Here is a 57,671-nt window from a genome sequence, read left to right as displayed (position 1 = left end):
TCTTCGCTGAAACTGCTTACCATTTTGGTGGGCAGTGCATTGTAATATTTCTTTCTTATATATTCCTATTCTGCACTTACCCAAATGATTTCCCTTATGCAACTAAAATACGAAGGGTAACTTCATGTGCTACATTTTTTTCTCTTTATTTCCTCCACCTAAGGCGATGAATTAATTTCAATACTCTGAACTATCAGAGCAAAGTTTTCATATCGATTTTAATCATCATGTAGAGGAAATAAACATGACGATGACGCCTTATATTTTAAATCTCATAATTGCAATGTGTCTTGGTGCTTTGATAGGCGCTGAACGTCAATGGCGACAAAGAATGGCAGGGTTAAGAACAAATGCTTTAGTTGCAACGGGTGCGGCTGTTTTTATTTTAAGTTCAATAGAAACTTCACCAGATAGTCCTGGCCGTATCGCAGCTCAAGTTGTTTCGGGGATTGGATTTCTTGGTGCTGGTGTGATCATGCGTGAAGGAATGAATATACGTGGGCTTAATACAGCTGCAACGCTTTGGTGTTCAGCAGGAATTGGCGTGTTATGTGGCTTAGGTTTATATCAATTAGCAACCATAGCCACACTTCTTATTCTTTGTGCGAATATTTTATTACGGGAAGCGGCTCAGCGGATAAACGCTCAGCCACAACATCAAGCGATAGACATTGAACAACGTTACTCAATACGAATTATTTGTCATGAAGAAGATGAGGTTTTAGTTAGAACCCTCATTTTACAAGCAATAAATGGACTACATGTTCGATTACAGTCTTTAAGTAGTGCTGATACATTGATGCCTAGCCAGTTGGAAGTTTGTGCTGAATTACTTGCAACACCTGTTGAGCAAAAAGAGATAGAGGCGATTGTTTGTAGAGTAAGTTTAGAGAAGAGTGTCAGTGCAATTAATTGGAAGATAGCGGCAGAGCATCCTGCTTAACGGATCTTTTGAAAATAATACCTTTCTAATCAAAGCTCCTTGTATTGAATATAGGGAGCTTTTTTGTCATCGAGATATTAACTAGATATCAACTTACAAAGTTATTCCAAAAAAGAATATGAGTATTGATAAAAGTTATAAAGAATATAACGTTGTAGTTTGTAAGTAATAGTTCTGTCATATTTCAAGCTGTTGTGTGGGTGATTACGCTTATTCGTATCAGTTACATACTTTTGTATGCTCTTAGTAAAGCATTCACTTTTGACTATCCAAACCTAAAATTATTCACATCATCAACATAATACTTAATTTAAGAACTAACTCCTCTGATGAGAATAATGAGAACTTAGTCATATATTACGTATTATTACTAGTATATATAGAAATAAAGTATTTTGTTTATGTAATTATTATTTCTGTAACTATTACTTTATGGAATAAAAAATGGAAAAATGTATTCAAAAAGAGCTAATTAAAATACGCAATAGGGTGGAATATATTCATTTTCGTTTTAATAAAAACAAACATTTTTACCTAAATTGATTAATACACAATTATTTGTATTGTGGTTAACCCGTATATAATGAGTTATGAATGAAAAATGTTGAACTGCGTTAGAGTATATTTGGCGTGATTTCTCATCTTTATTAATCTTACGTTTTAGATCAATTTGATTTATCTCTGTTTATTTTGTTTTTAATAAACAGGAAAAACTAAAATCAAGTAAGCGATTGCTACCCATGGTTTACTTATTAAATGAGGTACTTAGGAGTATTGTAGGACAAAAAGTCGTTATTAAGGGGCTTAGTGCAGTATAGAATCTTGGGTTGAAATCAATGTTTTCCATTGATTATATTGGATTTTTTTTTAATACCTAAATTATACTCTCAAATTATTTCAATGTATTTGGTGAAAATTTTATCAATATTTTCTATCGCATTTAATTTAAGTTTGATTTTTTGAGTAATGTTTTTAATTTAATCAAATTAGACCCTCAAAAAATGGAGAAGAATTCAGGAAAATGGTGAGTTTAGACCGCTACAGTAAAGCTGATGAATTGCTGTGGTATGTTGTTTGTAATCACTAATCAATAATGAATGAAAATCTTTTGAAAGATTGTAGGATTTTTTGTAAAAGCCATGTAGAAAAAATGATACCAATAAGTAATTTTATAATAAGCGTAGAAAAACCACACCACTCCTTTCATTCGATAAAATAATAATTTCAGAATTATATTGTTTATAACTTTGTCAAGGATGTAAATCTTACTTATTACAGAAGGAGAATTATCTTAGTATGAAATAGATGTGTCATTGGTATTTACTGTGAAAATATATATAAAGGATAATTGTGCCACTGACCTTTTTCGATTTACCAAAAAAGATAAAACCAAGTATAAGAGGAACGCTAATTTAAAAAATTGCCGGTATAAAAGGGGAGCAATCATTTCATGTTTGCTTACTAAAAAACGATGTAACTCATTTCAATAGAGCTGAAAGCAATACACAAAGTATTTGCATTCACAGCATGAATAATCTCAATTATTACTTTTGAAAAATACGGTTACAATATTTTTCAAAAGCTTCCCTTTCCAAAAATTTAGAACACTTTTGGGGTATAGAATACTAAGCATTGTTATTGGTTTTTAAGATTAATCTAATAAATGAGATATGGGTCTTGATTATTTAGATACATCAATATTTTTATTAAGCTTTGATAGAGAGGAAAAGTCTTTTGAAACTCGAAATTACTCATAAAAAGGGTAATAAAATGAGTCAAATTAGTGGTTAGAATAGAAGAATATTTAGAGATATATTTTATCGTTTTAAGTAAAGATATATCGATATTTAAATCTTTATACTCTTCTAAACCCATCAACATCAACTTTTGTTAAGTAATGGTGTTGTTACGTGTCAGCACTTTTTGTTCTGTAATGTCTTGAGACTTGTGCTAACTAGGTTGAAAAAAAGAAGCTAACCGAATGATAAGAGGAAAAGTGAAACAATACTCATCATTTGTAAGAGCAAAACAAATTGCTATTAAGAGCTGTTTTGGGGGTAAAAAGTAACATTTGATATTTTTTATTTCTAGGTAATGCCAATAGAATAATCAATAAGATGTTATTTTGATCATATTTGTTTTTTTGTCTTTACATTGAAAAAGCTGATGTGTACAAGTGTTAACCTTGGGTTGTCATATTTGTCATTACAGCCATTTATTGTACAGAGGTAATGCTGATAACAGGAAAAACAGAATTTATATTTTGTCTTATTATTTTATGAATTAATTACTTTGTATTGGATAATTTGAGGTCTTTTTTTTATGGAATTGAAATTTATATTTCAAAAAAATGTCTTTTTTTATAATAAAAGAGGTGAGATTATATAAAACATGATTAATGGATCTGTTTTTTTCTTTATGTTTTTTTACTGATTTTTATATTTTTAATTAATTGTAGATTATTTAATTAATATATATATCTATACAGTAAAAATAAGACACTTTTAATTTTATTTTTCATTTTAATAAAATATGGCTTTATTTTATAAAAAGATGATTGTTTTTTTAAATTTAACTTAAGTTAAATATTATATTATTTTTATATTCAATTTTAAATTGATAATTAAATTGCAGGTGTTTTTTATTTAATTAAATAAAAAACATTTTTTTGATTTTATATTAAACTCGTGGCATTTTTAAATTCTCATTGTTCATAATATATACTGCTATTCATAAATAAAACTTATTTGTATGTGGATATTATTTCTCTGTGACTAATTTACAGCCAATAAAACTCTTATTAAGAGTTCTGTAATTTAAGTGTTAAATAGTACTTAATAAGTATTAGTTAAATTGTATTATTACAATTGAAACTTTAATAACGTGGAAATAAATATTCAATGATTTAAGGGTGAAGATGCATAACTAAGAATTTAATTTTATATGACTTATCGTTCTGCCTAATAAATCAACTGCAATATCATGTTGATTTTAAAGAATAATTTCAATTGTGAAATAATAAAAAAATTTAGGATAACTATAAATAATTAGAATAGGTTATTTTTCAAACAAATTGTAAATAAAAAGTGATCATTTCTGAAGGTTTACGTAAATGATGAAAAAAATAATATCTATAGAAATATTTATTAAAATTGGGAAGCCTGTTTAGATAAAGATGAGGAGGAGATATATCAATATATGTTACTGTGATCAAAAAAATCTTCAATTGTGGATTTGTCAAATTTTTATGCTGTATTTTTAGGTTTATAAGTTTAATAGATCGTATAAAATAAAAAATTATCATTAATATTTTAATTTGGGTAGATTAGCTTATTAATTTACACCTAGTTTTATTACTTTTATCACTTGAATAGTTAATGAACTAATTCCATAATAATGATTATCTTTTTGTGATGTGACTCACATAGTATTTAAATTAGACTACTTTATCCGTTGAATAACTTAATCGTTAAGGAGTAAAGTTGTCGCGTTAGGATTATTCTTAACGAGCTATATTGGCGAGCATTTAAAGTTTACTTTTAATTTAAATGTTTTTTTCGCTACTTTTGAAAATGACCGTAACTAAGTAATACAAGGTAGTGTTACTACGTGTCATGTTCATAAAATGGGGCCTGGAAATTTAATATTACATTTATATTAATTTCCTCGGGATCTTTCATTAGGAAGATCCTCTTTGTTCAATATAATCGGACGGGATGTAAAGAGATGAGTACGGTTGAATTGCTTAAGCATATTTATGACATAAATTTATCGTATTTGCTTTTGGCGCAAAGGTTAATTAACCAAGAAAAGGCTTCCGCAATGTTTCGGCTTGGGATTAGTGACGCTATGGCGGATGCACTGGCAGAGCTTACATTGCCTCAATTGGTTAAGTTGGCTGAAACAAACCAACTAATCTGTAATTTCCGGTTTGAAGACAGCGAAACAATAGAACAACTCACTAAAGAATCTAGAGTGGATGATTTGCAACAAATCCATACTGGCATTCTTCTTTCTTCTAACTTGTTTCGTCAGTTATCGGAACAAGATACTACTGCGACAAAGAAACGGGCATAACAATGAGTGAGAAAAGTATCGTCCGAGAAGCGAAGGATATTCGCTTAGCAATGGAATTAATCACCTTGGGTGCCCGCTTACAAATGCTTGAAAGTGAAACTCAATTAAGTCGGGGGCGTTTAATTAAATTATACAAAGAATTAAGAGGGAGCCCCCCTCCAAAAGGAATGCTGCCATTTTCAACGGATTGGTTTATGACATGGGAACAAAATATCCATTCCTCAATGTTTTATAACGCATATCGCTTTTTATTAAAAAATGGCGGTTGTGTTGGCGTTGAGGCTGTTGTTAAAGCTTATCGTTTATACTTAGAGCAATGTCCGCCTGTTAAAGATCAAGAACCTATTTTAGCACTAACAAGAGCATGGACATTAGTACGCTTTGTTGAAAGTGGCATGTTGCAACTTTCCGTTTGTACCAAATGTAATGGTTCATTTATTACACACGCACACCAGCCAGCTAGCAATTATGTTTGTAGTCTTTGCCAGCCACCTTCTCGCGCAATAAAAAAACGTAAACTTTCCGCCAATCCTGCCGATATTAACTTACAACTGTTGGATGGTCTTGAACAGTTTGCAATGTGATTCGAGATTGAAAGTTAAATATCAGGTTATAGAGCTTAGTTATCTATAACCTGAGCCGTTTCCTCTCCCCCTCCTATCTCTTGCTGCTATGTTCGCCATTCTCTCTATAACGAAATTAGCTAAAGGGATATCGCGTGTTAGTACTCTTAGGATATATCGTGGTTATGAGCGCCGTCATCGGGGGATATCTTCTCGTCGGTGGTAGTTTAGGCGCCTTGTACCAGCCAGCCGAATTTATAATCATCTTTGGTGCCGGTATCGGTGCTTTTATTGTGGGTAATAATGGTAGAGCAATTGTATCGACAATGAAGATCCTACCGAAATTACTTCGTAGTACAAATTACAATAAAGCGATGTACATGGATTTAATGGCACTCATGTTTCGTTTATTGTCAAAAGCTCGTCAAAACGGGATGTTGGCATTAGAGAGAGATATCGAAAATCCACAACAAAGTGACATTTTTTCCCAATATCCTCGCATTATGAAAGATGTATATATGCTCAGTTTTATTACTGACTATATGCGCCTGATGGTGACAGGGAATATGAATCCTTATGAAATTGAATCTCTGATGGATGAAGAGATTGCAACTTTTGAGGAAGAAAGCGAAGTGCCTGCAACAGGTTTATCGGCGATGGGGGATTCATTACCTGCGTTCGGTATTGTTGCTGCGGTTATGGGTGTTGTTAATGCGTTAGGTGCTGCGGATAGACCTGCTGGCGAAATGGGCGTATTAATTGGACACGCAATGGTTGGTACTTTCTTAGGTATTTTATTAGCTTATGGCTTTATTTCACCATTAGCTTCTAGACTCAGACAGCGCTCTAGTCAGCAAATGAAAATGATGGAGTGCATCAAAACAACATTGTTATCTAGCATGAATGGATATGCGCCACAGATAGCTGTTGAATTTGGACGTAAAACCCTCTTTCTGGCAGACAGACCTTCTTTTATTGAGTTGGAAGAACATGTACGTCAGGTACGGACACCAATGCAGGCAAATCCTGATGCAATGAAAGAAGAGTAATTATGAAGAGTAATTCACAAATCATTCGAGTTAAAAAGCGAGGAAGAAAGCAACATAACGCTCATGGCGGTGCATGGAAGATAGCTTATGCTGACTTTATGACTGCAATGATGGCTTTCTTTCTGGTGATGTGGTTACTTTCAATCTCTAGCCCGCAAGAATTAACTCGTGTAGCAGAATACTTTCGTACGCCATTAAAAGTTGCTATTGAAAAAGGGCGATTTAGTGGGGATGCAACCAATCCTATTCCTGGAGGCGGGCGTGATCCTGTTTATAACGAAGGTGATATTTTGCCAAAAGGCCAGGAAGATAAACAGCTCAATGAAAAACAACAATTCCGCCGATTAAAAGAGAATTTAGAACAAGTCATTTTAAATGATCCTAGATTAAAAGATCTGAAGCCTCATTTATTAATCGACATGATGGATGAAGGTTTACGCATCCAAATTATCGATAAAGCCAATCGACCTATGTTTAGAGTCGGTAGTGCTACCGTTGAACCTTATATGAAGGATATTTTGACGGCAATTGCACCTATTTTAAATGACACGCCATACAAAATTAGTTTATCGGGTCATACCGATGATATTCCTTATGCAAGTGGCGCTTTTAAATACAGTAACTGGGAACTATCAACGGATCGCGCGAATGCCTCTCGTCGAGAGTTAATTGGTGCTGGCTTAGGTGAATGGAAAGTGTTGCGTGTTGTGGGTATGGCATCAACAGTTCATTTAGTTAAAGAGGATGGTTTTGCACCTGCTAACCGACGGATCAGTATTCTGGTCTTAACGAAGCAAGCAGAACAAAAAATTGTACAAGAAAATGAGCGGGTTGCACCGACAGTAACTGAGGCTTCAGAAATTGAACCTCTACTTTCAGGGCAAGAAACCCCACAAGAAAAAGCAGAAAATACACAGACGGGTTCGTCTGTGTATTCTGCATCTGAGCTTCCCGAATCAAAAAAGGAAAATGTTGAAACAGGAGTTTCTGGGGAAAGTTTGCCATCACAATCGACAAATATTACTACAAAGCAGGGAACAGCCCCCTAATTTGTTGGTAATCGCGTAAAGGTGAATGAGTAACGATGGATATTACTGAGTTTTATCAAACATTTTTTGATGAAGCAGATGAGTTGTTAGCTGATATGGAACAGCATTTGCTGTTACTTGATCCTGCAAATCCAGATCAAGAACAGATGAATGCGATTTTCCGTAGTGCGCACTCCATAAAAGGAGGAGCTGCAACATTTGGCTTCGTTAAACTTCAACAGACCACTCATGTGCTTGAAAACTTGCTCGACAGTGCAAGACGTCATGAGATGGCGCTCACCGACGACATTATTAACCTGTTTCTGGAAGCGAAAGATATTATGCAACAGCAATTGGATGCACATAAAAACTCACAAGAACCTGATGAGGAAACATTTAACTATATTTGTGAGAAGTTGCGTCAGCTGGCTCTCGATGTAAAAGAAGAACAATCCGCTCCTCAAGTTGAGGTTGGTGCTGGATCTGAAGCTTCAGACTCACAAGTGACAATGACTGAAACTTCTGTTTTGTCATCTGACTCTGAAAGTATGCAAAGTGAAGCCACAGAAACCATGGTCGAAGTAACATCGACAATGGCGGCTGATGGACATTATTACCATCATATTATTTTGTCTGATCTTAAAGAGACAGATATTGATTTAATGCTTGATGAATTAAAACACCTTGGTGAAGTTAGCCAAGTTGAAAAACAGCATCATGGTCTTGAAGCAATATTAAAAACCACTGCAACAGAAGAAGATATCAGCGCTGTACTTTGTTTTGTGATTGAACCTGAACAAATCTCGTTTAAAAAAGTGGCTGTTGCAGAAAAAACACCAAAAGAAAACACAGTTACAGAAGAAAGTACAACATCTGTTGATGATGTTCATGTTGAAAGCCAAGTAGAACAAACTACATCTGCACAAAAACCAGTTGCTGGAAAAGTGACGCCATCGGCAGAACCCGCTAAAGCACCAGTGGCATCGGCTACATCAGCGAAAAGACCTGTTGCGGCAGCTGCACCAAAAACAGAATCAAGCAGTATTCGTGTTGCAGTTGAAAAAGTTGACCAATTAATCAACTTAGTTGGTGAACTGGTTATCACACAGTCAATGTTGGCACAGCACAGTGGTAGCCTTGAGCCTGCAATATATAGTGATTTACTAAGTTGTATTGCTCAGTTACAGCGTAATTCTCGTGATTTGCAAGAATCTGTTATGTCAATTCGTATGATGCCGATGGAATATGTTTTCAGTCGTTTCCCTCGAGTTGTGCGTGATGTTGCAGGTAAAATGAATAAAAAAGTTGAGCTAAACATGATTGGTAGCTCAACAGAACTGGATAAAAGCTTAATTGAAAAAATTATCGATCCTTTAACTCACTTAGTTCGTAACAGTCTTGATCATGGTATTGAAATGCCAGCCGATCGTGTTGCAGCGGGTAAACCGGAAGCGGGGCAATTAACCCTGTCTGCGGAACATCAAGGCGGTAATATTTGTATTGAAGTGACTGATGATGGTGCTGGATTAAACCGTGAACGTATTTTGAAAAAAGCGATTTCCTCTGGGCTTGCAGTTTCTGAAAATATGAGCAACGAAGAAATTGCTATGCTGATTTTTGCACCTGGTTTCTCTACTGCAGAAGTCGTCACGGATGTTTCTGGTCGTGGTGTGGGTATGGATGTTGTAAAACGAAATATCCAAGAGATGGGCGGTCAAATTCAAATCAGTTTTGAAGTGGGTAAAGGAACGCGCATTCGTATTTTACTTCCACTGACATTAGCAATTTTAGATGGTATGTCTGTTAAAGTTCATGACGAAGTCTTTATTTTACCATTAGGAACGGTAGTCAGTTCTTTACAACCAGAAGAAGATGATATTTATCCATTGGCTGGTGATGAGAAATTATTGCAGGTCAGAGGAGAATATTTACCACTGATTGAACTGCATCGTACTTTTAATATTGAAGGTGCTCAAACCGATATTACCCAAGCAATTGCGGTAATTGTTCAAAGCGCCGGACGTCGTTATGCTTTATTGGTAGATCAATTAGTTGGTCAGCATCAAGTTGTTGTTAAAAATATAGAAAGCAATTACCGAAAAGTACCTGGAATATCTGCTGCAACAATTATGGGCGATGGTAGTGTGGCTTTAATTCTTGATGTACCAGAATTGCAACGTTTAAGTCATACACAAATGACAAATAAGAAAAAGAATACAACTGCAAGCGCAGTCATTTAATAGTGAGGATAAAATAAGATTATGGCTTCGGAACATTTCGAGAAATTATCCGGTGAAACTGTTGGACAAGGATTTCTAATTTTTACGCTGGGCGATGAAGAATATGGAATTGATATTTTAAAAGTCCAAGAAATTCGTGGATATGATCAAGTTACACGTATTGCTAATTCACCTAGCTTTATTAAAGGTGTAACTAATTTACGGGGCGTTATTGTTCCGATAGTTGATCTGCGTATTAAATTTTCACAAGAAAGTGTAACTTATAATGACAATACTGTTGTTATTGTGGTTAACTTATTAAATCGAATTGTGGGAATTGTTGTTGATGGCGTTTCTGATGTTCTTACGCTAAAGCCAGAGCAAATCTGCCCTGCGCCAGAGTTTGCAGTCACAATGTCTACTGAGTATTTAACAGGTTTAGGTACTTTAGATGAAAGAATGCTTATTCTTGTTGATATTGAAAAATTACTCAACAGTGAAGAAATGGAATTAGTCGATAGCGCAACAATTCAAGCTAAATAAGTTTTTATTTTTTAAAAAATAATCTAAATACTGTTCCGGTAATTTTGCCGGAATAGCTATTTCTATCTTTTTTATTTTATTAGCGAGTGCTAAAGCATCAAATTAACTTTAAGTAAAATTAAAAGATAAAAAAGAACTAATAATTTTAGTTAAGTTCTATTTTATTATTTATTAACTTATAAGTAGCTATCACCTAGCTGTAATATTTTTCTACTGACGGAAATAACTTTAAAGTTTTTTATACTTATAATTTTAATTAAAAACAGTATTACCACCGCTTTCTAATGGGGCAAAAGCGTGACTAAGACGAAATGAAACCTATAAAGTTTCTCTTAAGTCTGCCGATAACTTGCTCATTACCGTTTATTATAAAAAGGGAAACTATGTTTAGCCGAATGAAAATAGTGACTGGATTATTATCCATTCTTCTGTTGTTTGGTGTTTTGCAATTTATCTCAGGGGGCGTTTTTTACTCAAATATCGTTGAGACAAGAAGCGACCTTAATAAAACACTGACAATACAAGATCAACGTGAGCGCCTAGATGAAAGCTGGGCTAACTTACTGCAAGCTCGTAATAACATTAACCGCGCCGCGATTAGTTTTTTATTACAAGATAAAAATCTTAATGTAGATGATTCTCTATCTGTTGACTATCTAACGGGTCTTGCTCGTAAAAATATGTCTCGTGCAGATGAGAAATTTAAAGAATTTGAACAGAATATTACTGCTTATCAAGTTCACTCAGAAGATAATGTTCGTAGCCTAAAAGGGCGTTTTATCGAATATTACTCTGCATTAAATCAACTGGAAATTTTACTTCAAGATAAAAACTTAAAAGATTTTTTTGAGCAACCAACTACGGGTTATCAAGACGCTTTTTATAAAGAATATCTTGCATATGTCATGCGTAATGAGAAATTTAACGAAGAGTTAAATGTGGCACTAGAGGCCTCTCACCAACGTACTGTCATTACTATGGTTGTATTAGCCATTATCGTGATCTCGGCATTAATTCTATGCTGGTTTGCATTACGTAATGCCTTAATTAGACCATTAAATTCACTTCTATTAAGTATCAAAACCTTCTCTGAAGGTGATTTACGTCCAAATATCGAAGTGAATGGTCGCAATGAAATGAGCTTGTTAGCAAATGGGTTAAAGCATATGCAACAAGAACTTATTCAAACCGTTCGTGGTGTCTATCAAAGTACGGAAAACATTTATAACAGCACAAGTGAGATTGCTGCTGGAAATAATGATTTATCTGCTCGTACAGAAGAGCAAGTGGCTTCGTTAGAAGAAACTGCTGCAAGTATGGAACAGTTAACGGCGACCGTAAAACAGAACGCAGACAATGCTCGTCAAGCAAGTAACCTTGCTAATGACGCCTCAGATATTGCCCGCCAAGGCGGAAAAGTTGTTGCTAATGTGGTGCAAACGATGCACGACATAGCCGGAAGTTCTCAGAAAATCACCGATATCACAGCCGTTATCGATGGCATTGCATTCCAGACCAATATTTTGGCACTGAATGCGGCTGTTGAAGCAGCAAGAGCCGGTGAGCATGGTCGCGGATTTGCGGTAGTTGCCGGTGAAGTTCGTAACCTTGCACAGAGAAGTGCAGAAGCTGCTAAAGAAATAAAAACACTGATTGAAGATTCTGTAAGTCGTACTGAAACGGGTTCTGTACTCGTTGAAAGTGCGGGTGAAACGATGACACGTATCGTAGATTCAGTAACGCGTGTTACTGACATCATGGGCGAAATCGCTTCTGCATCAGATGAGCAAAGCCGAGGTATTTCACAAGTTGGCCTTGCAGTTTCTGAAATGGATCGCGTCACTCAGCAAAACGCCTCTTTAGTAGAACAATCTGCAGCCGCTGCTGCTGGTCTTGAAGATCAAGCAGTTGCATTAACCCGCTTAGTTTCAATCTTCAAATTACCGGGTCAGGAAGAAAAAACGCTAGAAAGAAAGGAATCGGATGCAACCCCTGTAGTTAAAGCCGCTGCTCCACTTATAAAACCAGGAACCTCAGAAAAGAAAAAGAGCAGCAGTGTTGAAGATCCCGCTAACTGGGAAACTTTCTAACAACAACAAGTGGCTGACAAGCGGTGGCTTTTAACCACCGCTTTAAACGAGGTGAAGGCATGTTTAGGTTTCGCAAATTAAAGATATCCACCAGTCTCTATTTATTGCTGATGATGTTTTGCGTTATGCAGGTGATTTCTAGTGGTATTTCGCTAGGGATCGTTCATTTGAATAACGAACAGATCACCAGAGTAGATATAGATACATCTAAGCGAGATGAATTAGGATTAAGTTGGGCATCTTTAATACAAACACGTAATGCAATTAATCGTGTAGCTATTGCAGTGAAAACTGAACAGTCAACGGATTATATTCAATCTATTGAATCAATTGCACTTTCACGTTTGGAAACGGCGAATACACATTTTCAAAATTTCCTTGCTGATATCAATAAAGAGGCAATCCCAACAGAAGAAAAAGAAATCGTTGAAGCAGTAAAAAACGATTACCACGTTTTATACGGTGCCTTAACTGAATTACATAGCATGTTAAAAAACGATAACTTCCAAGGTTTTTTAGATCAACCAACAGAACGTTATCAAACTGCAATGGAAAATTCATTTAACACCTATATGAATTATGTTCAGACAGAAATTACTGAATCTATAGAGCAAGGACATCGATCTTATACTATTGCTATCTTGATGTTTATCGGTGCAATAGCGATGGTTATTGTTGTATCAATCGCTGCTCATCGCTGGCTAAATTTTAATATCATTAAACCTTTTGCAAGTTTAAGCCGTTATTTTAATGATGTTGCTACCGGTAAATTAAATCGTGAAATTCTTGTCTTCACCGATGATGAAATAGGGGATGTATTTAGACGACTACGAGATATGCGTGGTGAGCTCGCGCGTTCTATTCGTATCGTTCGTGATAACAGCCATGCTATGTATTCTGGCATTCAAGAAATTTCCAAAGGAAATACGGATTTATCCTCAAGAACTGAACAACAAGCTGCTTCGTTAGAAGAAACTGCGGCAAGTATGGAAGAGTTAACAGCAACGGTAAAACAAAATGCTGATAACGCCTTGCAAGCGAGCAAGCTAGCAGAGTCTGCTTCTGAAACAGCCATACGTGGTGGAAAAATCACGCATAGTGTTGTTGAAACCATGGATGCGATTACACAAAGTTCTCAAAAGATAGGGGCTATTATCAGTGTGATTGATGGTATTGCGTTCCAAACCAATATATTAGCACTTAACGCAGCGGTTGAAGCTGCGCGCGCAGGTGAACAAGGGCGTGGATTCTCTGTTGTTGCTGGAGAAGTTCGTAACCTTGCTCAACGTAGTGCTGATGCTGCAAAAGAGATCAAATTATTGATTGATGAATCTGTTTTACGAGTCTCTCAAGGTTCTCAACTCGTTAATAATGCAGGGCAGACAATGGAGGAACTCGTCACATCAGTAAATAAAGTCACTGAGTTAATGGCAGAAATCGCCTCAGCTTCTGATGAACAAAGTCGAGGTATTCACCAAGTCGCTGATGCAGTCAGTCAGATGGATCAGGTGACACAGCAAAACGCTGCTTTGGTGGAGCAATCAGCATCTGCTGCCGCAGCATTGGAAGATCAGGCTAATAATCTTGTTGATGCTGTATCGGCATTCGAGTTGCCTGACACGGATGAGAGTAATTCCTCTTCATCCCTAGAAGGTAATGGGTTGAAAAAAGCAGATAAAAAATCATTTTTTAAAAAGACCCATTAAAAACAATGAAACGTAATGTTACTGAAGTCTTATCAGATATCGCTGCTCAACCGTTGGATATTTTTACCCAACGGTTCATGTTGTCCGATGATCAGTTCCAATCTATATGCCAATTGATTTATCAAAAGGCAGGTATTGTGCTGACTAACAACAAAAGGGAGATGGTTTATAACCGTCTCACTAGGAGGTTACGTGAATTACGGATGAATAACTTTGGTGACTATCTTGCGTTTCTTAAAAGTGATATACGCAACCCTGAATGGCAAGAGTTTGTAAATGCTTTAACAACCAATCTCACTGCATTTTTCAGGGAAGCGCATCATTTTCCTATTTTGGCAAAACATGCCAGAAAAAGAGCAGGAGGCGTCTACCGAGTATGGTGTGCAGCAGCATCTACTGGAGAAGAACCTTATTCAATTGCGATGACTTTACGCGATGTTTTTGGGAATAACCCTTATAAAACCAAAATTATTGCCAGCGATATCGATACTAATGTGTTGGATAAAGCACGAAAAGGTGTTTACCGACAGGAAGAGCTTAAAACTTTAAATGATGAATATTTGAAAAAATATTTTCTCAAAGGTGTCGGCGATTTTGAAGGATACGTGAAAATTAGACAGCAAATTAGCGAGATGGTCTCTTTTCAGTATTTGAATTTACTCGACAAGCAATGGGATCTAGAAGGCAGTTTTGATGCGATTTTTTGTCGTAATGTCATGATTTATTTTGACAAAGCGACACAACAAACCTTACTTAACCGCTTTACCTCATTACTTAAGCCAGACGGAATGCTGTTTGTTGGACATTCTGAGAATGTAAGCCAGCTTAGCAAGGATTTCTACTTGCATGGGCATACCGTTTACGGGCTGACACCAGCAAGGAGAGGTTATGAATAAAATAACGGTACTCTGTGTTGATGATTCGGCGTTAATGCGTCAAATCATGCGAGAAATCATCAACAGTCATAGCGATATGGAAGTTGTTGATTGTGCACCAGATCCTATAGTGGCTCGTGACTTAATAAAAAAGTACAACCCACAGGTATTAACGTTAGACGTTGAAATGCCACGTATGGATGGTATTGATTTCTTGGAAAAACTGATGCGATTAAGACCAATGCCTGTCGTTATGGTCTCATCATTGACAGCAAAAGGTTCAGAAGTGACGTTAAAAGCGTTAGAACTGGGTGCGGTTGATTTTGTGACTAAACCACAGCTTGGTTTGCGTGAAGGTATGATGGCTTATAGTGAACTGATTGCTGAGAAAATTCGAGCCGCAGCACTGGCACGGATTAATCGCCGAGAAGTACAAGCAACGCCTTCTAAATCATTGTCATTTACACCGATGATTTCGAGTGAAAAGTTGATTGCTGTAGGTGCATCGACTGGTGGCACAGAGGCTATTCGTAATTTTCTAGAACCATTACCTATTACCAGCCCTGCGATATTAATTACGCAACATATGCCCGCAGGGTTTACACACTCATTTGCAGAACGATTAAATCGTTTATGCCAAATTAGTGTAAAAGAAGCAGAAGACGGCGAACGTGTATTACCTGGGCATGCTTATATTGCGCCAGGTGATTATCACATGGAGCTTCGTCGTAATGGTGCTAACTACCAGATCCACATTAATAAAGAGCCAGCAGTAAACCGTCATCGTCCTTCTGTCGATGTGCTATTTAGGTCAGTCGCAAAATATGCGGGACGTAATGCTATCGGTGTGATTTTAACCGGAATGGGCAGTGACGGTGCTGCAGGTTTATTAGAAATGCGTCGTGCTGGTAGTTATACCTTTGCACAAGATGAAGCGAGTTGTGTCGTCTTTGGTATGCCTCGCGCTGCGGTTGAATTAGGCGCAGTAGACGAAGTGAAAAGCATAAGCGCAATGAGTAAAGCGGTGCTGATGAAAATCAGCAGCACACAATCATTGCGTATCTGATTAAGTTCAGTTTAAAAAGCAACACAGTAATTTGCCGATATATTTTGAAGGAGTTTTCAATGGCAAGTAAGGATCTGAAATTTTTAGTGGTTGATGATTTTTCAACAATGCGCCGCATAGTTCGTAATTTGCTAAAGGAATTAGGATTTACGAATGTAGAAGAAGCAGAAGATGGTGCTGACGCGTTAGCTAAATTACGCAATTCGGCAATTGATTTTGTGATCACAGACTGGAACATGCCAAACATGGATGGTCTAGAGCTTCTTAAAAATATTCGTAGTGACGCGGGACTTGCAGCAACACCAGTGTTAATGGTGACCGCTGAAGCTAAAAAAGAAAATATCATTGCAGCAGCGCAAGCTGGTGCAAGTGGATATGTTGTTAAACCTTTTACAGCAGCAATTCTTGAAGAAAAACTAAATAAAATTTTTGAAAAACTGGGCATCTAAGGAGTCGCAATGAGTGGGAATCCAATTATGCCGAAAGATAATATTGAAATGACATCTGATATTATCAGCCGGATCGGACAATTGACGCGGATGTTACGCGACAGTTTGCGAGAATTAGGATTGGATAAAGCAATAGCCGAAGCAGCAGAAGCCATCCCTGACGCTAGGGAACGACTGGACTATGTTGCTCAAATGACCGCTCAGGCAGCTGAGCGTACATTGAACTGTGTTGAAGCTGCGCAGCCTAAACAGGATGCGTTAAGTTCCGATGCGACTAAGCTTACTGAACGTTGGGACCAATGGTTTGAACAGCCAGAAGAGCTGAAAGATGTACGCTCTCTTGTAACCGATACCCGCAATTATTTGCGGGATATCCCTGAGAGTACGGCTTTTACTAACAGTCAGTTATTGGAAATTATGATGGCACAGGATTTCCAAGATCTGACCGGCCAGGTAATTAAACGCATGATGAGTGTCGTTCAAGAAATTGAAAAACAACTCGTGATGGTATTAATGGAAAACCTGCCACCAGAGCAACTTGAAAAGTCTAATGTGAAGAAAGAGACCGACTCTTTATTAAATGGTCCACAGGTTAATAAAAACAACGCTGGCGTGATCAAAAATCAAGATCAAGTTGATGATTTACTAGAAAGTTTAGGTTTCTAACCTTCTAATGAGTTTTAGGGCGATAAGGACGTTGAGATATGCAGGACGCATTCGCTCTATGCTCAGCTCTTTTAGGATTGTGTATTTTATGGATAAAAAATCACGTAATAATGCTTTAATAGCACACGCTATTGAAGAAAATGTAAGCCGCTTTTTTTAAGCGGCTTTTGAAGTTGTTGAAATAAACATCAAAAGTAAAATTGCTCAATTTTGCTGTGAATTTTGCTGATTTCCTTATAATCAGCGTCAATATTGTCTATATCTTCATTTTTATCATTCGGTTGTTTTTTAAATGCATACTGTCATAGCCCAAAAAGCCCTGTAAATTTGCGATTGTTCAGCCCATCAATTTCCTCTGAATTTGTCATGCTTAGAGTCATTTCATTCATGCTTTTAATCTCAATATCTAAATCGGACAGACTGTGGCTGAAGATAGCGATCTCGAAAAAACAGAGGACCCCACACCCCATAAACGGGAAAAAGCCAAAAAGGATGGACAAATTGTCCGTTCTAAAGAGCTATCGTCCGTATTAATGATCTTGGGTGGTGTGAGTTTGCTGTGGATGAGTGGTGGGTTTATCACTCGTGGGCTACATGCCATGTTAACAGAAGGGTTTACGTTTAATCATCACCTTATTGGTAATGAGAATTTGCTGATCCCTCGATTTGGTAGCTTGATTAAACAAGCCGTGTTTGCGCTATCACCGGTGTTTTTGGGTTTAGTGCTTGTGGCAATTGGTGGCTCTGCTTTATTAGGCGGGATTAACTTTAGTAGTAAATCCATTAAGTTTGATCCGAAAAAATGGAACCCTATTTCTGGGTTAAAGCGCATTTTTTCAATGAATGCGTTAGCCGAGTTATTTAAAGCGATACTGAAATCAACTTTTGTGGGGATCGCAGCAACCGTTTTTTTATGGCACAACTGGAACGATATTCTTCATCTGATCACGCTTCCACCACTGAGTGCACTAGCGAATGCGATGCAACTACTGATTTTTGCCGTCTATATCACGGTTTTTATGCTGATCCCGATGGTGGCATTCGACATTATTTTCCAAATTCGTAGCCATTTGAAAAAGCTACGCATGACGCGCCAAGAAATTAAAGATGAATTTAAACAGCAAGAGGGTGATCCGCAACTTAAAGCGCGTATCCGTCAGCAACAACATGCAATGTCTCGCCGCCGAATGATGGCGGATGTACCGAAAGCTGACGTTATTGTTACGAACCCAACACATTATGCTGTTGCACTGCAATATAACGACAAAATGACTGCTCCTAAAGTTTTAGCAAAAGGTGCAGGGGCTATTGCGTTAAAAATTAAAGAGATTGGTGCAGAAAATCGAATTCCGCTTCTAGAAGCGCCACCGCTTGCTAGGGCGTTATATCGTCACAGTGAAATAGGCCATGCAATACCTTCAACCCTCTATGCTGCGGTTGCAGAGGTACTTGCATGGGTTTATCAACTGAAACGATGGAAAACCGAAGGTGGTTTAAAACCTAAACAACCTATGAACTTGCCAGTGCCTCCCGCACTGGACTTTGCTGGAGAAGATAATCGTCATGGCTAATTTGGCCTCATTACTCCGCTTGCCGGGAAATTGGAAAAGTTCTCAGTGGCAGATACTGGCAGGGCCAGTGCTTATCTTGTTGATACTGTCAATGATGGTATTGCCATTGCCACCTTTTCTATTGGATTTATTATTTACCTTTAATATCGCACTCTCCATCATGGTGCTGTTGGTTGCAATGTTCACTCGACGTACTTTGGACTTTGCGGCTTTCCCTACTATTTTGCTGTTTACCACGTTGTTACGTTTATCATTAAACGTTGCTTCAACACGTATCATCTTAATGGAAGGACACACAGGGCCAGAAGCGGCAGGGCGCGTTGTTGAGGCCTTTGGCCATTTCCTTGTTGGCGGTAACTTTGCTATCGGTATTGTGGTCTTTATCATCCTTATTTTGATTAACTTTATGGTTATCACCAAGGGTGCGGGACGTATTGCTGAAGTAGGTGCGCGTTTCGTGTTAGATGGAATGCCGGGTAAACAGATGGCAATCGATGCTGACCTGAATGCAGGTATTATCAACGAAGACGAAGCTAAAAAACGCCGTAAAGAAGTTTCATTGGAATCCGACTTTTACGGTTCAATGGATGGTGCGAGTAAGTTCGTTCGTGGTGATGCCATTGCTGGCTTAATGATCCTGGTGATTAACGTGGTGGGTGGTCTTATCGTTGGTGTCGCTCAACACGGAATGGCATTAAACGATGCAGCAACAACTTATACCCTTTTAACCATTGGTGATGGTCTGGTTGCGCAAATTCCTGCATTGATTATCTCAACAGCAGCGGGTGTTATCGTTACTCGTGTTGCAACAGACGAAGACGTTGGGCAACAGATGGTTACCCAACTGTTTGACAATCCTCGTGTTCTACTGTTAACCGCAGGTGTACTTGGTCTGTTAGGTTTAGTGCCGGGAATGCCTAACTTTGTTTTTCTTTTCTTCACCGCAGCATTAGGTGGATTAGGTTGGTATATCTTACGCCGCAACGCCAATCCTGAAGTGCAACAACAAAAAGAGATGGAAGAAGTTGAAAAACAAAACCGTGTTGTTGAAGCTTCATGGGAAGATGTACAACTTGAAGATCCATTAGCTATGGAAGTCGGGTATCGCTTAATTCCAATGGTAGATAACCGCCAAAATGGTGAGTTATTAGGCCGAATTAGTGGTATTCGTAAAAAGTTTGCTCAGGAAACGGGATATCTTCCTCCAGTTGTTCATATTCGAGACAATATGGAATTAAGACCTTCTTCTTATCGCATTCTCATGAAAGGGGTTGAAATTGGTCACGGTGAAGCGCATCCAGGTCGTTGGTTAGCAATCAATCCGGGTAATGCGGTTGGCTCTTTAGAGGGCGATATTACTCAAGAGCCTGCATTTGGTTTACCCGCAGTTTGGATTGATGACAGCTTAAGAGAGCAAGCGCAGGTTCAAGGCTATACCGTTGTGGCTGCAAGTACTGTTATTGCAACGCACTTTAACCATGTATTAGCGAAATACGCATCAGAATTATTTGGTCGTCAAGAAGCACAAATGTTGTTTGATCGGGTGAGTAAAGAGCTCCCTAAAATGACAGAAAATATGATCCCAGATATGCTTTCGCTTACTGTGTTGCACAAAGTATTGCAAAACTTGTTGTCTGAACAAGTGCCTATTCGTGATATGAGAACTATATTAGAAGCTTTAGCAGAGCACGCGCCAGAGCAGAAAGATCCAGCTGAATTAACAGCCGTTGTTCGTGTTGCACTTCGCCGTGCGATCACACAACACTGGTTTGGCGATCAAGATGAAATTCAAGTCATTGGTTTAGATGCAAGTTTAGAGCGTATTCTTGTTCAAGCAATGCAAAGTGGCGGTGGTTTAGAGCCGGGGCTGGCTGAGAATATTGAACAACAAGCAGCAGATGCAGTACGTCACCAAGAGATGTCTGGAGGTGCTCCAGTATTGTTAGTGAATCATACATTACGTTCATTACTGTCACGTTTCTTGCGTCGTAGCCTGCCACAATTAGCCGTATTGTCGAATATGGAAGTTAGTGAAGGTCGTCGCATTCGTATGACGTCGATGATTGGTGGACAACCTCATTAATCATTCATCACTGATAAACTGTTATTAAATCCAAGGCCACTTTATTAGGTGGCCTTTTTTATATTTATAAAACAGAAAGATGTGATGGGGTAGAGAGTCGGAGTTGCATTAGCTTTTTACTCACAACAAAGAGAGAAGTCAGTGCATCAAGAAATAGATAGCTTAGTGATATCTATTTTAATGTGCGGTAATCAAGGTTTAAATAAGAGATGTGCCACAAGAAGATGAGATAAATAACAGCACTGTGTGATCGATTGGCGGCTTTAAAGTCAGAGGTGTTTTATCCGCAATGCAAAACGCCATCAATATTGATGGCGTATCGTGTGAATTCTGATAATTATCGAGAAAACCTAAACTTGAATTTTACGCCCAGCTAGTGTTGATCGCTGTGCTTGCCCATCAGAACCATAAAGGGTTGGGCTGTGGTTCTTCTGCAAAAAACGGATAGCATCACTATTACGAGCGATATGTTGATCGAGCAGTAATCCGTTATGTTGATTCAGATATTTTAACTCCGCCGTAATGTCTATTATCTGTGTCCATAAATCAGATAAGAACGGCAACCCTGTATAAGGTTTTTCTACACCGGCTTGTAGGCTTAGCGTATGACGCTGTTGGTCTGTATGACCTAAAGCCGACAAGACAAAATTCTTCTGTTCAGTTACTTCGTGCAGGGCATTGATATCAATATTACCTGCGCATAATAACTGTTGTTCAGCACGTAAAATACCCGCAATGGTATTAAGCTGCGATAATTGAAGATCTAAAGTCTGGCGGAGTTCTTCCATCATAATCATTAAAATATTATTGAGTTATGCTTTCAGCAGCTTCACGGAAAAGAGCGTCCGCAATTTTACCGCTGTCCATGGTTAATGTTCCGTTGGCAATTGCTTCTTTTAAGCGAGCAACTTTCTCAACGTCAATGTCTTTATTTCCAGGTTGAACAAGTTTTTTCTGAGCTTCACTTAGCTTTACAGAAGTATCGCCTGTTGCAGTTTTTTGTTCAGTCGTTCCCGATTTACGTGAGCCTTGAGTGACTTCACCTGGGTTACGTTGTGCAATTGCGTTAATCGGAAGCAGTGGATTCGCGCGTTCAATACTCATAGGGAAATCCTTTGTTAGGCATCAATTAATAGTCAGATGAAGCCATTGTAAAACAACCTATGTGTTTTCGCCTATCATCTTGTTTCTTTATATCGGCTATAGAATCAAAAACTTTAATCTTAGTCTTCATACTCGTCATACTTCAAGCCGTAGCGGTGTTGACCGCATTCACTCACACTAGTCACACTACTCGTCATACTTCAAGCTGTAGTGTTGTTGGCTACACTCACTCGCACTAGTCACATACTTATGTATGCTCCTAGCGATTCGTTCATTTGTCGCCTAGCTACAACTTGAATTATTTAGAGTATCTATATGCGATGTTTTAAATTATTGTCTAACTACAGCTTTAATTATTTAGAGTGAAAAATGTAGCGCAAGAGAGTTTACCTCGGCTTGCCATAACTGAAACGGGTAACAAGCAATTCAATATAGGCTTATTCTGCTTATCAGCTTAAAGCGGGATACGTACAGAGCCGTTTTCCAGTGCTTCACCGGTGACGATTTGGCCTGATTTAACTCTTACTCGAATAGTTTCATTGGCGACAGCATTGTTTACGGCTTTACCTTCATAACGGATCTGAAAGTGAGGGCCTTGCGCAAATACAGTGACTGTTTGTCCTGCCAAAATAGCCCAAGGGCGACGAACCATTGTGGAAGTTAAAGGTTTTCCTGCGGATATTTGTCGCATTGCGATCGCATTTTTAATTAATGCCGGATCACGTAATACATCATAAGGTAATTTTTCTAATTCACCCGTTGCCATGCTAACGGCAGAAGTTTCAATAATGTCATCACGATTAATGTCTTTTTTCGCGATTAAATATTTACCATTAACGCTAACATCAATTTGAATAAAACGACGTTGTTTATCACACTGAATTGGGATTGAAAGACGTCCCCAATTACGGGCACCAGCATGACGTTGGATCTCTTGTGTTTGGCAGACAGGCCATTTATCTTCTGGTGTTAAAACTGTCACAGTCACTTTATCGCCTTGTTGATGAAGTGCGACAAAGAAATCTTGTAGTTCTTCAGGGAGTGATTTCGCGACACTTACATTCACCATAAAGAAAAAAGAAAATAGACCGATAAGAGTTCTAACTAACATAATTTGTATCACCTTACAGAGTTGATGCTAATTGTGCGTTTGCCATTATTTAGCAATAACAGTGTACATCGACTTTGCACGCCTTAAACGCATAAATAGCAATCCAATTTACGCCTATTCCTCCAATCATCTTTTTTTTGAGCGTTTATTCTGTCAACTGAAATTGTTTTATCAGCTGAGGTAAGTGGCTTAGCCACCAAGGATAGAAGATGCTCGATAAATTAGAAAATACGTTTCATTTTCAACAAGAAGCGCTATCAATACGCAATAAACGCCAAGAAATTCTCGCTGCGAATATCGCTAACGCAGATACCCCAGGGTTTCAGGCTCGTGATATTGACTTTGCTTCTGAATTGAAAAAAACCATTGAAAATGGACGCTCAGGTACTCATGGCATGCAATTGGCTATGACATCTGAACGCCATATCCCGATCAAACCCGGTTATCGCTTAGAAGCGGACTTACTCTATCGCGTGCCTCATCAAACTGCGATGGATGGTAATACCGTGGATATGGACATGGAACGTAGTAATTTTGCTGACAATAGCCTTAAGTATCAGGCTGATGTGACATTTATTAACTCGCAAGTTAAAAGCATGATGGCTGTATTGCAACAGTAGGGTAAAGAGCATGTCTTTATTTAGTATTTTCGATATTTCAAGTTCAGCACTTTCAGCGCAATCACAGCGTTTAAATGTGAGTGCCAGCAATATGGCAAACGCTGACAGTGTTGCGGGTCCAGATGGCGACCCTTATCGTGCAAAACAGGTTGTTTTTCAGGTAAACGCACCTGCTGGTCAAGAAATTGGTGGTGTTCGTGTCACTGAAGTGGTGGATGATCCTGCGCCATTTCGTATGGAATATCAGCCGGGGCATCCCTTTGCCGATGAAAAAGGGTATGTACGTATGCCAAATGTTGATGTTGTGGGTGAAATGATTAACACCATCTCTGCATCAAGAAGCTACCAAGCTAACGTTGAAGTCATGAACACGGCAAAATCACTGATGCAAAAAACACTGATGATAGGTCAATAGGGAGAATAAATTGTGGGTATTTCCTCCTCAATGATTGAACCTTATGATAATACCATTATCGGGGATGCTCCTTCTTCATACCATACGAAAAAAAGTGGTAGTGATGATATTAAAGGGAATTTCCTGACACTTCTCATCACCCAGATGAAAAATCAAGATCCAACAAACCCAATGCAAAATAATGAGTTAACTTCCCAATTAGCTCAGATTTCAACCGTTGAAGGCATTGAAACACTGAATAAAACAGTGAATAACATTGTTGGGCAGATTGACCAAAGCCAGGCGTTAAAAGCCTCTTCACTGGTGGGACGAGGTGTTATGGTCTCTGGGAATAAAATTGTTGTCTTTCAGCCAACCGACGGTAAAGGTGAGACTGAAAAACCCGGTGATGGGGATGAGACCATTCCAACACCTGACACTCAAAATGAAAAAACACGTCAGCAAATGGGAACGTATAAAGCAGATGGTACGGACCAAAATACGCCTGACAGTGAACACCTTTTTTCAACACCTTTTGGTTTTGAATTACTCAGTCCAACCGATTCTCTTACGATAAACATCACTAATGCGAGTGGTGTGACCGTTCGTACAATCAATATGGACAAAAAGATGCTACCGGATGTTTATAACTTCTCTTGGGATTGTACTGATGAAGATGACAATCCTGTTCCACCGGGAAGTTATAAATTTACCGTTAACGCCACGCTTAATGATGCTCAGGTCCCTGTTAAGACACTGAATTATGCGCTGGTGAATAGTGTGTCCATGGTCGATGGTGGTGCCCGCCTTGATGTTGGCTTAGGTAATACCGTTTCATTGGATGAAATTCGTCAGGTTCTTTAACTAACACATATTCAACTTGGAGGGCGCATGTCCTTTTCACAAGCAGTAAGTGGTTTAAACGCAGCAGCCGCTAACTTAGATACTATCGGTAACAATATTTCTAACTCCGCAACCTACGGTTTTAAAGGTGCAAACGTTTCTTTTGCTGACGTTTTCGCCGGTTCAGGTGCAGGTCTGGGTGTTAAAGTTGCGGGTATTAGCCAAAACTTTAAAGATGGTAGTATCACAACCACTAACCGTCCAACAGACGTGGCGATTTCTGGCGGTGGTTTTTTCCGCATTGAAGACCAAAACGGCGGTGTTTTCTATTCACGTAACGGTGAATTTGGTAAAAATAAAGACGGTTTCCTGACCAATATGCAAGGTATGCGTGTAACAGGTTACCCAGTACAAGTTGTTGATGGTAAAAATGTTGTTCAAAAAGGGGCGACACCAACACCTATCGTTATTCCTACCGATATGATGAATGCCAGTGCAACAGACAAAATCAATATGGCGGTTAACCTGAATTCAGGTGAAGAGAAACCTGCTAAAACGCCATTTGATTCTAAAGATGGTGATACTTATAACTTCAGTACTAACGTTACCACTTACGATAGCCTAGGTAATGAACATAACCTGAACTTATTCTTTGTAAAAACTAATGACAATGAATGGAAAGTTTATGGGCAAGATACGTCAACTAAAACAGCAGGTGGTGCGCCAACACCTCATCAAGATTTAGGCACTTTAAAATATACCAATGCAGGGGTGCTAGATAGTTATACAAAGACCGATATGAATATTGCCTCTTTGAATGGCTCTGCTGCGGGTACTATCGAATTGGATTTCACTGGTAGCACTCAGCAAAAAGTCTCTGAATCCAGCGTATCTAAATTAGCTCAAAACGGTTACCAAGCGGGGGAATTCACCAACTTCCGTATTGAGCAAGATGGTTCAATCATGGCGACTTACTCAAACCAACAAAGCCAAGTTGTTGGTCAAATCGCATTAGCTAACTTTGCAAACGCAGGTGGCTTAAGCTCACAAGGCGACAACATGTGGTCTGAAACTAACGGTTCAGGTTCACCAATCGTCGGTGTTGCAGGCTCTGGTGTTTTCGGCAAATTAACCAATAACGCATTAGAAGCGTCTAACGTGGATATGAGCCAAGAGTTAGTTAACATGATCGTTGCTCAACGTAACTATCAATCAAACGCACAAACCATCAAGACTCAGGATCAGATCCTGCAGACTCTGGTTAGCTTGCGCTAATAACGTCGGAAATAATCTGTTATGGATCATGTGATTTATACCGCGATGGGCGGCGCCAGACATTCGATGGAAAATCAAGCTGTCGTGGCGAACAACTTAGCAAACGCATCAACGCCGGGATTCAAAGCGCAGCTTAGTGCAATGCGAGCCGTACCTGTCAATGGCGATACCTTACCGACTCGTACATTAACGGTAGCATCAACGCCAGGTAGCGATCAGAGTCAAGGAACGATGAACTATACCGGCCGATCAATGGACGTTGCTTTAAGTGATAACGGCTATTTAGCGGTTCAACTTGAAGATGGTACTGAAGCCTATACCCGAAACGGGAATATCCAACGTAACGCTGACGGTATGTTGATGGTACAAGGTCGTTTGTTAATGGGCGATAACGGTGCAATTGAAGTACCTGCTCAAGCAAATGTCAGTATTGCCAATAACGGTATTGTGACTGCGCATGTGCCTACTGATCCACCAAAAATGCTGGGTCAAATTGGTCGTCTGAAAATGGTAAAACCAGAGCAAAACGATTTAGTTCGTGGCGATGATGGTTTATTCCATTTATCTCAGCAAGGAACAGTGCGTGCGGGTGAGCAATTACCTGCGGATGATAGCGTCAAGGTGTTAGCTGGTGTGTTAGAAGGCAGTAATGTTAATCCAGCAGAAGCTATGGTCGATATGATAGCAAACGCAAGACGTTTCGAAATGCAAATGAAGGTTATTCATAGCGCTGACGATAATGCGCAACGAGCTAACCAATTGCTATCACTGAGTTAAATAGTGTAAGGGGAAAACCATGATCCGTTCTTTATGGATTGCTAAAACTGGGTTGGATGCACAACAGACAAACATGGATGTGATTTCCAACAACCTCGCAAACGTCAGCACCAATGGTTTTAAACGCCAACGTGCGGTTTTCGAAGATTTACTGTATCAAACCATTCGCCAGCCTGGTGCGATGACGTCTGAACAGACAAATGCACCTTCAGGCTTACAAATTGGTACGGGTGTTCGTCCGGTTGCGACTGAGCGTTTACATAGTCAAGGTAATTTGGCTCAAACTAATGGTACTCGTGATGTTGCTATTAAAGGACAGGGTTTTTTCCATGTCCAGTTACCTGATGGTACAGACGCTTATACCCGTGATGGCTCTTTTCAAATGGATCAAAATGGGCAATTAGTCACCACCAGTGGTTTCCAAGTTGTGCCCGCAATTATTCTTCCTGAAACTGCGAAAAAGGTCATGATTGGTCGTGATGGTACAGTCAGTGTTGAGATTGAAGGCTCCCCTGCGCCACAACAAGTGGGCCAATTGACACTAACTACCTTTATTAATGACAGCGGATTAGAAAGTGTCGGTGAAAACTTGTACTTAGAAACCGCAAGTTCTGGTGCACCTACTGAAAATGCCCCAGGTATCAACGGCGCAGGCTTGTTGTATCAGGGATATGTTGAAACCTCTAACGTTAACGTAGCTGAAGAGCTGGTCAATATGATCCAGACTCAACGTGCTTATGAAATTAACAGTAAAGCGATTTCAACATCTGATCAGATGCTACAGAAACTAACGCAACTCTAATTTCGTTTGTTCATTAGCCTGACAGGGTTTCCTGTCAGGCGTATTACTAAAAGAGTATCGAAGATGGATACAAAGGTCATTACTGACAATTCTGGGGCAAGAAAGCTTAGTGTCAGATGGCGTCGTCATCAACGTTTAGGTACCGCCCTGTTGGTACTGACACTGTCGGGATGCGCATATATACCCAAAAAACCGTTAGTGGAAGGCAACACAACGGCGGTTCCAACGGCACCGACTGCACCGGCACCCAATGGCTCTATTTTTCAGGCAACTCAGCCTGTTTATTTTGGCTATCAACCTTTATTTGAAGATAGACGTCCTCGAAATATAGGCGATACGCTGACTATTACATTGCAAGAGAATGTCAGTGCAAGCAAAAACTCATCTGCAAATGCCAGCCGTAATGGTAAAGCGGGATTCCTTGCTGCGATTACGCCAGGATTCTTGGAAGGGGTGTTTGGTAATAAACGTACAGATATGAGTATGGAAGGAAATAGTGACTTTGGCGGTAAAGGTGGCGCAAATGCAAACAATACCTTTAAAGGCACCATTACAGTTACCGTCGATCAGCTTCTTGCCAATGGAAACCTGCATGTTATTGGCGAAAAGCAAATTGCTATCAATCAAGGTACTGAATTTATCCGTTTCTCAGGTGTTGTGAACCCAAGAACTATCAGTGGTACTAATACCGTAAATTCAACCCAAGTTGCTGATGCGCGTATTGAATATATCGGAGACGGTTATATCAATGAGGCACAGTCTATGGGATGGCTACAACGCTTCTTCTTAAATGTATCACCTTTTTAATGAGTAGGGTCCAGATGAAAAAAATAGCGATGAGCCTTTTCTTTATCGTGATGACATGTGTCGGTTTTTCCGCTCATGCCGAACGGATCAGAGATCTCACCTCTGTTGAAGGGGTAAGAGAAAATGCGCTGATTGGTTATGGTTTGGTTGTGGGATTAGATGGAACGGGTGACCAAACAATGCAAACCCCGTTTACCACGCAAAGTCTGAATAACATGCTCTCACAATTGGGGATCACAGTACCACCCGGCACCAATATGCAATTGAAAAACGTTGCTGCGGTAATGGTAACTGCAAAATTACCGCCTTTTGGTCGTACAGGGCAATCCATCGATGTTGTTGTTTCATCCTTAGGTAATGCAAAAAGCTTACGTGGTGGTACGTTGCTGATGACACCGCTAAAAGGTGTTGATAATCAGGTTTATGCTTTAGCACAAGGTAATATTATTGTCGGAGGAGCAGGTGCATCTGCAGGTGGTAGTAGCGTTAAAGTTAACCAGTTAGCGGGTGGACGCATTAGCAGCGGCGCTATCATTGAACGTGAACTGCCTTCGCAATTTGGTCAAACAGGTCTGCTGAACTTACAACTGAATGAAGAAAACTTCACGTTGGCACAACACATCTCTGACACTGTTAATAAATTACGGGGTGTGGGTACTGCTATTCCTTTAGATGCACGTACAGTTCAATTACGTGTTCCTATTGGTAAAAGTGAACAAGTACGTTTCTTGGCTGAAGTACAGAATCTTGAAATTAAACGTGTTGTTGCAGATGCAAAAGTGATCATCAATGCAAGAACGGGTTCTGTTGTGATGAATCGTGATGTGACATTAGGAAGCTGTGCGATTGCTCAAGGTAATCTTTCCGTTACGGTTGATAGCCAAGTGAATGTAAGCCAACCTAATACTCCGTTCGCGGGCGGTAGCACTGTTGTAACGCGTAATACCAGTGTGAATATGAGTGAACAAGGTGGCTCATTACAGAAAGTGAATGCAAGCGCAAGCTTAAACGAAGTGATCCGCACATTAAATGCACTTGGTGCAACACCAACAGATTTAATGTCAATTTTGCAAGCAATGGAAAGCGCGGGTTGCTTACGTGCGAGATTGGAGATTATCTGATGAAAGATTTATCTCTGCTTTCTTCAATGCCAGCGATGTCAGCGCCAGCATATGATAGTAATGCATTGAATAAACTTAAATATCAGGTTGGACAAAATGCTGATCAGCAAGGGCTGCGCCAAGTGGCGCAGCAACTTGAAGGTGTTTTCGTTCAAATGATGTTAAAAAGCATGCGTGATGCTATTCCTCAAGAAAGCATGTTCAACTCAGAAAGTACCAAGATGTACACCTCTCTTTATGATCAACAAATCGCTCAAGACTTATCACAAAAAGGCTTGGGCTTTGCTGACATGATAGAAAAACAACTTTCTGCCAAAGTCACGATGGAGCCTAGCGAAATGGCGGGTAAAACACCGATGCCATTAGATGGTAGTGATATTTTTCAATCCATGCCAACACAAGCCTTGGGGCAAATTTATCGTGCTATGCAGCCTTATCAAAATGTCGTTGAAAGCACGATTGGTAAGCTTAAGGGCTTATCTGAAAGTAGTGCTTCTTTTGCATCAAAACTGTTAGGGCCTGCGAAACAAGCCACAGAAGGTACAGGTGTACACCATCTTTTAGTTGTTGCTCAAGCTGCGCTTGAATCCGGTTGGGGTAAGCGTGAAATTCTAACCGGTGACGGCAAACCAAGTTATAACCTGTTTGGTATCAAAGCAGGAAGTAGCTGGAAAGGGCCTGTCACGAATATCATGACAACGGAAGTGATTGATGGTAACTCGATTAAAATGCGTGATAATTTCCGTGTTTATGGCTCCTATGTTGAAGCTATTCAAGATTACCTCAGACTTATCACTGAAAGCCCTCGTTACGCCAAAGTACCTCAAGCTCAAACCCCTGAACAAGCGGCTTACCGTATTCAAGAAGCGGGTTATGCCACCGATCCGGGTTATGCGAAAAAACTGGTTTCAATTATTGGTCAATTAAAAGGAAGTGGTGAGCAAGTTGCTAAAACTTATACTCACGATTTAAGCGACCTATTTTAATCATTTTCCCCTCAAGTTTAGAGGGGAAGAACCGATAATAAAGACCAGAGCATTCATATCAATTGCCCAGTTATGCTCCGTACATACGGGAGATGACTAAACGTAAAAGGATAGACAAATGTCCAATAGTTTAATTAATACAGCGATGAGCGGACTTAATGCGGCACAAGCTGCGATGAGCACTATCAGTAATAACATCGCTAATCAGAAAGTTAGTTGGTATAACCGTCAAATGACAGTATTTAATGAAAACGGGGGTACGATGACCGGTAATGGCTATATCGGTAATGGCGTAAACGTCAGTCGTATTCATCGTGAGTACAATGAATTCCTGGCTGGTCAATTGAATCGTGCCGTGACTAAGCAAAGCGCCCTAAATAGCTATACTAAAAACATCTCACAAATTAATGATTTGTTAGCAGATAAAGGGAATGATGTTTCGAGTGCAATTGACGAATTCTTTACTAGCTTACCAAACGTAACCAATAATGCAGAAGATAATCCTGCACGTACGACAGTTATTGGTAAAGCAGAAGCCATGGTTAATATGTTTGCAAAAGCAGACCAATCATTGCGTGATCTGGAAAAAGATATCAATAGTCAGGTGACGAATACCTCTAAAAATATCAATGAATATACAAAGCAGATTGCCAAATTAAATAACGAAATTAGTCGTTCTAAAGGCTTTAATGGCGCTGATCCGAATGACTTATTAGACCAACGTGATCGTTTAGTTCAAGAATTGAATACATTAGTGGATGTTCAAGTTACACAACAAGACGGTGGTTTTGTTAACGTGACATTTGCTAATGGTTTACCGTTAGTTTCTGGTACACGCGCTTATGAAGTGTCCGCTATTCCATCAAACAAAAACAGTGAACGCCTTGTTATTGGTTATAGCAATGGTATTGATGAAGTTCGTGAAGTGGATGCAAAACGGATTAAAGGCGGTGAACTTGGTGGTGCATATCGTAGCCGTGAAGAAGTATTAGATCCAAGCCGTAACCAATTAAATCAATTAGCATTAGTGTTGGGTGATCAATTTAATAAACAACACGAGCAAGGTTTTGATTTAAATGGCGACAAAGGTGAGAAATTCTTCGACCTTGGTGGTGCTCATGTCATGCCTAACGGTAAAAATAAAGGTGATGCTAATTTTACTGTTGAATATGCAGATACGAAACAAGTTAAAGCAGCCGAATATACAGTTAAGTATGAAAGTGGCAAATGGAACGTCACGGTAGAACCGGGCAACCGTAAATTTGAAGCAACTCCTGATGCTACAACCGGTGAATTGAAATTCGAAGGCATGAGCATCAAGGTCAATGGTACAGCACAAGAAGGTGATTCCATTGTTGTTCAATCTGTAGGTAATGTGATTGCTGGTATGGGTGTTGCAATTACCGATCCAAGTAAGATTGCGGCAGCAGGCTCTAAAGATACTGGCCCAAGTGATAACGAAAACATGAAAAAACTGTTTGAGTTACCTGATGAAAAAATTATTGATGGTAAAACAACAATTGCTGGTGGGTATGGCTCATTGATCAGTATGGTGGGTAATAAAGTCAATACAGCACAAGTTGATTTTGATGCACAGACCTCAATCACCAAAAGTATTCAGTCTCAGCAACAATCTGTTTCTGGTGTGAACTTGGATGAAGAATACGGTGAAATGTATCGTATCCAAGAATATTACATGGCAAATGCTAAAGTTATTCAAACAGCAAATACCATGTTTGATGCGATTATGCAGGTTTTATAAGCCTCATGAATTAAGGAATAAATTGTGCGCTTAAGTTCAAATCAAATATTTTCCCAGCGAATGGATAATATCACCAGTTCGCAAAGCAAATGGATGACTGAAGGAAATAAAATCTCCAGTGGTCGTCGTGTTGAAAAACCATCAGATGATCCAATGGCGGCTTCTCAAGCCGTTATGGTTAAGCAATCTGAATCACGTAACCAGCAATATGCAACAGCGCGTGGGTTTGCAAAAAACAGTATGTCTTTGCAAATGAGTTTAGCCAGTCAAATGGTTAATATTACAACTAAAATTCAAGAAACGCTGGTTGCTGCGGGTAATGATGCAACATTAAGCGATGAAGACCGCTCATCTCTTGCTGATCAATTACAAGGTTTAAAAGATCAGCTAGTGGGGATTGGTAATACAAAAGATGGTGTGGGTCGCTATATTTTTGCCGGTTTCCAATCAGATAAACCGCCTTTTGTGGCTGATGCAACAGGCAAAATCACCTACCAAGGTGGTGATAAACAAATTACCCAAAAAGTAGATAGCAATATTGAAATGGTCACTAACTTCACTGGGATTGAAACATTACAATCTTCAGGAAGTAAAGGAACAGCACCAGATATTTTTGAAGCATTAGATGGTGCTATTACTGCATTACGTGAACCTTTAACAGGTAAACCACAAGCTGATCGCGATGCAGCATTAGAAAAAATTGATGCTGCAAACCGCGTTAACCGTGCAACGTTAAATAATATTTCAAGTGTAGAAGCTAAATTAGGTTTACAACTTCAAGAGCTTGATAACTTAGATGATTTAGGTGCGGATACTTCTTTAAGAAATGCAAAGCGTTTAAGTGAACTGCGTGACTTAGATTGGACACAAGCGATTTCAGATTATTACCAAGAAGAGTCTGTATTACAGGCTTCTTATAAGGTCTTTAACGACATGAAAGATATGTCGATGTTCAAAATGTATCGCTAATTATTTAGTATCGTTTTAAGATATTTTGATATCACCCCTGGTATTTATTTATCAGGGGATTTTTTTATTTATTAAAAGCAATAAACTATATTTTCTTTTTTAGTGCTAAGAATAAGATTTTGTCTTGAGTCGAAGAAGCTTTGAAACCATGATGAAGGTAGAAATGTTTTGCGTTTTCAGTTAAAGCATGAACCATAATCGCTCTAACACCAATGTTTTCAGCTACATGATGACAACGCAAAACTGCATCTCTTAACAAATCGGCACCAAGACCTTTTCCATGAAAAGTTTTATCAACAGCAAGTCTAGCTAAAATGATCACGGGTATTGGGTCTGGCATATTGCGACGAATATGACTCATTGCTTCAGTATGGTTAACACTACCTGTTGCTAAAGAATAGTACCCAACAACACGTTTTTTATTTTTTTCACAGACCACAAATGTACGGGATGCACCTAAAAATTGGTTTTTTAAACCTCTTTGTTTTATCCAGTTATCTAATACATTTTCACTACTATAAAAATCAGCCACTTCATGTGAGTTTGATAACGGCTCAGGTGCTGTTACTTTTCCCATAATGGTTTTCTCATTAATAACTTTTCAAGAGCAGGGTCAATATCAACCGGCGCATCAATAATTTCTATAAATTCCGCATATTGAGCATCATTTAAATTAAAGGTTCTACGGTCTAAAATGACGTCTTCAGCAGCTTGGCATGCTGTCTCAAGAATAAAGTCAGTACGAGATTTATGGAGAATTTCAGCAGCAGTATCAATAAGTGCGCGTTGTGATTCTTTAGCGCGAATATTGAGTTGTACATCAGCTTTCATATCACGCCTCCTTGTATAGCAATTGATATACATTGATTGTAGAATAAACAAACAATATTAGCTACAAAAAAACCGATAAATTTTAATTCGAGGACTGCGATTAAAAATCAGTCGATTTAAATCTCAAGAAACCAGCTGTTGTAATATTAAAGTGATGCGATTAAACGTATCGCTAAAGACGCGCTCTGTAAATACAGGTAATGCAGGCATAATCATAGATAATGCTAACATACCGATAGTCAGCGTAAGAGGGAAACCAACCACAAAGACAGAAAGCTGTGGTGTCATACGGTTTAGAATACCTAATGAAAGGTTAAGTACTAAAAGTAGGGTGATTAATGGCATGGCTAGCATCATACCGTTAATAAAGATTGTGCCACCACTTTGAACTAAGGTAAGAATACCTAAAGAGTTAAAAGTCTGATTTCCAATAGGAACAACATAGAACGTATCAACTAATATAGACAATAGCCATAAATGACCATCAAAGACCATAAATAACAGCATTGTTAGCATATTAAAAATACGTGCCAGAATAGGCATATTAGGGCCACCTGATGGATCGACGAAGGTGGCGAATGAAAGCCCCATCTGTAAACCAATCACTTCGCCGGCATGACGAACAGACGCGAACGCCAACTGCATCGATAACCCTAGAATTGTGCCAATCAAAATTTGTTGCAACAGCACCCAAAAAGCAATAAGCGAGAATAAAGGCACATTACTTTGTGGTAAGCCCGGTGCAACTAATGCAGTAATCAAAAAGGCGAGTGCAATGCGAAATTTTTTAGGTGTTTGTTTTTCACTAAATAACGGTGCAGTGCTAAAAAGGGCGAGTATACGCACAAATGGCCAGAAAAAATCACTAATGTAGCCGTTAAGCATTTCACTGGTCAGGGTTATCATTGCTATTAACCAATCATCCCAGGAATGCTAGTAAATAAGTTATGCATATAATCGACAAGTAGACTTAACATCCAAGGACCAGCAACTAAAATCGCCGCTAATACAGCAAGAATTTTTGGGATAAACGATAATGTCATTTCGTTTATCTGTGTTGCAGCTTGGAGCATACTGATCACAAGACCCGTCACCAGAGCGGACAATAAAAGAGGGCCTGCTAGTGATAAAGCGATTTTCATCGCTTCAGTACCTAGTGCTAAGACGGATTCTGGTGTCATGGGGTTACCTCTGCGCTAATTGAAAAAGCTTTGTGCAAGCGAGCCTAATATTAATTGCCAACCATCGACTAAAACAAAAAGCATAAGTTTAAATGGCAATGAAACTGTGGCAGGTGGCACCATCATCATACCTAGCGCCATCAACACACTGGCAACAACTAAGTCGATAATAAGAAAAGGAATAAAAATCATAAAACCGATTTGAAAGGCGGTTTTTAGCTCACTCGTAATATAAGCGGGAACCAAAATACGCATCGGTACACTTTCGCGAGTTTCAAATGCAGGTGCGTCGGCAAGGCGAGCAAACAGAGCTAAGTCAGTTTCACGAGTTTGTTGCATCATAAACTGGCGCAAAGGTTTAGAGCCATTCTCTAAGGCTTGCTCAAAGGTAATCTGATCTTCAGTAAATGGCATATAGGCATCTTGATAAATTTTATCAAAAACGGGTGCCATAATGAAAAAGGTCATAAATAATGCCAAGCCAAGAACGACTTGGTTTGGTGGTGCAGAAGGTGTACCTAAAGCATTACGTAATAATCCAAGGACAATAATAATGCGGGTAAAACTGGTCATCATCAGCAAAACAGCAGGAATAAAACCTAAAGCTGTAATGAAGATTAATGTTTGAACTGGCAATGACCAACTTTGGCCACCACCCGGTAAAGGCTGTGTAATAACACCCGGAAATTGGGCAAACGCACTGCTAGGTAACAAGATTAAAACCAGCACACTAGCGAAGAGACGCCAACGCTTTAATGCGTTAAAAAAAGTGACACACTGATGCATTATGAGTTGCCTTTATCTCGCTTTAGCGTTTTTTGTAATATTTGAGTAAACAATGGCGATGTTGGTGATGAGGTGGCTTCCTGCGAGGCTTTATCAGGGACGGGTAATTTATGCAACAGATTTACCTGTGATGCGGTTACCCCTAATACAAGCCATTCCTGTTCAATTTCAACTACCACCACTCGTTCTTTCGCACCTAACGAACAACTTGCTTTGACGCTCAATTGTGCTGTTGTTCCTTTAAATGAACCACGGGTAAAGCCAAAACGGCGAAATAACCACATAGCAACAATAATAAGAACAATGATGCCCGCAAGTGCCGTGCTAACTTGAGCAAGGCTTTGACCTACAGGCAACGGTTGTGTAGGTGTTTGAACAGTTTGTATTGTAGCGGGTGCGGTAGTATTTACCGCACCTTGGCTGGAAAAGGAAGGAAGCTGTTCCATAGATTAACGGCTCAGACGACGCATACGTTCTGATGGTGTAATGATATCGGTAATGCGAATACCGTATTTATCAGAAACAACCACAACTTCACCTTGAGCGATTAAATAACCATTAATAAGAATATCAAGAGGCTCACCAGCTAAACCATCCAGTGAAACGACAGAACCTTGTGACAGGCTCAGTAATTTTTTAATGGTCATTTTGGTGCGGCCTAACTCTACTGTTAATTTGACTGGAATATCCATAATCAAATTGATGTCAGAGAGATGATTCAGTGCATCGTCTTCAGGTAAAAGATGTTCAAATAGATCGGAACTATTATCCTGGCTTTTCCCAGTTTGCTGTTCCATCGCATCAGCCCACATATCCTCAGCCGATTGTGAATTATCAGTTGGGCGATTTGCATCACTCATTGGTTTGTTCCTCATCCAGAGCGTTTAAAACAGGGTTAATTAGGTGTTCAACACGAAGGGCATATTGCCCATTTACTGTACCGTATTGGCTTGTTAATACGGGCACACCATCAACATGTGCAATTAATCTTTCTGGTTTATCAATCGGGATAACATCCCCTTCTTTAAGTGTTAACACTTTTGATAAACGCAGTGGGATGTCAGTAAAGTTTGCGACCAGTTCAAGCTCTGAATGCTGAACTTGGTTGACTAAACTATCTAACCAAACCCCATCTTCTTGACGAACATTTTCAATTGGTGGATTGATCAGTCGTTCACGTAATGGCTCAATCATGGCAAATGGGATACAAATACTAAATTCCCCAACCATTGAGCCAATTTCTACCTGAAAAGGTGTCGTAACGACAATGTCATTCGGTGATGAGGTGATATTGGTAAATTTCACCTGCATTTCAGAACGAACATATTCCACCTGAATTTTGAATATGGAATCCCAAGCATCACGGTAGGCATCAAGTGCCAGTTTCAACATTTTGTTGATGATCCGCTGCTCTGTGTTGGTAAATTCACGTCCTTCCACAGGGATTGGAAAACGGCCATCACCACCAAACAGGTTATCTACCGCGATATAAACCAGATTGGGTTCAAAGGTAAATAATGCTGTTCCTCGTAACGGTTTTAAATGCACCAGGTTAAGGTTCGTTGGTACAGGTAAGTTACGAGCAAAGTCGTGATAAGGGTGAATTTTAACGCCACCAACAGTAATGTCAGGACTCCGACGGAGCATGTTAAACAGCCCCATACGGAATTGACGTGCAAAGCGTTCGTTAATAATTTCTAACGACTGTAAACGTTCTCGAACCACACGACGTTGCGTGTTGGGGTCATAAGGCTGAATATCCGGTTCATTCGGATCCTTCGCTATCGCAGGTTCCCTGTTCGCGCTTTTTTTGGCGTCGTCACCTGATGTGTCATCATTCAGCAGAGCATCAATCTCTGCCTGTGAAAGGATATTATCGCTCATAATGATTATCGCAGAATAAACGTGGTAAACAGTACATCGGAGAGGATCTGTTCAGATTCTCCCGGTACGAGAGTCGGTCTCAGCGTTTCTTTTACATCCGTCATTAGCTGGAGTTTTCCATTGTCTGTCGCGAGCTTATTAGCCTGTTGACGAGAAAGCAGTAATAACAAGCGGCTACGAACCTCTGGTAAATAATCATGTAGACGCTTACGAGTGTCTTCATTATGCAATCTTAATGTGATCCCTATGTAGAGCACTCTGTCTAAGTGTTCTTCGTCATCAATTAGATTTACCGTAAAGGGTTCTAATGACATAAAAACGGGTGCTGGTATAACTTTTTGCTGACTTGTGCCCGCTGAACCTGATTTAGCATGCTTCAATGCCCACCAACTATATCCACCGAATGCCGCTGCAATAATGGCGATCACCAATAAAACGATGATCAGAATTAAGCTATAGCTTTTACGTTCATTGCTGTAATTAGACATGGACAGTTAAATTCCTGTTTTGTAGTGGATACGTGTTCACTGTTGTGGACTTCCATATCCATCTAAATCAACCTTAATTATCCCGCTATTTCTGTTTTTTAATTGCAGAAACAGATAGGGAAAAAACCATTAACTCTTACGTTTATTGACATAGTGTGTTCTCCCAATACATTTGTATTAGGCGAAAATATCAACACCACCACGAGCAGATGCTAATTCTTGAGGCGTAAGGGTTATCTTTTGTAGTGCCGTTTCAGAGGCTAATTGCAGAGAATTACCCTCGCTTCCTTGATGATTATCGGCACCATCTCCACTAAATTGAGAGGAATCTGACATATTTTGTTGTTGCCAACTGTCATTAGTGTCGCTAGACACCTGACTTTGCGTGAGCTGTATCCCATTTTCAGAGAGGGCTTGACGCAATTGATGCATGGCATTTTCTAATACAGAACGAACTTGTCCGTTTTGTGAAGCAAGGTGTAACTGCGCTTGCCCATCTTCTATTTTCATGCGGATATGCAATGAACCTAACTCTTCAGGGTGTAAACGTAGCTCTGCCTTTTGTAAGCCATTACGGCTAACCATCACAATTTGTTGATTAAGTTGCTGTTGCCACTCTTGTGTTCCTACTTGTGCATTTAATACCTGTGTTGCCATCGGTGAAAATTGCATTTGTGGCTGTGCTGATGAGTGAGCATGACCTGTAATACTTTGTGAAGCCAAAGAAGAAGAGGTAGAAAGGGTGTTGTGAAGATCGGTTTCTACAACACGATTACCTGCCACCATTTGCTGAGCAACATTGTCCGCTAATTTTGCATTTGTAACTTGCTTATCGCCGTTTAGTAATGCATTCACTTTTTCTGCTGTTGGCGTTAAAAGTGTTGCGATGCTATCTACTTTTTTGGCAGAAGGTTTTTCTGTTTGATTAGCACCGACACGTGTACTTTCTGTTGCTAATGTCGCTGTCTCTGGGCGTAGCTGGGTTAACAAGGACTTTTCATCTGATTTTGATAGATTAAGCTTGTCGGTAAGGTTGAATTCCGACATATCGTTATCTTTTGAAATAGTACGTGCTAATGAGGCTAAACCTTCATCCTGTTTAACTGATTGAGGCTGTTGTAATGTTTGAGTCAGTTGTTCTGAGGGAAGGGTAAGACGCTTTAATCCAGGTAGTCCTGCTAACTGAACAGGAAGTTCAGCGGCTAGCTCTTCTGCTGACATTAATAAAGAAGGGGTTTTATTTTCAACAATAGCCGCAAATTGTTCATTATCCGGCAAAGTAAGAGTCAATTGAGATTTCTCAAGAGATGACTCTTCTATCACATTGGGTTCTGTGGTGACAGACGCAAGATGACTACCGTCTTCTTTTGTTTTGTCTTCATCAGAGTGTGAATGTGCTTTGTTTTCTTTCGTTGAAGGGTTTGTGATATTAGCTGTCTTTTTATCACTCTGTGCATTTTGAGGTTGAGAGCCCAAAAGCTGAGCAAATGTCGGGGCATTATCACCGGGTTGACTATTTGAAGCGGATGTCGTTCCCGGAGAGGCTGCAGCGACATCCATGGTCAGAAGCGTTATCTCCATCAAGTTGTTCTCCGTAAAGTACTACGCTGTGCGTACTCGTCCATTTGTTTCTGTTCAATACGATCAAGATGTCGCTTACGGCTATCTTCAGCGCGTTGCTCCAAAGTCTCAAATGCATTGAGTCGTTGCTGTTTTTCTCTCCATTGTTCAGTTGCAAGATCAAGTTGCGCCTGCCAATGTTGAAGTTGTTGTTTATGTTGTTCGATAGTCAATTCGAGCGTTTTGAGAAATTGTTGGTAGTTTTGCCACGATGCTGACGACATCCCCCCTAAATTTAACGTTTCATTTAGACGTACACGGTATTCATCCTGATACCCAATCAACATATTGAGTTGCTGTTCCATTTGTTGATGACTCTGCCGGACCTGAGCCAGTTGAATAGCGGCTTGTTCAGCCGCTGTCTGTGCCAGTTCTCTCAGTGTCACTAAAGGTGACTGCTCCCGCATTGGAACCCTCTTTACTTTCTCTGATTATGTTCAGAATTAGTTTACTGTGATCAGCTGATTAAGTTGCTCACATGCACTTTGATAACTGCATTGCTCTTGGATATCTTGTTGTAAGAACTTCGCGAGGGACGGATAAAGTGCAATCGCTTTATCAAGCATAGGATCACTGCCCGCAGCATAAGCACCTACGTTAATTAAATCGCGGTTACGTTGATAACTCGATAGAAGCTGTTTAAACACTTGCACACGACGATAATGTGTTTTATCAATCAGTGACGTCATTGCGCGGCTAATAGACGCTTCGATATCGATAGCAGGGTAGTGCCCAGATTCTGCAAGAGAACGAGAAAGCACAATATGCCCATCTAAAATCGCACGCGCAGAGTCTGCAATTGGATCTTGCTGATCATCACCTTCCGTTAAAACAGTATAGAAAGCCGTGATAGAGCCACCACCATCAACGCCATTTCCCGCACGTTCAACCAGTGCCGGTAATTTTGCAAAGACAGAAGGTGGATAGCCTTTGGTTGCAGGAGGTTCGCCTACTGCAAGGGCAATTTCACGTTGTGCCATGCTGTAACGTGTAAGTGAATCCATAATCAGTAATACGTGTTTTCCACGATCACGAAAATCTTCGGCAATACGTGTTGCATAAGAAGCACCTTGCATACGAAGAAGTGGTGATACGTCAGCAGGTGCTGCTACAACCACAGAGCGCGCTAAGCCTTCAGTGCCGAGAATATTTTCGATAAAGTCTTTAACTTCACGTCCACGTTCACCAATTAATCCAACAACAATCACATCAGCCTGAGTAAAACGCGCCATCATGCCTAATAGCACACTCTTACCTACACCAGAGCCTGCAAAAAGCCCCATACGCTGACCACGACCCACAGTTAACAGTGAGTTGATTGCACGCACGCCCACATCCAATACATCGGTAATTGGAGTACGTTGTAGCGGGTTGATAGGCGGTGTAATTAGTGGTGCGCGATAATCGGTATCTGGTGGTGGTAAACCATCTAAAGGATAACCCGAGCCATCTAAAACACGCCCTAATAGCGCATCTCCAAGAGGCAACTGGCGACCTTCATTTTCACCACCCGGAGTGGCCTGTGCATAAACACGGGCACCCGGTGTTAATCCCTCGACTTCCTGTAAAGGCATTAACAACATTTGGCTACCGTTGAACCCAACGACTTCACTTTCAACTTCTTCAACAGTTTTACCAATGGTACGTTCTATTAAACACGTAGAGCCAAGGGGCATAACAAGCCCCTTAGCTTCCATGACTAAACCTGTTGCTCTGGTTAAACGACCATATTGACGTACACGCGGAATTTTATTTAAACGCGCTTCTGCATCACTGAGTTTTTCTAACCAACGCCCCAATCTTGCTGTCATTACAACGCCTCCGGAGCAGCAAGGCGACAAAGCTCATGCCAACGAGTTGCAATCGTGGCATCGAGATCGCCATCATTTGTCACAACACGGCATCCACCAACATGAATACTGTTATCGGCAACCACTTTCCAACCATGAGCAGAAAGTGAATCACCCAGCTCTTTTTCAATCTGTGGAATATGTTTTGGGTTAACTCTTAACTGTGGGTTGTTTGAGAACATTTGTTCCTGTTGCAACATTAAGGTAATTTGCGCCAGTAATGCAGAACCATCACAAACAGCAGGCTGACCTAAAACTTCTTTTGCCGCTGTGAGGGCGATTTGCATTAAACGTGAAGCAATAACACTGTCTAACCCATTTAAAGAGTGCCTAAACTCAGCCAACAATCCTTGCCATTCATTAATTAATGGTGATTGTTGGGCAATGCCTTGGCGAATACCTTCTTCAATACCTGATTGTAATCCAGCCTGATAGCCTTCCTGATAACCCTGGTTTTTCCCTGCCTCAAAGCCCTCAGCGTGGCCCAATTTCTGGGCCTTGTCTTTCATGTCATCAAGCATATTAATTTGCTCAAGGACTTTCTGTTGCTGAACGACTTCTTTTTCCTGTTTTTCGACTTCCTTTTCGTCTTCTGTCGTTTCCTCGACCGTTAATGCCCAATCAGTGAGTTCTTTTGGAACCCAAGGCTTCCAGTTAGTATCAGTATGTTTATCAGACATAGGTATCGTCTCCTCCATGAAGAACAACTTCTCCAGTCTCTGCTAATTTGCGTACCACAAGCAGAATTGCTTTCTGCTCTGCTTCCACTTGAGACATACGGACAGGGCCACGAGAACTCAAGTCATCACGCATGATCTCAGCAGCACGTTGCGACATATTGTTGAGGAAGTGATCGCGTAGCTCTTGATCGCATCCTTTCAATGCCACAACCAAGGAGTCGGATTCCACTTCCTGTAGAATGCGCTGGATAGAGCGGTTGTCGATATCGATAAGGTTTTCGAACAGGAACATTTCGTCGATAATTTTTTGTGCCAATTCGCCGTCGTAATCGCGAACCGCAGTAATGACATTCTCTTCTTGCTGGCTCTTCATCAAGTTGATGATTTCAGCAGCAGTACGAACACCACCCATTTTACTGCGTTTGAGGTTTTGGCCATCAAGCAGGTTATTCAGTACTTCAGTTAACTCTGCTAATGCTGACGGCTGAACACCACCAAATGTTGCGATACGTAACATCACGTCATTACGTAATTTCTCATCAAACAGGGCAAGAATATCTGCCGCTTGACCCCGTTTGAGGTGAACCAAGATAGTTGCAATAATCTGCGGATGTTCGTCGCGGATAATATCGGCAGCCATTTGTGGTTCCATAAAGTTAAGTGTCTCGATACCCGTTGTTGTTTCACGAGTTTCAGAGATCTCATCTAATAGATTATTCGCACGTTCTTCACCCAAGGCTTTAACCAGAACAGAGCGTAAATAATCGTTCGCATTGACGTTCAATGCTGCGTATTGAACTGCGTCTTCTTCAAAGCTTGCCATAACATCAATCAATTGCTGATTTGAGATATGACGCATTGATGACATTGCAATACTCAGCTGTTGAACTTCGCGTGTACTTAGATGTTTAAATACTTCTGCCGCACGGTCTTCACCGAGTGTTAGTAACATAACGGCGCTTTTTTCGGTTCCAGTTAAGTTATTACTCATTGCTCTTTACTCATCCATTGACGAATTACCATTGCGACGACACGAGGATCTTTCTCTGCCATTTCACGGATACGTTGGCTCTGCAATTCGGCACTCACACGTTTACGTGCTTGTTTACGTCTTGCTTCGTCATCTAATTCTGCTTCATCAACATCATCTTTAACTTGTAGCTTGGTTTTCAGTACAGCTTTCTGTGCAGCAACTTCGGCTTCACGGCGTTTTTCAAGCTGTGGTTTCACCAGTTTGCGCCATAAGATCCATGCGATGATGACAAGTAATAACCAGCGACCTAAATCTAATGCTTTCGCCAGAATTTCTGGATTTTCCCATACAGGAACGGTGATCACTTTCTCTTCAATATCGTTGAACTGCGAGTTCACGACACTTAACGAGTCACCACGTTCTTGGGAATAGCCCATCGCTTCACGAACAAGCCCTTCAATTTGCTGAATTTGTTCATCAGTGAGCGGAACAAGTTTAGTTTCAACAATAGGCTCTTCGCCTTCAGCTGCTTCTTTCTTATCTTCAACTGTTTTGTAGTTCACAATAACAGCGACAGAAAGACGCTCAACATTACCTACTGGACGTTTGATATGGCGAATTCGGCGATCAACTTCATAGTTGGTCGTTTCATCTAAACGGCTATTGCTGTTTGGATTACGCGTTAATGTGCGATTCGTACCCGTACCCGTTGCATTGGCGTCATCTGTTTTCTCACCTTCTTGCGCTTTTGGTGCTTCAATAGGCGCTTGGGGGGGAGCAACAGGCTGATTAGATAATGCACCAGGAACACCGCCAGCTAACATGCCACCATTTTGCTCACTTTGGCTCAACTGTTTTGAACGTACAGCGGCTTGGTTTGGTGGCTGGTTTGGTTTGTACTCTTCCGCTGTTTCTTCGGTATGAGAGAAATCAACTTGAGCCGTCACCTGTGCATGAACGTTTCCACGACCTACAATCGGGCTTAATAACGTTTCAATGCGTTGTTGGTAACGATTTTCTAGCTCTTGAACATATTTCAGTTGGGTAGAGTTAAGGTCACGACCCATTGCATCAGGTTGTGTCAATAATTTACCGCTTTGATCAACGATAGTCACACTGCTGTCAGGCATGCCCGCAACACTGCTCGCAACGATATGCACGATGGCATTAATTTGACCTTCATCCAGCGCTCTACCCTGTAAAAGACCCACCGTAACGGATGCAGAAGGGGATTTCTGTTCACGAACAAAAAGAGATGGCTTTGGTAGTGCTAAATGAACACGAGCATTTTGTACAGGACCTAATGTCTCGATAGTGCGAGCAAGCTCACCTTCAAGTGCACGTTGATAGTTAATTTGTTCACTAAATTGGCTGATCCCGAACTTTTCTTTATCTAACAGTTCAAAACCGGCAGCACCGCCTTTTGGAAGTCCCGCTTGCGCGAGTTTCAGGCGTAATTCATGAACCTGATTGTCAGGCACCATAATCGCCGTGCCATTTTGTGACAAGCGATAAGGTACATTCATCTGTGTTAACTGTGTGACAATTTCGCCACCGTCTTTATCGCTAAGATTACTATAAAGCACTTTATAATCAGGGCTTTGTAACCATAAAAATGCAGCAACAAAAATGGCAATAGCCGCCGAACCCGCAATAATGAGCGGAATTTTCGGATCGGCTTTTATCCGGTTAATAATGGCGTTAAAACCCTTATTCTGGTTCACAACGTCGGTTTTTTCGGCATTCATAGACAATCCTTGCCTTGTAGTTCGGGATGAATACTAAAAGCGTGGCGTAACAAAACAGACTCCCCTTACGCAAATAAATAAACCTACTCTCAGGTGTCTCATTATTGGCCTTTTGCGTTTCATTTAATGGCGTAATTAGCCCTTAACTTTTGCGTTAATTACTCGCTTTGGAATGAAGCCCCTGTGTTAGGGTATAACTCGGTAAGCGTGTTGGTTCACTTCCTTACTATGACATTGATTCAGTAATTGAATTAGATGATTAACGCAGAGGTTTATATGTCAATTCCAGCTATTGAAAGTGTTCTGGATAAAATGCAAATCCAGACTTTGCAAGCATCCAATATTGCGAAACCCCAGCCAGTACAAGCAGGGTTTGCAACTCAGCTTGTTCAAGCCGTGGGTAAAATTAATGAAACTCGAATGAATGCAACCAACAAAGTTCAAGCGTTTACCTTAGGCACACCCGGTGTTGAATTAAACGATGTAATGGTGGATATGCAAAAATCCAGTATCTCATTACAAATGGGCGTACAAGTACGTAATAAGCTGGTCGCTGCTTATCAAGAAATCATGAGCATGCAGGTGTAGTGCCTTATCATTTGATAAAGGTGACTTTTCTTTTATATAGCTATAAAGAAGCACCTAATCAAAACAGAATGGGGCATCTTGCTCAATATCATTTGAATGGATGATATAAGCTTTTGCATGTAATTAAACATGCGAATACTTATACAATTGTCTGTTATTTATGGTGATGAGTGCCCCGATTTGTGCACAAAAGATAAACACATCATTTTATTGATGTGCGTTTTTGCACATCTATATCAAAGCAGATATTTATTAGTACCTCAAAAAGTGGAACCTTAAATAAAAAATCTATTTTTATAATTAAGTATCTGATTTGTAATTATTTCCTCATCGCTATTAGGCTGATAGTTGCTTCTATAAAAATGATAATTACTAGAATCACTAAGGATATATAAATTATCGTTTTTGATAAGTGCTGATTTAATCTTAATTATATTTCCACTTTTGTTACTATCAATTTTTGTATATGAAGAACAAGCATTAAGAAATAAAACCATCAATAATATTTTAAAAAATATTTTCATTGAAACCTCCATGTTAAATGATTTTTTAAATCTTATTAGAGAATTATAGTGAATAATACTTAAAGTATAGTCGGGGATGAATAAAGTTGAATTTTATAAAGTTCTTCCATCGGATTTTTTCTCGCTTTTTTCTATCTTATTTTTTCTTTATTTGACTACTTGTGAATATATTATGTGTTATTTTCTTTTATCTCTTTGATTCTATTGTTGTTATTTTATTTTCTGAAATTTAGTATAAAGGTTGTTATTTAGTAATTAAACTGTATATTTAAACAGTGTTTTGAGGGTGTTAAATAATGGAAATGTAAATAAGGATATTACTATGACAACTGTAACTACAAATAAAACACTCGTTTTAAGTGGCGAAAATAAAAATGCCATTTTAACGTTAGATGAGCAAATCGTTAATTGTATTGGTGAAGATGCCCAAATTATTCATACCGGCAAAAAAGCTAAGATTTATGATAATGAAGGCACTGAATATGACGAAGATAAAGGTACTATCAAACACGGAAAAAATTCACTTTTTATTACTACTGGTGAAGAAAGTTTTATTGAAGCGTCTAGTAAATCAGTGGCTTTTGCATCAGGTAAAAAAGCAAAAATATCGCATTCTTTTGAACAAGACGAAAGTAATGAAGATACAGAACTTAATCTTGTGAAAAATGCAACCGCTATTACAACAGGTGATGAGGCTATTATTTTTTGCTATGCATCTGACTCAGTCGCAATATCAACAGGCAACGATGTTTGGATACAAGATCTTACTGAAGGAAGTATTGGTATAGCAACTGGAAATAACACTAATGTTGTCTCCGAGGGAAACTTTAAAGCAGCAGCAATTTTTGGTGATCACTCTGGAATTAGTGGATTCGATGCAAGTTGTTCCGCTTTTGTTGGTGGTAAAAATTGTTCTGCTAATATTGGCCATAATGGATTGTTGCTATCTGAATTTCCTTTAGAAGCATTAAATGCGGGTACTAATTCAGTCATTGTGGTGGGTTGGCATGATGGTGAGCGTAAACGTTTTTCGACATATTACCAAGGAACGGATTTTGAAGGTGATATTGAATGGATCACCAAAGATCCTGAAACAGGAAAGAAAACAAAGCACTATAGAAGTAACATCTATAAAACAACAGAGTTGGGTGAATTAATTTTGCTGGAAACAAATGAAAGTGAACAAGATATTTCTTGGCAGAAAGACTAATGTTTGTTTAAAGAAAATTTAAAATATTTTAAAGCTCAATAATATTATTGGGCTTTTTCTAATGACCGTATTTAATCGTAATTTAAACCGCAAAAAATAAAATCAGCTCACATACAAATATGAATAGATATGATAGTAGTAAGGTTTTTGTAAATTGATGAAAAAATAATGGGATTACTGGTTAAAGCACTGATAGGTGCGTTTGTGGTGATATTAATCGCCGTTTTATCGAAATCTCGCCATTACTATATTGCGGGATTGGTTCCGCTATTTCCCACTTTTGCGCTTATTGCACACTATATTGTGGGCTCTGAACGTTCTATTGAAGCGTTGCGTACCACCATTATTTTTAGTCTATGGGCTGTTATTCCTTATATGATTTATCTGGTTTCACTCTATGTGATGATCAACTATGTAAAATTATTTACGGCACTGGCTACGGCGGTGATCTGCTGGGTTATTGCTGCTTGGTTACTTATTCAGTTATGGAACAAATTTCATGGATAGAGCCTTTGCTCTTTCCTATTTATTGTCATGTTGAAAAATAAAAATAGAGAGAATATGAGAAAATCACTGCAACAAAAAATAATTCAAATATGTAATGACAAAATTTCAGCTAAAGGAGAGGGCGTGGGGTTATCTTTTTATGCTTTTTTTGCAAATAAAAATGACAACCCTGAATTATTAATGGAAGCCGCAACATGGTGGATTATGACACATAAATTGGATCACTTTGAAAAAGCAGTAAAAATAAAGAAAATGATCCAATCAGAAATAGATTACGATGCTTAAAATTTCCTCTATTGCTTTAATCTTTTTATAAAACGATTTTATTAAACTAAAAATTATTGATTATTATCACATTAAAGCAGGCCATAAACCGCTATGGTAATTACATGATTAATAACGTAAACGGTGATGATATGGAATATTGGTTTATTGCGTATAAAGTGCGTTCCAGAAATGGTGATACCTACGCCGGACATAAAATTGTAGAAACAGAAAGTGGGATCACACCCCATATTGCGTTAGAAAAAGCATGTCAGGAAGTTGCTGAAGGAGCACAAGCTGATATTCCTGCGGTGAGAGTAGTTGCTTTTAATCGTTTATAAGACATTCTACCTAATAGAAAATCCTGCATTTATTAATGTGGGATTTTTTTTATTTTAAATTCAAAAATTGGTTATTTAATACACTATATTTATAAGCTAATTTACTAATAGAAATAATAAAAAAATAAAGAATTTATTTATATTATTTAATTACATTGATCTTATAGAGTTTTTTCATTTCTTTTACTTAAATAAAATTCAATTATGTGATCTCAGCTCTACTAATTCACTTTTAATAATTGAATAAAAAAAGGCTTATGGTTAATGTGCTGGTGGGCTAAGGAATAGCTCAGTACAAGGAAATAAAAATCATCATTGTGATTTTTAAGTTATTAATAAAAGGAAATTTAAACTATGACAGTATTAACCGTTTATTTATGTGGTACCGGATCTAACTCATTTGATAATAATAATCCGACCTTCTGGCAAGGCGAATTAGTCTCCACTTTAGCGCAAAATAACCAAGGACGAGAGTTTGCACAGTGGTTTATTGTTGATGGCCCAGGTAGTGGCAATCTGCAAGAAGATGATTTATGGGTTGAAAGCCCTAATTACTCTGATATTAAAGGTTCGCTATTTGGTAGTGGTTGGGAAGAAAATGTTAATCACGCACTTTGCTTAATGAAAGGTAACTTTGATTGGCAACGTGAAAAATTGACAGAAGAGCAGTATAACCAACTGAAAAAAGCGGGCATCCCTATCGAAGATGTCAAAGTTACAGGCTCTTTTTTATGGCGTAAATATGACTATGGCGACCGCCATGTCACTCAACAACAACTTCAGCAGCAAATTATTCGTATCTTCCGTAAAGATGGCATTATTCCAACACAAGTTAACCTCGTGGGCTGGAGCCGTGGTGGTATTACTTGCCATATGCTAGCGAATGCAATGTTGGCAGACTCTCAATTAAAAGATATTCCTGTGAATATTTTTGCAATTGATCCTGTTCCAGGTCCACTGAATTTCCAACCAGAAAAAGTAACGCTTGGTAAAAACGTCAAAGAATATGTCGGATTTTATGCAAAAGATGAGCGCTCTAAAGGATTTACTTGTGTGATCCCAACTGTCGCAGCTGATACTAAAATGCATATTTTTCCTATTTCCGGACGTCATGCCACATTAGTTGGCAATGCTTCTATTGATGGTAGTGAAGGTGAAAATAAATTATATGCGCCGGGTTTAGTGGTTCGCCATTTTGCAGAAGTTTGTTTAACTCGCTGGGGCTGTGATTTAGCCAATAAATTAGCTTTAACGGATACACAAATTACGGGCTATCACACCGATATTGCTAATGATGCAGATAAATATACCGCAATGCGTCGTAAAACCTATTCTATCTATGAAAGCACAGGTAAAGATGAACGCAAAGTTTCATTAGGTAAAGAGGGTAAAGCATTCTCTGAGATCGTTGGGGTACAATATAATCCATCAGCCGGTTTAACCGCGGATTATTTATCAAATCAGCAACTCTATGATGTGATTAAATAAATTTTTATTTATCAGATTATTATGAGCTAATAAGACGCCCACAGTAAAGTGGGCGATTTCTATTTCAACCACTATCACATTATTTATCACAGTTTCTTACTAGGAAAATGATTGTTGATTTAATATACTTCCTTTCGAGAGCTAACAGAATTTTATTAGACATAGACAGACTGTAGGAGGTTTCTATGCCTGAGTTTACTGTTAGAGTTGAGTTATCTGATCCTGAAAATGCAGATTATGTGTTATTAACACAAAAGATGGTAAAAGAAGGATTTAAAAAAGAGATTGATGGTTTGAAAGGTAAATATGTTCTGCCTCTTGCAGAGTTTAATTACCATACTGAAACTAAAGATCACAAAGAAGTTATCGAGTTGGCTTTTTCGATTGCAGAAAAAATAACCTTAAATCCAGCCATTTTAGTGACTGAAGTAAAAAATAGAGCATGGAAAGGGTTAGAACGACTTTAAGATTATCTTTAAATCTATAAGAGATGTCATCAAGGCTCGTGGGGAGTCTGAATGTATTTAGGTTAACGGCTTTATTGCCTATTTTTCTGTATTAAGTCTCTATTCTTCTACGTTTTTATTATAAAAACGTACTATCAACATCACTATTTCACTCTTTATATTAAACAAAGCGATGAAACAAAGTTTGCGTCGATGATATTGCATTATCATTGATTGTTTTTTATTACTTTTTATTACGTTAAACCGCGGGATAAAGCACATGAATTGGATTTTAAAATCATTTTCACAACTCACCACCGATGAGCTTTACGCTATTTTGGCATTAAGAAATCAGGTTTTTATTTGTGAGCAGCAATGTGCTTATCAAGATCTGGATGGGGTAGATCAAAATACATTACACTTGTTTGCCAAAGAGGAAGATGGCCAGCAACTTATTGCTTATGCACGCCTATTGCCTCAAGGGATCGCATTTAAAGAAGCCTCTATAGGGCGGGTGATTGTTGCTCAAAATCAGCGAGGAAGTGGTATTGCGCATCAATTAATAAAAGAGGCGATTGCAACTACATGCCGTCAATTTAACACCCATACAATAAAAATAATGGCACAGGCTTATTTAGTCTCATTTTATCAATCGCATGGTTTTGTTATCGATTCAGAAATTTATCTTGAAGATAACATTCCGCATATTGATATGGTTTTAGTGCAATCAATATAATCTGTGTAATCAAAAAAGCAAAAAATAAAAATATAAAAGGGCAAACGTTGATTTTTACGTTACCGATAACAAGTTAAGTTGAATAATAAGATTGACTTTTTCTAAGTAAAGACGCCATTAGCTAATAAAACCGCTTTTGGCGCAGAGGAGAGTTATTTAAGATTGAGATCAGGATAATAACTATGTTCTGTAAACTGACCATAGCTATTTTGTACCCTCTGCTCTTGTTCAGTCTGTCTTATTAATATGCCAAGCTCATCTAAACGAGCCCGTAATAAATTTCGCGTCTCATTTTCGTTTTCTAAGATTTTCTTTAGCATATCCGTGAGGCGTTGTTGTAGTCTCAGCTCACCGTCAGCCGGTTTTATCATCTTAGTGATACTTTCAACGCTTTTTAAATAATCCATTTCCATTTCTATCAGCTTGTCCCATTGCTGATCTTTGGCAAGCGTTAACATTTGCTCACTTGATTTTAAAACATGCTCGTAAGCCGCCATAATATCCATATTGTTGTCCACTCTAATTTAATAAGAATTAATCTGTGTGCCGATTTGTTGCCAAGCATCAGAAATTTCAGTTAAGAGCTTGATGACTTCATGAATTTTTTCTGGGTTATTTTTTAAGTTAGCATCGAGTAGCTGATTAACCATATAGTCATAAAGGAGCTCCAGATTCTCTGCAAGCTCGCCCCCTTTCTCTTTATCCAGACCTTGTTTTAATCCGTTACCAATAATATTAATGGCTTTAGAAATATTTTCGCCTTTACCGGCGATATTTCCTTGTTCCATTAATATTAATGCACGGCGAAGGGCGCTAAGCGCCCCATTAAATAGGATCTGGATCAGCTGGTAAGGCGTGGCATTTAAAATCTCGCTTTCAACGTCGATTTGAGCGTACATTTTACTGGCTGATTGTTGATACATAGTGTCCTACTTTTAAAAAATTACATTAATAAACGGCCGATTGAAGCACTGGAGTTAGTCATGGAGTTAACCATTTTATCTAACTGTTGGAACTGGTTTTTATAACGTTCCATCGTGGCTGCAATATTACGTTCCGTATTTTTAATTTGGCTATCTAATGTTTTCTTGCGTTTTTTCACGCCATCAGTGGCAACATCTAAAGTACCATCATTAGATTGCAGGGTTTTCTTTAGGTAATTATAGGTTTGAGTACCAAAGCCGGTTTCTTTACCATCACCCATAAAAAACTCTTTCACGTTAGCGGGTTTTTCCTTTAACGCTTCATCCAGTTTTTTGCTATCAATATCTAAAGAACCATCAACTTTAAACTTAATACCCATTTTATTAAGGGTATCTAAGTCTGAAGTGCCTTGTGAGCTAGTTACAAAGCTTTTTAGCTCAGACATAATCATACGGCTGGTGGTATCACCGAGTAATACACCATTGTCTTTAGATGCCGCTTCGCCTTTCTCTACTTGAGTATATTTAGTCAGAGATTTATAGGTACTGTTTAACTCGTTATAAGCGTCTGTCCAAGCTTGGATCGCTTTTTTCATTGGCTCAATATCACGAGCAACAGTCACTATTTCAGGCTTATCAACGCTGTCTTTATTATCGTCAGTCTTTTTCTTAAGGTTTAAGATGATCCCTTCAGGAGCATCTTTAATCTCATTAGTTTGACGTTCAATTTCAATACCATTAATCGTTAATTTGGCATTATTTGCTTTAACGATCTCTTGCATTGCTCCACTTTTACTGTTTGAAGAATAGCTAATGAAATCATTGAGTTCATCATCGCCTTCCACTTTAACGGTCATTTCTGACTCTGTACCTTCTTTACGAGAAGTCAGTACTAAGTGGTTAACGCCATCTTTTGCTTTAACGATAGTGGCAGAAACATTACCCTCTTTTTTATTGATTGCATCACGCAATTCAATCATCGAGGTTTGATCGTCAGTTAATTCAATACGTAATGGTTTTTCTTCACCAGGTTGGGTAATCACTAAGGTACGTTTATTACCTTCACCTAACGTTTTTCCAAGAGGTACTTTTACATCGCTTACAGCTTTTGATTTCAATGTTTGCGCATGAGCAAGCTCTTTAATGGATACGGTATAGTTACCAATACTGGCTTTACCATCCGTTGTCACTTTAAATGCATCAAACTCATCGTCTACTTTTGTTGCAACAATCTTGTCGAATTTTTTTAAATCTTCAGAAGCTTTTTGTAATTTATCTAGCTGACCACGAATTTTACCGTAAGCGGTAATTTTCGCTTCGTAGCTTTTCATCTGTTTATCAAGGGGTTCAAGGCGTTTATTTTCCGCCGCCTCTAATTGTGCCAATGTTTGGCTAAGAGGCATCCCTGAGCCCACGCCTAGTGAAGCAATACCAGCCATACCGGTCTCCTTTCTGTGTTCGTAAAATAATCCTCAAAAAGCGTTATCGGTAGAATCGGCGAAAAGTTTACGTCTATTTGGTATTTTTGATGACTTAAACAGGCTGCCATATAGAAGCCTTTTATTGCTATTGATAACCAAAGTCGAATTTTGATAACTGAAAAGTGGCTTGAGATAAAAAGTGATAAAAATTTAATAAAAAAATAATAAATTAATTTCTTTATTTATCATTGAGTTGATATTAATTCTATAAAAAATCACAGAAATATTTGTAGGAAAAGTTAAAGGTTGTATGTGGGGTGCCGATAAACTTGTTGCCGGTGATTGACACCGTAAATGAATAGGCAAACTTTTATTTTATCGACTTGATTTTAAAGGAATCTAGCTATGGCACAAGTCATTAATACCAACTATCTATCTCTGGTAACTCAAAACAACCTGAACAAATCTCAGGGAGCTTTAGGAAGTGCAATCGAGCGTCTGTCTTCTGGTCTGCGTATCAACAGCGCTAAAGACGATGCAGCGGGTCAAGCGATTGCTAACCGTTTCACTTCTAACGTAAATGGTTTAACTCAAGCTTCACGTAATGCGAACGATGGTATCTCTATCGCTCAAACTACTGAAGGTGCTCTGAACGAAATCAACAACAACTTACAACGTATCCGTGAGTTAACAGTTCAAGCTAAAAACGGTACTAACTCTAACTCAGACATCACTTCAATCCAAAACGAAGTTACTGAGCGTTTAGCAGAAATCAACCGTATCTCTGAACAAACTCAGTTCAACGGCGTTAAAGTACTGAGCGGTGAGAAGTCAGAAATGACTATCCAAGTTGGTACTAACGATAAAGAAGTTATCAAATTTAACTTAGATAAAATTGATAACGACACTTTAGGTGTTTCAAAAGAAAAACTGTTCACTGAAACTACAGCTAAAAAAGGCGTAACTGAAGCTGGTAACGCTATCGCTGCTAATGCAATCGGTGTTGCTGGTGCAACTTCATACGATTCAGGTACAGTAAAAGAATATAAAGTAGACGGTACTATTTCTGCTGATAAAGTAATCTTCAACGATGGTACTAAAGACTACCTCGTAAACAAAAGCGATTTCGCACTGGAAGGTGCTGACAAAGCTAAGTTTACTGGTACTAAAAGCGCAGCTAACGAATTTACAGCAAACGCTGGTAAAGACGTTAAAACTTTAGATGTTAAAGAAGACGCTCTGGCTACTTTAGACGAAGCTATCAATAAAATTGATGAAAGCCGTTCTAAATTAGGTGCGATTCAAAACCGTTTTGAATCTACTATCAACAACCTGAACAACACTGTTAACAACTTATCTGCTTCACGTAGCCGTATCTTAGATGCTGACTATGCAACAGAAGTTTCTAACATGAGCCGTGGTCAAATCCTGCAACAAGCTGGTACTTCAGTACTTGCTCAAGCAAACCAAGTACCACAATCAGTTCTGTCTCTGTTACGTTAATTCATACACTGACACAAAAGATACCTTTCTATATTCAAAAGGTCCTCGTAAGAGGGCCTTTTTTCGTTTTTATTTTTTTCTCAATTAATTCTCTTTTCTTTAAAATCAATAAGTTCTTAAAAATTAACTGACTGGCTTTTATTGCTATTTTCGCGACGCCAAAAACCGTAAAACCCTCGAAATTGATGACGATAGTGTATAGGTAACGTTATTACAGTGACGTAATAACCCACCTATTCATTGAAAAATATTTTAAAATCAAGTCGAAGGAATATTGTATGCCACAAGTTATTATGACTAATCCAACCTCATTGGTTGCTCAAAGCAATTTAAATCGTTCACAAGGTTTATTAAATACAGCTATCCAACGTCTTTCTTCGGGGCTACGTATAAATAGTGCAAAGGATGATGCTGCAGGACAAGCAATTGCGAACCGCTTTACATCAAATATAAATGGTTTAACACAAGCCTCTCGTAATGCGAATGATGGTATTTCCGTTGCACAAACTACAGAAGGCGCACTGAACGAAATTAATAACAACTTACAGCGTATTCGTGAATTAACTGTTCAAGCTAAAAATGGTACCAATTCAAATTCAGATATCACGTCTATTCAAAATGAAGTCACTGAACGTTTTGCTGAAATTGATCGTATTTCTGAACAAACACAATTTAATGGCGTAAAAGTATTAAGTGGTGATTCAGAGATGTCGATTCAAGTTGGTAGTAACGATAAAGAAGCGATTAAATTTAAATTAGATAAAATTAATAATGATACTTTAGGGGTGGGGAATGATAAGTTATATACCGAAACAACGGTGAAAAAAGGTGAAAAGAAAGCAAGTGCTACTAATGCTGATCTTGTTGATCTGGGGGTTGCTGGTGGTACTGCACTGAAAGGTGGTTTAACCGTTAAGAAATACGAAGAAGATGGCAAAGTTATTGCTGGTAAATTCGTTGCAAGTGAAAACGGTGTAGATTACTTAGTTACGGCTTCTGACTTTGAAGCTGATAATACTAAGCTTACTCAAATCAACTTAAAAACGACTTCAGCTGTTAATAGTAACAAATTCACTCCCAGCACAGGCGTTGATGTAAAAATACTCACTGTTAATGATGATGCACTCTCAACATTAGATAGCGCGATTAATAAAGTGGACGAAGCACGATCAAAATTAGGTGCAGTGCAAAACCGTTTTGAATCAACAATTAACAATCTGAACAACACTGTTAATAATTTAACTGCTTCACGTAGCCGTATTTTAGATACGGATTATTCAACAGAAGTTTCAAATATGAGTAAAAACCAAATCTTACAACAAGCAGGTACATCCGTCTTAGCACAAGCGAATCAAATGCCTCAAAATGTGTTATCACTATTACGTTAATTCGTACACTGACAAAAACGGTACCTTTCTATATCCAAAAGGTCCTCGCAAGAGGGCCTTTTTTCGTTTTTATTTTTTTCTCAATTAATTCTCTTTTCTTTAAAATCAATAAGTTCTTAAAAATTAACTGACTGGCTTTTATTGCTATTTTCGCGACGCCAAAAACCGTAAAACCTTCGAAATTGATGACGATAGTATTTAAGCAACGTTATTACAGCGACGTAATAACTCACCTATTCATTGAAAAATATTTTGAAATCAAGTTGAAGGAATATTGTATGCCACAAGTTATTATGACTAACCCAACCTCATTGGTTGCTCAAAGCAATTTAAATCGTTCACAAGGTTTATTAAATACAGCTATCCAGCGTCTTTCTTCGGGGCTACGCATAAATAGTGCAAAGGATGATGCCGCAGGACAAGCAATTGCTAACCGCTTTACGTCAAATATAAATGGTTTAACACAAGCCTCTCGTAATGCGAATGATGGTATTTCCGTTGCACAAACTACAGAAGGTGCGTTGAACGAAATTAATAATAACTTACAACGTATTCGTGAATTAACTGTTCAAGCAAAAAATGGCACCAATTCAAATTCAGATATCACGTCTATTCAAAATGAAGTCACTGAACGTTTTGCTGAAATTGATCGTATTTCTGAACAAACACAATTTAATGGCGTAAGAGTATTAAGTGGTGATTCAGAGATGTCGATTCAAGTTGGTAGTAACGATAAAGAAGCGATTAAATTTAAATTAGATAAAATTAATAATGATACTTTAGGGGTGGGGA

The 57,671-nt window shown here is 38.9% G+C and carries 58 protein-coding genes (1 of these 58 running past the window's edge); 37 read left to right on the top strand and 21 right to left on the bottom strand.

The window, feature by feature from the left end:
* The first annotated feature begins 244 nt into the window (after positions 1-244).
* The 15 genes from C0T34_RS02940 (at position 245) to flhA (ending at position 20,928) form a co-directional block, all read left to right on the top strand.
* Positions 245-943: an MgtC family protein gene (locus tag C0T34_RS02940; RefSeq protein ID WP_088495205.1), complete on the top strand. Its 699-nt coding sequence runs from the start codon at positions 245-247 to the stop codon at positions 941-943.
* A gap of 3,726 nt (positions 944-4,669) precedes the next feature.
* Positions 4,670-5,020 (top strand): flagellar transcriptional regulator FlhD, encoded by a 351-nt coding sequence (gene flhD / locus C0T34_RS02935; RefSeq protein WP_072063484.1) that lies wholly within the window; start codon positions 4,670-4,672, stop codon positions 5,018-5,020.
* A 2-nt stretch (positions 5,021-5,022) separates the two neighbouring features.
* Positions 5,023-5,604, top strand: a complete 582-nt coding sequence (flhC, locus tag C0T34_RS02930) for a flagellar transcriptional regulator FlhC (protein WP_006533207.1) — start codon at positions 5,023-5,025, stop codon at positions 5,602-5,604.
* A gap of 134 nt (positions 5,605-5,738) precedes the next feature.
* Positions 5,739-6,632 (top strand): flagellar motor stator protein MotA, encoded by an 894-nt coding sequence (gene motA, locus C0T34_RS02925; RefSeq protein WP_036935706.1) that lies wholly within the window; start codon positions 5,739-5,741, stop codon positions 6,630-6,632.
* A 2-nt stretch (positions 6,633-6,634) separates the two neighbouring features.
* Positions 6,635-7,681, top strand: a complete 1,047-nt coding sequence (gene motB / locus C0T34_RS02920; protein WP_098942412.1) for a flagellar motor protein MotB — start codon at positions 6,635-6,637, stop codon at positions 7,679-7,681.
* Positions 7,682-7,716: 35 nt separating this feature from the next.
* Entirely contained in the window at positions 7,717-9,900 is a 2,184-nt protein-coding gene (cheA, locus tag C0T34_RS02915) for a chemotaxis protein CheA (protein ID WP_098942413.1), read from the top strand.
* A 21-nt stretch (positions 9,901-9,921) separates the two neighbouring features.
* Positions 9,922-10,422 (top strand): chemotaxis protein CheW, encoded by a 501-nt coding sequence (gene cheW, locus C0T34_RS02910; RefSeq protein WP_023581802.1) that lies wholly within the window; start codon positions 9,922-9,924, stop codon positions 10,420-10,422.
* 383 nt (positions 10,423-10,805) lie between these two features.
* Complete coding sequence (locus C0T34_RS02905; RefSeq protein WP_098942414.1) at positions 10,806-12,512, top strand: methyl-accepting chemotaxis protein; 1,707 nt, start codon at positions 10,806-10,808, stop codon at positions 12,510-12,512.
* A 59-nt stretch (positions 12,513-12,571) separates the two neighbouring features.
* On the top strand, positions 12,572-14,218 hold the full coding sequence (locus tag C0T34_RS02900; protein WP_098942415.1) for a methyl-accepting chemotaxis protein: 1,647 nt from the start codon (positions 12,572-12,574) through the stop codon (positions 14,216-14,218).
* Between the two features lie 5 nt (positions 14,219-14,223).
* Positions 14,224-15,114, top strand: a complete 891-nt coding sequence (gene cheR, locus C0T34_RS02895; protein WP_088495210.1) for a protein-glutamate O-methyltransferase CheR — start codon at positions 14,224-14,226, stop codon at positions 15,112-15,114.
* Positions 15,107-16,159: a chemotaxis response regulator protein-glutamate methylesterase gene (locus C0T34_RS02890; RefSeq protein WP_098942416.1), complete on the top strand. Its 1,053-nt coding sequence runs from the start codon at positions 15,107-15,109 to the stop codon at positions 16,157-16,159. Before cheR ends, C0T34_RS02890 begins: the two co-directional genes overlap by 8 nt.
* A 59-nt stretch (positions 16,160-16,218) precedes the next feature.
* Entirely contained in the window at positions 16,219-16,608 is a 390-nt protein-coding gene (gene cheY / locus C0T34_RS02885) for a chemotaxis response regulator CheY (RefSeq protein ID WP_023581807.1), read from the top strand.
* Between the two features lie 9 nt (positions 16,609-16,617).
* Positions 16,618-17,274: a protein phosphatase CheZ gene (cheZ, locus tag C0T34_RS02880; protein ID WP_075673040.1), complete on the top strand. Its 657-nt coding sequence runs from the start codon at positions 16,618-16,620 to the stop codon at positions 17,272-17,274.
* Positions 17,275-17,696: 422 nt separating this feature from the next.
* Positions 17,697-18,845, top strand: coding sequence for a flagellar biosynthesis protein FlhB (gene flhB / locus C0T34_RS02875; protein WP_036912700.1), 1,149 nt, complete (start codon positions 17,697-17,699; stop codon positions 18,843-18,845).
* The gene (gene flhA / locus C0T34_RS02870; protein WP_098942417.1) at positions 18,838-20,928 is read left to right on the top strand and encodes a flagellar biosynthesis protein FlhA; all 2,091 of its coding nucleotides are present in this window, start codon (positions 18,838-18,840) and stop codon (positions 20,926-20,928) included. Before flhB ends, flhA begins: the two co-directional genes overlap by 8 nt.
* 350 nt (positions 20,929-21,278) lie before the next feature.
* Here flhA and flgN read toward each other — a convergent pair whose 3' ends face one another.
* From flgN to flgA, 3 genes are all read right to left on the bottom strand, one after another.
* Positions 21,279-21,719 carry a flagellar export chaperone FlgN gene (gene flgN, locus C0T34_RS02865; protein WP_098944065.1) on the bottom strand — a complete coding sequence of 147 codons (441 nt, stop codon included), beginning with the start codon at positions 21,717-21,719 and terminating at the stop codon, positions 21,279-21,281.
* A gap of 13 nt (positions 21,720-21,732) precedes the next feature.
* A complete protein-coding gene (flgM, locus tag C0T34_RS02860; RefSeq protein WP_075673036.1) occupies positions 21,733-22,032 on the bottom strand; it encodes a flagellar biosynthesis anti-sigma factor FlgM in 300 nt (99 codons plus the stop codon).
* A 454-nt stretch (positions 22,033-22,486) separates the two neighbouring features.
* The gene (gene flgA, locus C0T34_RS02855) at positions 22,487-23,143 is read right to left on the bottom strand and encodes a flagellar basal body P-ring formation chaperone FlgA (RefSeq protein ID WP_098942418.1); all 657 of its coding nucleotides are present in this window, start codon (positions 23,141-23,143) and stop codon (positions 22,487-22,489) included.
* Positions 23,144-23,352: 209 nt separating this feature from the next.
* Here flgA and flgB point away from each other — a divergent pair, with 209 nt between their 5' ends.
* From flgB to flgL, 11 genes are all read left to right on the top strand, one after another.
* Positions 23,353-23,763 (top strand): flagellar basal body rod protein FlgB, encoded by a 411-nt coding sequence (gene flgB / locus C0T34_RS02850; protein ID WP_098942419.1) that lies wholly within the window; start codon positions 23,353-23,355, stop codon positions 23,761-23,763.
* 10 nt (positions 23,764-23,773) lie between these two features.
* Positions 23,774-24,178: a flagellar basal body rod protein FlgC gene (gene flgC, locus C0T34_RS02845; RefSeq protein ID WP_023581815.1), complete on the top strand. Its 405-nt coding sequence runs from the start codon at positions 23,774-23,776 to the stop codon at positions 24,176-24,178.
* A 12-nt stretch (positions 24,179-24,190) separates the two neighbouring features.
* Positions 24,191-25,021 (top strand): flagellar hook assembly protein FlgD, encoded by an 831-nt coding sequence (locus C0T34_RS02840; RefSeq protein ID WP_098942420.1) that lies wholly within the window; start codon positions 24,191-24,193, stop codon positions 25,019-25,021.
* Positions 25,022-25,048: 27 nt separating this feature from the next.
* Positions 25,049-26,275, top strand: a complete 1,227-nt coding sequence (gene flgE / locus C0T34_RS02835; protein ID WP_109849670.1) for a flagellar hook protein FlgE — start codon at positions 25,049-25,051, stop codon at positions 26,273-26,275.
* Between the two features lie 21 nt (positions 26,276-26,296).
* The gene (locus C0T34_RS02830; protein ID WP_088495218.1) at positions 26,297-27,052 is read left to right on the top strand and encodes a flagellar basal body rod protein FlgF; all 756 of its coding nucleotides are present in this window, start codon (positions 26,297-26,299) and stop codon (positions 27,050-27,052) included.
* A gap of 19 nt (positions 27,053-27,071) precedes the next feature.
* Positions 27,072-27,854, top strand: a complete 783-nt coding sequence (flgG, locus tag C0T34_RS02825; protein WP_036935743.1) for a flagellar basal-body rod protein FlgG — start codon at positions 27,072-27,074, stop codon at positions 27,852-27,854.
* A gap of 63 nt (positions 27,855-27,917) precedes the next feature.
* Positions 27,918-28,661 (top strand): flagellar basal body L-ring protein FlgH, encoded by a 744-nt coding sequence (locus C0T34_RS02820; protein WP_088495220.1) that lies wholly within the window; start codon positions 27,918-27,920, stop codon positions 28,659-28,661.
* Positions 28,662-28,675: 14 nt separating this feature from the next.
* The gene (locus C0T34_RS02815) at positions 28,676-29,782 is read left to right on the top strand and encodes a flagellar basal body P-ring protein FlgI (protein ID WP_098942422.1); all 1,107 of its coding nucleotides are present in this window, start codon (positions 28,676-28,678) and stop codon (positions 29,780-29,782) included.
* A complete protein-coding gene (gene flgJ, locus C0T34_RS02810; RefSeq protein ID WP_098942423.1) occupies positions 29,782-30,768 on the top strand; it encodes a flagellar assembly peptidoglycan hydrolase FlgJ in 987 nt (328 codons plus the stop codon). Before C0T34_RS02815 ends, flgJ begins: the two co-directional genes overlap by 1 nt.
* 118 nt (positions 30,769-30,886) lie before the next feature.
* Positions 30,887-32,530, top strand: a complete 1,644-nt coding sequence (gene flgK, locus C0T34_RS02805) for a flagellar hook-associated protein FlgK (protein WP_098942424.1) — start codon at positions 30,887-30,889, stop codon at positions 32,528-32,530.
* A 24-nt stretch (positions 32,531-32,554) separates the two neighbouring features.
* Positions 32,555-33,499: a flagellar hook-associated protein FlgL gene (gene flgL / locus C0T34_RS02800; protein WP_087802138.1), complete on the top strand. Its 945-nt coding sequence runs from the start codon at positions 32,555-32,557 to the stop codon at positions 33,497-33,499.
* A gap of 85 nt (positions 33,500-33,584) precedes the next feature.
* Here the strand turns inward: flgL and C0T34_RS02795 are convergent, their stop codons facing one another.
* The 15 genes from C0T34_RS02795 to fliF form a co-directional block, all read right to left on the bottom strand.
* On the bottom strand, positions 33,585-34,076 hold the full coding sequence (locus C0T34_RS02795) for a GNAT family N-acetyltransferase (RefSeq protein WP_075673025.1): 492 nt from the start codon (positions 34,074-34,076) through the stop codon (positions 33,585-33,587).
* Positions 34,064-34,330: a DUF1778 domain-containing protein gene (locus tag C0T34_RS02790; protein WP_075673024.1), complete on the bottom strand. Its 267-nt coding sequence runs from the start codon at positions 34,328-34,330 to the stop codon at positions 34,064-34,066. The genes C0T34_RS02795 and C0T34_RS02790 overlap by 13 nt, the downstream gene beginning before the upstream one ends.
* A gap of 123 nt (positions 34,331-34,453) precedes the next feature.
* Positions 34,454-35,236, bottom strand: coding sequence for a flagellar biosynthetic protein FliR (gene fliR, locus C0T34_RS02785; protein ID WP_098942426.1), 783 nt, complete (start codon positions 35,234-35,236; stop codon positions 34,454-34,456).
* 5 nt (positions 35,237-35,241) lie between these two features.
* Positions 35,242-35,511 carry a flagellar biosynthesis protein FliQ gene (gene fliQ / locus C0T34_RS02780; protein ID WP_098942427.1) on the bottom strand — a complete coding sequence of 90 codons (270 nt, stop codon included), beginning with the start codon at positions 35,509-35,511 and terminating at the stop codon, positions 35,242-35,244.
* Positions 35,512-35,526: 15 nt separating this feature from the next.
* On the bottom strand, positions 35,527-36,297 hold the full coding sequence (fliP, locus tag C0T34_RS02775; RefSeq protein ID WP_023581828.1) for a flagellar type III secretion system pore protein FliP: 771 nt from the start codon (positions 36,295-36,297) through the stop codon (positions 35,527-35,529).
* On the bottom strand, positions 36,297-36,743 hold the full coding sequence (fliO, locus tag C0T34_RS02770) for a flagellar biosynthetic protein FliO (RefSeq protein ID WP_098942428.1): 447 nt from the start codon (positions 36,741-36,743) through the stop codon (positions 36,297-36,299). Before fliO ends, fliP begins: the two co-directional genes overlap by 1 nt.
* Positions 36,744-36,746: 3 nt before the next feature.
* On the bottom strand, positions 36,747-37,157 hold the full coding sequence (fliN, locus tag C0T34_RS02765) for a flagellar motor switch protein FliN (protein WP_023581830.1): 411 nt from the start codon (positions 37,155-37,157) through the stop codon (positions 36,747-36,749).
* On the bottom strand, positions 37,150-38,181 hold the full coding sequence (fliM, locus tag C0T34_RS02760) for a flagellar motor switch protein FliM (protein ID WP_023581831.1): 1,032 nt from the start codon (positions 38,179-38,181) through the stop codon (positions 37,150-37,152). The genes fliN and fliM overlap by 8 nt, the downstream gene beginning before the upstream one ends.
* Before the next feature lie 5 nt (positions 38,182-38,186).
* Positions 38,187-38,669 carry a flagellar basal body-associated protein FliL gene (fliL, locus tag C0T34_RS02755; RefSeq protein ID WP_006533151.1) on the bottom strand — a complete coding sequence of 161 codons (483 nt, stop codon included), beginning with the start codon at positions 38,667-38,669 and terminating at the stop codon, positions 38,187-38,189.
* A 177-nt stretch (positions 38,670-38,846) separates the two neighbouring features.
* Positions 38,847-40,250 carry a flagellar hook-length control protein FliK gene (locus tag C0T34_RS02750; protein ID WP_109849669.1) on the bottom strand — a complete coding sequence of 468 codons (1,404 nt, stop codon included), beginning with the start codon at positions 40,248-40,250 and terminating at the stop codon, positions 38,847-38,849.
* On the bottom strand, positions 40,250-40,696 hold the full coding sequence (fliJ, locus tag C0T34_RS02745) for a flagellar export protein FliJ (protein WP_006533149.1): 447 nt from the start codon (positions 40,694-40,696) through the stop codon (positions 40,250-40,252). Before fliJ ends, C0T34_RS02750 begins: the two co-directional genes overlap by 1 nt.
* Positions 40,697-40,732: 36 nt before the next feature.
* Entirely contained in the window at positions 40,733-42,100 is a 1,368-nt protein-coding gene (fliI, locus tag C0T34_RS02740; RefSeq protein ID WP_075673020.1) for a flagellar protein export ATPase FliI, read from the bottom strand.
* The gene (gene fliH / locus C0T34_RS02735) at positions 42,100-42,819 is read right to left on the bottom strand and encodes a flagellar assembly protein FliH (RefSeq protein ID WP_023581834.1); all 720 of its coding nucleotides are present in this window, start codon (positions 42,817-42,819) and stop codon (positions 42,100-42,102) included. Before fliH ends, fliI begins: the two co-directional genes overlap by 1 nt.
* Entirely contained in the window at positions 42,812-43,810 is a 999-nt protein-coding gene (fliG, locus tag C0T34_RS02730) for a flagellar motor switch protein FliG (RefSeq protein ID WP_023581835.1), read from the bottom strand. Before fliG ends, fliH begins: the two co-directional genes overlap by 8 nt.
* Entirely contained in the window at positions 43,807-45,540 is a 1,734-nt protein-coding gene (gene fliF, locus C0T34_RS02725; protein WP_109849668.1) for a flagellar basal-body MS-ring/collar protein FliF, read from the bottom strand. The genes fliG and fliF overlap by 4 nt, the downstream gene beginning before the upstream one ends.
* A 276-nt stretch (positions 45,541-45,816) precedes the next feature.
* On the opposite strand from fliF, the gene fliE reads away from it, so the two are divergent.
* The 8 genes from fliE to C0T34_RS02680 all read left to right on the top strand — a co-directional run bounded on the left by fliE (position 45,817) and on the right by C0T34_RS02680 (position 51,644).
* The gene (fliE, locus tag C0T34_RS02720; protein ID WP_072068509.1) at positions 45,817-46,128 is read left to right on the top strand and encodes a flagellar hook-basal body complex protein FliE; all 312 of its coding nucleotides are present in this window, start codon (positions 45,817-45,819) and stop codon (positions 46,126-46,128) included.
* An 846-nt stretch (positions 46,129-46,974) separates the two neighbouring features.
* A complete protein-coding gene (locus C0T34_RS02710; protein WP_109849667.1) occupies positions 46,975-47,862 on the top strand; it encodes a hypothetical protein in 888 nt (295 codons plus the stop codon).
* 168 nt (positions 47,863-48,030) lie between these two features.
* Entirely contained in the window at positions 48,031-48,369 is a 339-nt protein-coding gene (locus tag C0T34_RS02705; protein WP_192940867.1) for a GlpM family protein, read from the top strand.
* Positions 48,370-48,423: 54 nt separating this feature from the next.
* Positions 48,424-48,654: a DUF6500 family protein gene (locus C0T34_RS02700; protein WP_098942444.1), complete on the top strand. Its 231-nt coding sequence runs from the start codon at positions 48,424-48,426 to the stop codon at positions 48,652-48,654.
* Positions 48,655-48,758: 104 nt separating this feature from the next.
* Positions 48,759-48,974 carry a hypothetical protein gene (locus tag C0T34_RS02695; RefSeq protein ID WP_023581839.1) on the top strand — a complete coding sequence of 72 codons (216 nt, stop codon included), beginning with the start codon at positions 48,759-48,761 and terminating at the stop codon, positions 48,972-48,974.
* Positions 48,975-49,328: 354 nt separating this feature from the next.
* Positions 49,329-50,462, top strand: a complete 1,134-nt coding sequence (locus C0T34_RS02690) for a hypothetical protein (RefSeq protein ID WP_109849666.1) — start codon at positions 49,329-49,331, stop codon at positions 50,460-50,462.
* A gap of 185 nt (positions 50,463-50,647) precedes the next feature.
* Positions 50,648-50,929 carry a hypothetical protein gene (locus C0T34_RS02685; protein WP_075673016.1) on the top strand — a complete coding sequence of 94 codons (282 nt, stop codon included), beginning with the start codon at positions 50,648-50,650 and terminating at the stop codon, positions 50,927-50,929.
* Between the two features lie 259 nt (positions 50,930-51,188).
* Complete coding sequence (locus C0T34_RS02680) at positions 51,189-51,644, top strand: GNAT family N-acetyltransferase (RefSeq protein WP_098942446.1); 456 nt, start codon at positions 51,189-51,191, stop codon at positions 51,642-51,644.
* Between the two features lie 152 nt (positions 51,645-51,796).
* Here C0T34_RS02680 and fliT read toward each other — a convergent pair whose 3' ends face one another.
* From fliT to fliD, 3 genes are read right to left on the bottom strand one after another with little or no spacing between them, the layout of a single operon-like run.
* On the bottom strand, positions 51,797-52,150 hold the full coding sequence (gene fliT / locus C0T34_RS02675) for a flagellar protein FliT (protein ID WP_023581843.1): 354 nt from the start codon (positions 52,148-52,150) through the stop codon (positions 51,797-51,799).
* 18 nt (positions 52,151-52,168) lie between these two features.
* The gene (gene fliS, locus C0T34_RS02670) at positions 52,169-52,567 is read right to left on the bottom strand and encodes a flagellar export chaperone FliS (RefSeq protein WP_023581844.1); all 399 of its coding nucleotides are present in this window, start codon (positions 52,565-52,567) and stop codon (positions 52,169-52,171) included.
* A 20-nt stretch (positions 52,568-52,587) separates the two neighbouring features.
* Positions 52,588-54,006, bottom strand: a complete 1,419-nt coding sequence (fliD, locus tag C0T34_RS02665; protein ID WP_098942448.1) for a flagellar filament capping protein FliD — start codon at positions 54,004-54,006, stop codon at positions 52,588-52,590.
* Positions 54,007-54,393: 387 nt separating this feature from the next.
* On the opposite strand from fliD, the gene C0T34_RS02660 reads away from it, so the two are divergent.
* The 3 genes from C0T34_RS02660 to C0T34_RS02650 form a co-directional block, all read left to right on the top strand.
* Positions 54,394-55,491, top strand: coding sequence for a FliC/FljB family flagellin (locus C0T34_RS02660; protein WP_098942449.1), 1,098 nt, complete (start codon positions 54,394-54,396; stop codon positions 55,489-55,491).
* A gap of 278 nt (positions 55,492-55,769) precedes the next feature.
* On the top strand, positions 55,770-56,879 hold the full coding sequence (locus C0T34_RS02655) for a FliC/FljB family flagellin (protein WP_109849665.1): 1,110 nt from the start codon (positions 55,770-55,772) through the stop codon (positions 56,877-56,879).
* A 278-nt stretch (positions 56,880-57,157) separates the two neighbouring features.
* Positions 57,158-57,671, top strand: partial view of a FliC/FljB family flagellin gene (locus tag C0T34_RS02650; protein WP_109849664.1) — the start only. The gene runs 605 nt beyond the window's last position; the window shows 514 of its 1,119 coding nt (coding positions 1-514); the start codon lies at positions 57,158-57,160; its stop codon lies off the right edge, out of view.

This window comes from Proteus sp. CA142267, assembly GCF_003336825.1.
GTDB lineage: Bacteria > Pseudomonadota > Gammaproteobacteria > Enterobacterales > Enterobacteriaceae > Proteus > Proteus terrae.
Note: the sequence above shows the minus strand (reverse complement) of the source record. Positions and strands in the feature narration are given on the sequence as shown.

What these genes read in the sequence shown, in the direction of transcription:
- flgK (WP_098942424.1), top strand. Translation starts at nt 30,887, where the DNA reads ATGTCCAATAGTTTAATTAATACAGCGATGAGCGGACTTAATGCGGCA.
- fliG (WP_023581835.1), bottom strand. Translation starts at nt 43,810, where the DNA reads ATGAGTAATAACTTAACTGGAACCGAAAAAAGCGCCGTTATGTTACTA.
- C0T34_RS02655 (WP_109849665.1), top strand. Translation starts at nt 55,770, where the DNA reads ATGCCACAAGTTATTATGACTAATCCAACCTCATTGGTTGCTCAAAGC.
- fliF (WP_109849668.1), bottom strand. Translation starts at nt 45,540, where the DNA reads ATGAATGCCGAAAAAACCGACGTTGTGAACCAGAATAAGGGTTTTAAC.
- fliE (WP_072068509.1), top strand. Translation starts at nt 45,817, where the DNA reads ATGTCAATTCCAGCTATTGAAAGTGTTCTGGATAAAATGCAAATCCAG.
- fliT (WP_023581843.1), bottom strand. Translation starts at nt 52,150, where the DNA reads ATGGATATTATGGCGGCTTACGAGCATGTTTTAAAATCAAGTGAGCAA.
- fliO (WP_098942428.1), bottom strand. Translation starts at nt 36,743, where the DNA reads ATGGAACAGCTTCCTTCCTTTTCCAGCCAAGGTGCGGTAAATACTACC.
- flgJ (WP_098942423.1), top strand. Translation starts at nt 29,782, where the DNA reads ATGAAAGATTTATCTCTGCTTTCTTCAATGCCAGCGATGTCAGCGCCA.
- C0T34_RS02890 (WP_098942416.1), top strand. Translation starts at nt 15,107, where the DNA reads ATGAATAAAATAACGGTACTCTGTGTTGATGATTCGGCGTTAATGCGT.
- cheW (WP_023581802.1), top strand. Translation starts at nt 9,922, where the DNA reads ATGGCTTCGGAACATTTCGAGAAATTATCCGGTGAAACTGTTGGACAA.
- C0T34_RS02685 (WP_075673016.1), top strand. Translation starts at nt 50,648, where the DNA reads ATGCCTGAGTTTACTGTTAGAGTTGAGTTATCTGATCCTGAAAATGCA.
- flhA (WP_098942417.1), top strand. Translation starts at nt 18,838, where the DNA reads ATGGCTAATTTGGCCTCATTACTCCGCTTGCCGGGAAATTGGAAAAGT.
- C0T34_RS02830 (WP_088495218.1), top strand. Translation starts at nt 26,297, where the DNA reads ATGGATCATGTGATTTATACCGCGATGGGCGGCGCCAGACATTCGATG.
- C0T34_RS02700 (WP_098942444.1), top strand. Translation starts at nt 48,424, where the DNA reads ATGAGAAAATCACTGCAACAAAAAATAATTCAAATATGTAATGACAAA.
- cheY (WP_023581807.1), top strand. Translation starts at nt 16,219, where the DNA reads ATGGCAAGTAAGGATCTGAAATTTTTAGTGGTTGATGATTTTTCAACA.
- C0T34_RS02795 (WP_075673025.1), bottom strand. Translation starts at nt 34,076, where the DNA reads ATGGGAAAAGTAACAGCACCTGAGCCGTTATCAAACTCACATGAAGTG.
- fliI (WP_075673020.1), bottom strand. Translation starts at nt 42,100, where the DNA reads ATGACAGCAAGATTGGGGCGTTGGTTAGAAAAACTCAGTGATGCAGAA.
- flgM (WP_075673036.1), bottom strand. Translation starts at nt 22,032, where the DNA reads ATGAGTATTGAACGCGCGAATCCACTGCTTCCGATTAACGCAATTGCA.
- flgN (WP_098944065.1), bottom strand. Translation starts at nt 21,719, where the DNA reads ATGATGGAAGAACTCCGCCAGACTTTAGATCTTCAATTATCGCAGCTT.
- cheR (WP_088495210.1), top strand. Translation starts at nt 14,224, where the DNA reads ATGAAACGTAATGTTACTGAAGTCTTATCAGATATCGCTGCTCAACCG.
- fliR (WP_098942426.1), bottom strand. Translation starts at nt 35,236, where the DNA reads ATGATAACCCTGACCAGTGAAATGCTTAACGGCTACATTAGTGATTTT.
- C0T34_RS02905 (WP_098942414.1), top strand. Translation starts at nt 10,806, where the DNA reads ATGTTTAGCCGAATGAAAATAGTGACTGGATTATTATCCATTCTTCTG.
- fliQ (WP_098942427.1), bottom strand. Translation starts at nt 35,511, where the DNA reads ATGACACCAGAATCCGTCTTAGCACTAGGTACTGAAGCGATGAAAATC.
- fliN (WP_023581830.1), bottom strand. Translation starts at nt 37,157, where the DNA reads ATGAGTGATGCAAATCGCCCAACTGATAATTCACAATCGGCTGAGGAT.
- fliP (WP_023581828.1), bottom strand. Translation starts at nt 36,297, where the DNA reads ATGCATCAGTGTGTCACTTTTTTTAACGCATTAAAGCGTTGGCGTCTC.
- C0T34_RS02695 (WP_023581839.1), top strand. Translation starts at nt 48,759, where the DNA reads ATGATTAATAACGTAAACGGTGATGATATGGAATATTGGTTTATTGCG.
- C0T34_RS02660 (WP_098942449.1), top strand. Translation starts at nt 54,394, where the DNA reads ATGGCACAAGTCATTAATACCAACTATCTATCTCTGGTAACTCAAAAC.
- motB (WP_098942412.1), top strand. Translation starts at nt 6,635, where the DNA reads ATGAAGAGTAATTCACAAATCATTCGAGTTAAAAAGCGAGGAAGAAAG.
- flgB (WP_098942419.1), top strand. Translation starts at nt 23,353, where the DNA reads ATGCTCGATAAATTAGAAAATACGTTTCATTTTCAACAAGAAGCGCTA.
- C0T34_RS02710 (WP_109849667.1), top strand. Translation starts at nt 46,975, where the DNA reads ATGACAACTGTAACTACAAATAAAACACTCGTTTTAAGTGGCGAAAAT.
- C0T34_RS02690 (WP_109849666.1), top strand. Translation starts at nt 49,329, where the DNA reads ATGACAGTATTAACCGTTTATTTATGTGGTACCGGATCTAACTCATTT.
- flgG (WP_036935743.1), top strand. Translation starts at nt 27,072, where the DNA reads ATGATCCGTTCTTTATGGATTGCTAAAACTGGGTTGGATGCACAACAG.
- fliD (WP_098942448.1), bottom strand. Translation starts at nt 54,006, where the DNA reads ATGGCTGGTATTGCTTCACTAGGCGTGGGCTCAGGGATGCCTCTTAGC.
- C0T34_RS02900 (WP_098942415.1), top strand. Translation starts at nt 12,572, where the DNA reads ATGTTTAGGTTTCGCAAATTAAAGATATCCACCAGTCTCTATTTATTG.
- fliL (WP_006533151.1), bottom strand. Translation starts at nt 38,669, where the DNA reads ATGTCTAATTACAGCAATGAACGTAAAAGCTATAGCTTAATTCTGATC.
- C0T34_RS02705 (WP_192940867.1), top strand. Translation starts at nt 48,031, where the DNA reads ATGGGATTACTGGTTAAAGCACTGATAGGTGCGTTTGTGGTGATATTA.
- C0T34_RS02790 (WP_075673024.1), bottom strand. Translation starts at nt 34,330, where the DNA reads ATGAAAGCTGATGTACAACTCAATATTCGCGCTAAAGAATCACAACGC.
- C0T34_RS02815 (WP_098942422.1), top strand. Translation starts at nt 28,676, where the DNA reads ATGAAAAAAATAGCGATGAGCCTTTTCTTTATCGTGATGACATGTGTC.
- flgE (WP_109849670.1), top strand. Translation starts at nt 25,049, where the DNA reads ATGTCCTTTTCACAAGCAGTAAGTGGTTTAAACGCAGCAGCCGCTAAC.
- flgA (WP_098942418.1), bottom strand. Translation starts at nt 23,143, where the DNA reads ATGTTAGTTAGAACTCTTATCGGTCTATTTTCTTTTTTCTTTATGGTG.
- C0T34_RS02820 (WP_088495220.1), top strand. Translation starts at nt 27,918, where the DNA reads ATGGATACAAAGGTCATTACTGACAATTCTGGGGCAAGAAAGCTTAGT.
- C0T34_RS02680 (WP_098942446.1), top strand. Translation starts at nt 51,189, where the DNA reads ATGAATTGGATTTTAAAATCATTTTCACAACTCACCACCGATGAGCTT.
- C0T34_RS02750 (WP_109849669.1), bottom strand. Translation starts at nt 40,250, where the DNA reads ATGGAGATAACGCTTCTGACCATGGATGTCGCTGCAGCCTCTCCGGGA.
- cheZ (WP_075673040.1), top strand. Translation starts at nt 16,618, where the DNA reads ATGAGTGGGAATCCAATTATGCCGAAAGATAATATTGAAATGACATCT.
- flgC (WP_023581815.1), top strand. Translation starts at nt 23,774, where the DNA reads ATGTCTTTATTTAGTATTTTCGATATTTCAAGTTCAGCACTTTCAGCG.
- fliJ (WP_006533149.1), bottom strand. Translation starts at nt 40,696, where the DNA reads ATGCGGGAGCAGTCACCTTTAGTGACACTGAGAGAACTGGCACAGACA.
- flhC (WP_006533207.1), top strand. Translation starts at nt 5,023, where the DNA reads ATGAGTGAGAAAAGTATCGTCCGAGAAGCGAAGGATATTCGCTTAGCA.
- fliM (WP_023581831.1), bottom strand. Translation starts at nt 38,181, where the DNA reads ATGAGCGATAATATCCTTTCACAGGCAGAGATTGATGCTCTGCTGAAT.
- fliH (WP_023581834.1), bottom strand. Translation starts at nt 42,819, where the DNA reads ATGTCTGATAAACATACTGATACTAACTGGAAGCCTTGGGTTCCAAAA.
- flhD (WP_072063484.1), top strand. Translation starts at nt 4,670, where the DNA reads ATGAGTACGGTTGAATTGCTTAAGCATATTTATGACATAAATTTATCG.
- fliS (WP_023581844.1), bottom strand. Translation starts at nt 52,567, where the DNA reads ATGTATCAACAATCAGCCAGTAAAATGTACGCTCAAATCGACGTTGAA.
- cheA (WP_098942413.1), top strand. Translation starts at nt 7,717, where the DNA reads ATGGATATTACTGAGTTTTATCAAACATTTTTTGATGAAGCAGATGAG.
- C0T34_RS02940 (WP_088495205.1), top strand. Translation starts at nt 245, where the DNA reads ATGACGATGACGCCTTATATTTTAAATCTCATAATTGCAATGTGTCTT.